The sequence below is a fragment of the Flavihumibacter stibioxidans genome (assembly GCF_014332695.1).
Lineage (GTDB): Bacteria > Bacteroidota > Bacteroidia > Chitinophagales > Chitinophagaceae > Flavihumibacter > Flavihumibacter stibioxidans.
The window spans coordinates 576,715-634,385 of the sequence record NZ_MBUA01000001.1; the positions used below are offsets into that span (position 1 = coordinate 576,715).

Sequence of the window (57,671 nt, forward strand, 5' to 3'; positions counted from 1 at the left end):
TCAGCCTAAATCGAAGCGTAGCCTGTAATTTGTAGGTTACAGGCAAAGAATTGTACATTTACGATGGCTAACCCGATCACTATGACCGCTGAATTTGAAGCACAAAAAAATATAAAAGCCGGAGGTTATACCGCCGGCGTGATGGCATTATTGCTCGCAATACTTTTTTTTATCAGGTGGACCGTACCTGTTGTTCCGCCACCGCCCATTGAAGACGGAATTGAAGTAAACCTTGGCAACAGCGATGAGGGTTTCGGTGATGACCAGCCCATGTCGCCGGAAAGTCCCGCACCGGCAGAACAACCCCAATATACTCCACCTCGCGCCACATCAACAGCTGCAGAGGAAACCCGCGATGTGGAAACTGATGACAGTGAGGAAGATGCTCCGGCCGTAAAAGCACCTGTAAAGGTTAAACCGAATGCTACGAAAATCCCGGAAAAGGAATCGGCTGTTAAGCCCGCTTCCAAACCTGCCGCGCCCGTTTCAAATCCGATACCGGCCCCACCCAAACCGAAAGCAGTGTTCAAAGGTGTTACAGGAACAGGGAAAGGTGGTAATGAAGCCGATACCTATAAAAAAGGCGGCAACCAGGGTATTGCAGGTGGTACCGGTGACCAGGGCAAACCCGGCGGCGATCCCAACTCTACCAACTATGAAGGTAACGGTGGCAGTGGTAAATCGGGGGTTTCCATTTCCCGTGGACTGTCCGGCAGAAAAATCACGAGCTTCCCATCATTTGAGGATGACTTTAATGAAAACGCAAAAGTTGCCGTGGACATCCGCGTAGATGCTGCAGGCAAAGTCATTGCTGCTGTTTACCAACCCAGGGGGTCTACTACAGGCAACAGCAACCTCAAAGCCATTGCGATCCGCAAAGCCATGCAACTCAAGTTCAATGGTGGCAGCGAAGAGCAGATCGGTACCATTGTCTTCAATTTCAGGTTAAAAAACTAGGTACTTTGATAGCTTGCAAGACAGCTGTTCCGTGGTTTATGATGTTAACACTGGCCTGCTAATACCTGCTATTCTATAGCTTTGTACTGATGACCTACGCCCAAACCATCGACTACCTCTTTACAAGGCTTCCCATGTTCAGCAAACAGGGCACCTCCGCATTCAAAAAAGACCTGCACAATATCAGGCTGCTTGAGGAATCCAACGGCAACCCACACACTAAGTTTAAAACCATCCATATTGCGGGCACCAACGGGAAGGGTTCCACCAGTCACATGCTGGCAGCCATCCTGCAGAAGGCCGGCTATAAAACCGGATTGTATACTTCGCCGCACCTGAAAGATTTCAGGGAAAGGATCCGCATCAACGGAGAGATGATCCCGGAACAGGAAGTGATCGATTTCACGCGTCGCATCATTCCCATGATCGACAAGTTGGACCCATCATTTTTCGAGATCACCGTAGCCATGGCATTTCAGTGGTTTGCGGATGCTGAAGTGGATGTTGCTGTAATCGAAGTGGGCCTCGGCGGCAGGCTCGATAGTACCAATATCATTACTCCGGAGATTTCAGTGATCACCAATATCGGCTGGGACCATATGAATCTGCTGGGTGATAGCCTTGATAAAATCGCCATTGAAAAAGCAGGAATCATTAAACCGGGTATTCCGGTTGTAATCGGTGAAACCTTACCCGAAACCAGGCCGGTCTTTGAAAAAACTGCGGAAGAAAAACAGGCAACTTTGTATTATGCGGAACAATTACAGCAGGTAGTCAACTGGACATACGAAGATCATCGGTTAAACATTACCGTGAAGGAGAATGGGCGTGAGGATGCCCAGCATTATGAGCTCGATCTCCCGGGAGCATACCAGGTCAAAAATGTACGGACAGTTATGCAAACCATCCGCCTCCTGCAACGGGCCGGGTGGCATATTGATGAGGCGGCTATCCACCAGGGTTTGGCATCCGCCCGCAAACTGACCTCTCTTCACGGGCGGTGGGAACTAATCAGCAGAAATCCCGATACAATACTCGATGTGGGTCATAATGAAGACGGCATCAGGGCAATATTGCAACAACTGGAATTAACCAGCCATACTCACCTGCACCTCGTGCTGGGCATGGTGAGGGACAAGGATATCAGTAAAGTGCTGTCGCTCTTACCCCGCCAGGCAACCTATTATTTTACCCAGGCGCATATCCCGCGTGCTTTGCCTGCTGCAGACCTGCAGTCCGTCGCTGCGGAAAAAGGATTGCACGGCTCCGTTTATGCCGATGTTAATGCAGCCTTGCAGGCGGCAAAATCCGCGGCCGGAAAAAAGGACCTGGTGCTGGTTTGCGGCAGTGTTTTCCTTGTGGGAGAAGTCAACCATTAAGGCAACTGGCCGGTAAAGGATAATTTTCCCAGTTTCTGAAGGGCAAAGAAAACGCAGCTCAGGTGAAGCGCCTGCACCATTTCCTGCTTCATGATCATTTGCTGCAGCTCATCCATGGTTATTTCCACCACTTCTATTTCCTCATTGTGGTCCAGCTCCTGATCCTGAGTTTTGATGCCACCTGTAGCCAGGAACAATTCAGTGAAATTATTGAGAACACCGGGATTGGCAGCCACCCTGCCCACCCACTCTACTTTTTCAAAGGAATACCCGGTTTCTTCCAGCAATTCGCGTTTCATGGCGGTGGGGAAATCTTCGCCCGGATCTACAAAGCCTCCGGGCAGCTCCATGATCACATCATTGATGGGATGGCGGTACTGCCGAACCATCAGCACTTTATTGTCGGCTGTAACGGCAAGTGCTGTGGCAGAAGTGGGCATTTCCACCACAAAATAGGGATCCACAATGGTCCCGTCTTCCCGCTGGCAACGATCGCGCCGCGCAGTGAAGTAGATGTGGTTGCTTATATATTCAGTTGAGAGGGTGGTCCAATGCATGGTGAATGGGTCAATGGGTGAATGAGTGAATGATGTTTTTACTTCCATCCCATTTTCTCTCTTATTCCTGTTACATGTGCTGTATGGTGCTTGCCGTGCCAGGCATACATTCCAAGCAGGTCCCAGAGAATGATCTGCTTTTTGTGTTCAGGATGGAAAACAGAACGGGTTAAGAGTTCCTGCTCGGCCAGGTTTTTGATGCAACTATACCAGCGAGCGTGCATAGCATGCAGCAGGGTGATGGAAATATTTACCGGCAGTTCATGTACATCATTTAATTCAGCCCAGGCGGCTTCATCGTATGGTTTGATGGTCGGATTTTCCTCCGTTAGTGCCAGTTTAAAACGGATCAGGGCATTCATATGGCTGTCGGCTACATGATGAACAACCTGCTTGATGGTCCATCCCCCGTCGCGGTATGGTGTCAGTAGCTGGGCCTCATCAAGATTTAGTATAGCATTCTCCAGCAACTGCGGAAGATACCTGATATCGTTCAGCCAATCCTGCCGTAACTTATCTGAATAAGGCTGGGGTTCATATTTTCCGATAGGATAACGTGCATCTGTCATATTATTAATGGTTGGGTTTAATTTCAGTTACTTCAATACGGTTGTTCTCAGGGTCCAGGGTTTCAAATTCATAATAACCATCTCCGGTGGTACGGGGGCCGCGTAGGATCGGGTAACCCTCAGCCTTTAATTCCACGGCCTTTTTATCCACGGCTTCTCTATCCCCAATCCCGAAAGCCAGGTGAATCAATCCCTCGTGCTGCATCACTACCGTATCGTTGGCATTGGCCGGTATTCCCGGTTTGGTCATGATTTCAAGCCTTGAACCTGTTTCAAAAGAAAGGAAATAGCTCTCAAATGAAGTGACAGGATTGATGTATTTCTGGTTGGAAACCGCACCAAAAAAATTAACGTAATAATCCTTCATTTTTTCGAGGTCCCTGACCCAGATGGCAACATGCTCAATCATCATTGTATTGGTTTAATCTTCCTCCCGTAGTCCATGACCCGTGAGATGAATGAATACATCTTCCAGGTTTGCTTTTTTTACTTCTTTCCTGCGTTCAAACCCGCCGGCAACAAGTTTGTCTATCAACCCGTCCGGACTTGCCATTTCAATGATCTTTCCACTATCGATGATGGCTACCCGATCGCATAGGACTTCCGCTTCATCCATGTAATGTGTGGTAAGGATGATGGTTGTGCCCTTATCGCGGATCGATGTGATCAGTTGCCACAGATTGCGCCGGGCCTGGGGATCAAGCCCGGTAGTAGGTTCATCCAGGAAAATGATTTTTGGATCGTTGATCAGCGTGGTGGCTATTGAAAACCGCTGTTTCTGCCCGCCACTAAGTTCCTTGAATTTTGCCTTTCGCTTATCCACCAGGTTTACCCGGCCTAACAATTCTAAAGGATCCACTTTTTTGTTGTAGAGTCCCGCAAAAAGCTCAATGAGTTCGGAAAGGTTCAGGCCCGGATAATAGCCCGAGGCCTGCAATTGAACGCCAATAATTTTTTTGATGGAACCGGGGTCCTTATCAAGATCAAATCCGTCTACCACCACCTTCCCGCCGGTTTTGTCACGCAGGGTTTCGATAATTTCCAGGGTGGTGGATTTTCCGGCCCCGTTAGGGCCCAGCAGGCCAAAGACCTCTCCCCGGTAAACATCAAAACTGATGCCTTTTACCGCTTCGAACTGGCCATATCTTTTATGCAGGTCCTTTACACTAATAATGATATCAGGTTCCATTAAGGACACAATTTAATAAATCAGTGGAATGACTGCACAGATTCATTTAAGCATGAAAAGTTGGGTGAAAAAAATTACCCCTTTACTGTTCCGCGATACCCCGATACCGGTAAGGTTGAATCGACCTTCAATATTTTTTCTATGTGGTGGACTTTTCAGCCATCCCTGCACTACTTCCCGGGCATTCATGGAGCCATAAGCAACATTTTCGGCAGATGCGCTGATACCGCCCAGGCGTTTGCTGAGGCGAGATACCCTTGTTTCATAACCACCATGACCAAAGGCCACCTGCCGGCTTGCCATCCGCTGGCTGTGCAATGATGCTTCCGTTTCTATATAGCTGTTGGACTGTAATGCAGGTAATCCCTTAGATTTCCGGTGACGGTTTACTTCGGCCAGAATACTGGTTTCCATTGAAGCCAGCGAAGAGGATGCGGAACTGGTTGTTCCGGTTCTTTTAACCGTGGATGCCGGGCTGGTTTTACACGCGGTAAATAAGATCAGACCAAATAATCCGGTAACCAATACCTTCAATAGCTGCATAGGGATATTTTTGACCTCACACTGCAAGGATTGTACCAGTTAACTCTTCATGCAGGCCTCCAGTTCTTCCATCATGCCTCTGCTGCCCACGAAAAAAGGGGAGCGCTCGTGCAAATCGGTGGGTTCAATGTCCAGAACACGCTGCTGTCCGTCAGTGGCTTTCCCTCCTGCTACTTCCAGTATAAAAGCGAAAGGATTGCACTCATAAAGCAACCGGAGTTTTCCTTTTGGTTTTTCTTTCATACCCGGGTACATGAATATTCCGCCCTTGATCAGATTACGGTGAACATCGCTGACCATACTACCAATATAACGCTGGGTATAGGGACCTCCGTTTTCTTTATTCTTCTGCTGGCAGAGATTGATGTATTTCCGCACCCCTTCCTCATACTGGAAAAAGTTTCCATGATTCACGGAATATATTTTTCCGAACTCCGGTGTTTTGATATCCGGATGGCTGAGGCAGAACTCGCCGATGGACGGATCGAGCGTAAAACCGTTTACGCCCCGGCGGGTAGCGTAAACCAGCATGGTACTGCTTCCGTAGATAACATATCCCGCCGCGATTTGCCGGATACCGGGCTGCAGGAAATCTTCCTTCTTGCAGGGCTTGCCCAGTTCACTGACGCGACGGTACACAGAGAATATGGTTCCTATCGATACATTCACATCAATATTACCGCTGCCATCCAACGGATCAAAGAGTACAACATATTTCGACTGGTTACTTACTTCGTCATCAAAGACTACAATATCGTCCATTTCTTCACTGCCAATGCCCGCGCAGCTGATTCCGTGCCGCAACACGCCCATCATCTGGTTATTGGCAAAAACATCCAGTTTTTTCACCTCTTCACCCTGAACGTTCACACTTCCATGGTCACCCAGGATATCCACCAGTCCGGCTTTGTTCACTTCCACATTGATCCGCTTGGCAGCCAGTCCGATATCCCGGAGCAGGCTGCTCAGTTCTCCCGTTGCCTTGGGAAAATTTCTTAATTGCTGAATGGTAAATTCGTCCAGGGTTAATACCTGTCTGTTAATTGAACTCATATAGCAGTCGTTTATCGTTGGGACAAATGTAATAGCAAAACATCTCTAATTGCAAACGATGTGTGCTGAAAACACATATACCGGCCTATATTTGCCAGCAAATCTTTCCCGCACATGAAGGTGTTTAAATTCGGAGGTGCCAGTGTTAACAGCATTGACAGAATAAAGCAGGTTGCGAATATACTAGGCAGTTACCAGCAGGATGATCTTCTTATCGTGATATCGGCCATGGGCAAAACGACCAATGCATTGGAGAAAGTTGCCGAAAGCTTTTACGCAGGAAAAAAAGAAGAAGCCCTGTTGCTGTTCCACCAGGTAAAAGAACAGCACCTTACAACGGCCAAATATCTGCTCGTTACCCGTTACCTGGAATGTGAGCAGACCCTGACAAATTTTTTCACTGAAGTGGAATGGTTGCTGCACGACAAACCGGTAAGAGGATTTGATTACTATTACGACCAGATCGTTTGTGCAGGTGAACTTCTATCCACTGCCATTGTCAGTGCCTACCTGAACGAAACAGGGATCAGCAATACCTGGATTGATGTGAGAGACATACTCAGAACCGATGATAACTTCAGGGACGCCAATATTGACTGGTCATTTTCACAGCAGCAGGTTGACCGCTTTGTAAAGCCCTTATTTCAAAAAACCCGCCACCTGATCACCCAGGGCTTCATTGGCGCCACCGATGAAAACGAAAGTACAACCCTCGGCCGCGAAGGAAGTGACTATACAGCTGCTGTTTTTGCCAACCTCTTAAATGCAGAGAGCCAGACCATCTGGAAGGATGTGGCCGGCGTAATGAATGCCGACCCCAAAAAGTTTCCGGATGCGGTCCTCATTAATGACCTCAACTACTCGGAAGTGATTGAGATGGCCTATTACGGAGCGCAGGTAATCCACCCAAAGACCATCAAGCCACTACAGAACAAGGGAATTCCCCTTTATGTAAAATGTTTCCTGGACCCGGCTCTTCCAGGTACCGTGATACACAACCAACCGGTTAACCACCTGCCTCCCATTATAGTCATCAAAGAAAACCAGGCTCTGCTGCAGCTGAAATCCAAAGACTTTTCATTTGTCGGGGAAAAGCCGGTCGGCCAGTTATATCATCTCTTTGAACAATTGTCTGTAAGACCAAACCTCACTCAAAATGGTGCCATCAGTTTTACTTTTTGCCTGGACGACCATCCTGAAAAAATCCAGCAACTGGCATTGGAGGCTTCGGACATATTTGATGTTACGGTTGAAAAGGGGCTGAAACTGCTTACCATCAGGCATTACGAACCGGGTCTGCTGTCTACCCTGATCGGAGAAAACAAGGTAGTAATTCAGCAGCAGACCCCGGATACCGTGCAGGTATTGATGAAACAGGAAAATTAATTTTACTCAATGCCCTCATAGAACCTGATGCCGGCTAACGTCCATCTTTCCTTAAGTGAAGCCAGGGCTTTTACAAAGTCCTCATAGTTTTTTGCCGTTTTGGGTGTCCATCCCACTTCAGCATAGGCCGCTAATCTGGGAAAGACCTGCAGGTTCATTTTATCCACTGTCGGAATCCATTCACCCCACATCTGGCAGCCTGTACCCAATATCCTGGGGATGTATTCTTCTTTCAGGCCTTCGGGTACAGGATCAAATGAATAAGCTTTTGAAAGGGGAATTGATTTGTAGTTATAATCAAGATATGTCATGGAATGAACTGAGTTAACCACATCGTATCCATCCGAAACTGCTTTTTGCACCAGGTCGAGGCTACCCTTCCAGAAATGAATGATGGCCGACTTTGCAAGGGTTTGTTCAACTTTTACATCCTCCTGTTTTTGCCATTCGTGCACATTTCCTCCCAGGATTTCATTCCAGCCCATCATCCTGAAACCATTCTTATCAATAAAATTAGATATCCTTGTAGTAAAGAAAATCTGCAGATCGGCAGGAGTATTAAGGCCTTCCCTTTTCATCATCTCCTGCATCATCTGGGAGTTCTTCCAGGCCTCGAATTTCACTTCATCCCCACCTATATGAACGATCCCGGAAGGAAATAAAGTAAACACTTCACTCAAAACATCATTCAAAAACTGGTAAACCCGAGGATCAGCCACATTATAGGAATCCTCCATAATTCCGAATGTAACCGCAACCTCGTTGGTTGTGCCCAGGGTTCCCAGCCAGGGATATGCGGCTATGGCGGCCATTGCGTGGCCGGGCATTTCAATTTCCGGAACAACTTTGATATGTCTTTGAGCTGCATAGCTGACAATTTCCTTTATCTGATCCTGCGTATAAAAACCGCCATGAGGAACACCAGTGCGCTCTTCACTCCTGCGGCTGGTTTGGGTATTTTTTCTGAACCCACCCACCTTCGTTAGTTCCGGGTATTTTTTTATTTCAATTCTCCAGCCCTGGTCATCAGTGAGATGCCAATGGAATACATTCATTTTTACCATGGCCATCTGGTCAAGCAGGTTTTTGACTACTTCCATACCCTTAAAATGTCTTGACTCATCCAGCATAAAAGCTCTCCATTGAAAGCGGGGTCTGTCTGATATTTCCAGAACTGGAATATTAATTTCCTGACCCGGTTGGGCCCTGAACTCAAAACCAGCAGGAAGCAATTGCCTTAGGGTTTGTATAGCATAGAAAATACCGGAATTGCCGGCAGCTTCAATTACTATACCATGCTTCCGGGATGAAAACCGATATCCTTCATTACCCAATTCATTGTTCAGCTTTTGGTTCAGTTTCAGGACAATTCCGAGGCCTTTATTCTTTACGGAGATTTTTTTACCGAATCCTTTTCCTAATATCCCGGCGAGGTAGGCCGCTTCTGGTCTGGTTGCATTGCCGGAAATAATTGAAACTTCGCCGGTAAGGATAAAACTCCCCTGCCCCTCTACCACATGGGCGGGCCTTGGAATAATGCCAATTCCTGCTGATGCCTGCCGGGTAAGAACCACCAGGAGAATGAATGTAAATAATAAATTAACTGATTTCACAACTGAATGTTTTGATAGATAATTGAATTATTGAATGCTGAAACCTGAAATAATCATCTCGGTTTCCTTAAGGTCTGAAGGTGGATTGCCCCTGAACAGCCACAGATTTATTTTTGCCTTTTCATCCACATCCGGGGGGATATCTGTTCCCGTATAGGACCATTTCTGAATAATATCAGCAGCAGACGGCAGTTCGGCCGAATGGCCCTGGTAGCTGGCAAAATCAATCCGATCAGGTTGCCAGTTAAACCAATGTGTTGATTTTTCACTGGCCAGGTTAAGGAAGTACCTGCGCTTATTCTGGGTTTTATCACTGGGCTGAATGGCAAACTGGGAATCCATATTACCATCTACGCTCCATTTGGAGAATTCGATATCAATTTCTTCTGAATCGTTTTTATAAGTAAACAAACCAGCCACTACATTTTTATCCAGGCTGTCTACCCGGCTGTCCACGCGGAATATATAACGACCATAACTGTACGAATTTACCAGCGTAACTTTGGCACAATACCATTTCCCGCCCCTGTTGGTAATTCGCAAATGCAATCTTCCCTCTTTATCAAGCCAAACATTATCTGTTGAATTTGAAAAAAAGTTTGGCCCGGGTCCCTGTTTAATGCTGCCGCCTGATTCCACGACCCAGTCATAACCCGCAAATTTAATGATCCGCTTGCCATTGACCATTGTGTCAACAGGCTCCGGCAATTTGTCTTTTGAACTGCAATTCATTGCAGAAAACATTGCCAAAAGGATTACCGATAGCCTTAAAGTTTTCATGGTACGTAAATTATTTTTTAGAAAAAACTATTTTCCCTGACTTGATTGTATGAAGTATTTCAATGCCCTGTGCGCCCATTTTAAACAAAACAAAATCGGGTCCGGATCCGATTGAGAAGGGGATTCTCCTGCCTGCCTGTAAATATTCCATTGGTTTCAGGGATGCCATGTTCCAGGCTTCGCTGGCCGGAAGAATATTTTTCAGAATCAGTTGGTTCACTCCCTGCAATAAGGATTGTGCTGATCCGGCAAGGGTTTCGGGCTTATCCCGGATAAATAATTTTCCTTCGGGGCTAAGCTCTACCTCTCCGCCGATATGGCTTGAATACACACCTGGAGCCAATCCTGTAAAGCCGGTTGCGTCACTGACCAATAATGTCTTTTCGGGTTTTACCTTAATAAAAACTTTCAATACTGAATCCGGCAAATGAAACCCATCGGCAATTATACTAGACCAAAGCCCGTCTGAGGCAAGTTGTTCCCAGATATAATTATTGTGCCGGTGCATCGAATGATGGCAGCCATTTCCAAGATGAGTTGATAAACTTGCGCCGGCAGAAACAGCCTCTTTAATCTGGTCGGCAGTTGCAGTTGTATGGCCAATGGCCACTTTTACATCATGCCGCACGCATTGTTCTATAAATCGGGCAGAACCCGGCCATTCCGGCGATAAGGTGATGATTTTAATTTTCCCTTCTGCTGCCTCCTGCCATTGTTCAAAAAGGTTCCAGTCCGGTGACCGGACATATTCCTTACTGTGAGCGCCGCGCGGACCATCTTCAGCGGAAATGAAAGGGCCTTCGAGGTGAATTCCACCGATAGACAGGTTCACCTGGTCGGATTCCCTGCAGGCGGATACAATACATTTTAAGGCTTGCCTGATCTTTTGGTCCGAGTTGGTGATAACCGTGGGAAAATAGGTAGTCACCCCCTGCTCCCAAAGAGATTCAGTAATCTGTTTTATTTCAACGCCCGAAATCGGCAAGGTATTAAAGTCAAACCCTTTGAATCCATTCACCTGAAGATCCACCAGTCCGGGAGCAATATATGGAAGGGATTCCACCGATACCCCTAAAGCATGACTTTCACCAATCAGTTCCCGCTCGCTGAATTCCAGTTTAACGGGATCTCCTGTCAGAAAATTTATGCCGGTGATGTTCATCTTTATTTATTAACAACAGGTTTGGCAATCAAGGTAAGAAACCCGGTGGTGGTAGATGAAAGCTTTTCAATCTTTAATAAACCCAGCCCGATATAAAGTACCAGGGAAGCAAAAATCGGACTGCCGACCTCAACAGCCAGGCTGATACCGGGAAAAAATTTAAGTGCAATAAAAGTGAGGATACCTCCAATGATTGAACTAATGGCAGCCACACTTCCGCTATTTTTAAAAACAGGCAAAAGCCCGAGTATCATTGGGATGGAGATGGTCCCTATCAACGCAGCAAACCATGAAATAATCAGGCCGAATACACCTCCGAAATGGCTGGCATTTACTGCAACTACAACAGTCAGGAAGGTAAAAAGAAATGTAATAATCCTGGCCAGTGTCAGCATCTTTGCCGCTGAATAAGTCCTTACATTTTTGAACATTACGGGAATTATATCCCTTGTGATCACTGCGGAAATAGTATTGGAATCAGCAGAAATCATTGATAGGGTATTGGCGAACATCGCGGCCAGTACCAGTCCCACCAGGCCAGCAGGTAAAAATTTAATGGCCATCATTCCATAGGACATGGTGGGGTCTGCTAAATCCGGAAATATTAAGGGCGCAGCAAACATCGGGAACATCAGTACAAGCGGCCATAACAGGTATAAAATGGAAGATAGAATTCCTGCTTTTCTTGCTTCCTTGCCAGAAGAGGCAGAAATAAACCTTGTTGCAAGATGCCAGGTTCCGCCACTGTAGCTGAAAAAATCAATGACCAGCATAGCGAGGGCAAACTTAATTGTATACGGGTGATTAAATAATTGTGAATGTGATTCAGGCAAACGGTCCCAAATGGTGAAAACTCCCGCAGCACCATCACCGACCTGCCTGATGATCAGAACAAACATGGTAATGCCGGCAAAAAACTGCACGATAAACTGGGCGAAATCATTCCATACATCGGCCCACAAACCTCCTACAATGGTGTAGATCAAGGCGACTCCCCCGGCCAGCAGGATACCGGCTATCAGGGGCGCACCGGTAAAAATATTGAGCAGAATTGCAATAGCAGCCAGCTTGCCACCTATGTCAAATATCTTGATGATGGAACCGCTCCAGGCAATGATCTGCTGTGTACTGACATTATATCTTACGCGGAGGTATTCTGTTGGGGATTGTATTCCCATGTTAATCCTCAGTTTTGCCCATCGGGGAGCAATTAAAAGTGCAGCTATAAATGTAGTAAAGGCTACTGCGCATGCCCACCAAATGTAAATAGTCAGTCCGTGGGTGTAAGCGATTCCCGCATATGCAACAAATACAGCGCCACTATACCCTGAAACATGGTGGGATACTCCGGCAAGCCACCAGGGCAGTTTACCGCCTGCCGTAAAAAAATCAGCAGCATTACCGACCCGCTTAAAGGCAACAAACCCAATAACAATCAGGATCAAAAAATAGATTCCCAGTACAACCCAATCAATAAATTGCATATATCAGAATTGATATTATTAGTAATTTTTTGGCAGAAAGGATTTTATATACGTCTCAGCATACCTTTGTCCAAGTATTCTCTGTGATGGGGAGTCAAAATGGATATTGTCTTCCCTTGGTTTTAAATCGCCCGTTTCAACCAATGCATTGAATTTATTTAATACTGAAACTTTCCGGATGATTTCATTGATCGAACTCCAGTTTTGCCGCATCTCCTCCTTAACAGTATAGGACCCCAATTCTCCCATGATTACAGGAAGTGATTGATCACCTGCATACCCGCGAAAAAAACTGAACAGTTCCTGCAGGTTTTGCTCATACAAAGGGATCTTTCCCGCTGTGGCATCACTTTCACCCTGGTGCCAGAGTATTCCTTTTAAAATACCATACTTTTTTGCCAGGTCAGCCTTCTCCATGAAATTAGATTTCAGGCGTACACCATTGAACGCTGAATCATTCAGCCAGTATTTGATTGAACTCCCTCCCACCGCCGTGGGTAGTAACAAGATGACTGTATTGGAGTCAATCTTATCGATTAAATTCCGCGCAAAAGACATCCCGCAATCAAGCCCGGTAAGCTTCGGCTGGTAAAAATGCAGGGGCTCTTTTGCTTCGATCAATTTGTTTTCCTTATTGATCGTCAAAATGCGCGGGTGGGAAACAGTATCCCCGGGTTCAACCAGGCCACGACCTGCCATATTGGACTGCCCTGCCATGATAAATACCCAAACTCTTTCCTTTGGTGGAAATTCCCGGACCTGTACCACCTGCCTGGGGAAATTGGCAGTTCGTGCAGCAGAGTCCTGGCCCAATGAAAGCAAAGGGGAAAATACTACCAGAAATACTATCCTTCTCATTTTTCAGATTTGATTTATTCTACCTGATCCGGGATATCCGTTGAAAAAGAACTTCCAGTTTCTGGTTCCTGATCAGGTTCTGTTCCCTGATCTCTTCCTCATGCAGAAATCCTTTGTTCAGGTCATAAAAACGACGATCGAGGGTTTTCGATGCGCTTCTCAATTTTTCAAGCCGCGGAACCAGTGTTTTTGCCTTGCTGCGATTGAAATCCGCCGAATTATATACTGCTTCAATTTCCTTAAAATCTAGGTAAAAACCCCTCAGGTCGAACATCAGCCGGTAATGTTCAAATTCTTTTTGGTTCCTGAGAGGCATTAGTTCTTTCAATATTTTTCTTGCTGTATCATTCTTAATTCGCAATCCTGATATTTCTGAAACTGCGTCTGGCCTTGTTATAACAACCTGTTTGGGATCCGTCGTAATTGCCTGCCAGAATCTTTGACGATCATTTTCCTTAAGTCCGAACCTTTCCTCCGCATAGCGTTTAACGAAAGCTTCAGGATTTATGGGATCCAGTGTTTTTAATGCCTCTGCAAACGAAGCCACCAATATCCTGAAAGCAGATAAAGGGTAATTATTCCTGACCTGGAGCATGTCCACCAGTTCATAACCACTATCCCATGTAAATCCATACAATCCAGAGGTTGACCATGAGGTCATAACCATTCCCTGATAGCCTGCCTTTCTTGAATAGGGAATAAAATCCCGTTGATTATTGAAATGTTTTTCCCATTCAGTAACATACCAGTTGTCGGGATGGCTTCGGATGGAAGGCGATCCCCAAAAAGTAAATCCCTTGGCCTGAACATTCGATATATCGCCGAAATGATTTGTTTTCCAGCCGTAATTCCAATCGATGAAAATAGTTTCCTTTGGAAGTTCTGATGCTGCTTCCGGATATTTCAACAGTATATCTGCCCACATGATCGGTGTTTTCCCCATTTTCACAATGGTTTGGGTGATCATTTTCATGTAGTCGACGAAGAGTTTTGATTTACCCACGGCAGCTGCCTTCTTTGAGCAGTCCTTACAATGCCCCAGCAGGTAGGTTTCATCGCCTCCGATATGGATAAACTTTGAAGGATGAGTGGATGCCAGGTCCTTAAATAGATCTGAAAAAAGCAGACTGTCACCTTCTGTTTTAAGCGGGCAAATCTGTGAAATATCTTTTCGCTCCTCCTTTAAATGGCTGTATCTGTCGTTCCTCAGGATATATTCCACATGGCCGAAGCACTGCTGAAGCGGGATTACATCCATTCCAAGCTGGCTGCAATAATCAATAAAGGATTTGACTTCTTCCCTTGTATAAGCATACTTGTTTGAAATCGTCGCATGTTTATCGTATGGATAAGATGCTTCCCACTCCATGACCAGGGTATTAATCCCAAAAGAAGCCAGCTCTCTGGCAAAATTTCTGAGTGCTTGCGGTGTCATGACCTGGATCCGCAGATCAATATGAAAACCTTTTACCTTGAAATCATCCGAACTTTTAAGTTGCGCAAATGAGGCAGGAGCAATCAATACTATCAGCAATATTGAATAGAACAATTTCATCATTCTATCAGACAATTGTTTTAATCGCATCTATGGATTTTTTAAAATACTTCAAATAATTGTCGGGACTGACGATTCAAAACACTAAGTTTTGGAGAGTCGGGATTCTTTATCAGCAGTATGGTTTTCGCTGAATCGCCACTGTTTATTTCAAGCCCGATCCCATCTTCAGTTATTTCCCGGGAAATCTTAACCTGGGAAAGGTCATCGACGCCCGGCATAAAAACCACCACTGAATGAACCAGTCCCTCACCTGCAAATTTTAGTGAAGCCATGGGTGCTGAACTGTCCTTCCCATTTAAACTTAATATGCCTTCCTCAATAGAAAGAGAACCAATCATTGATGGATCTGCAGGAAGAATGGCCAGTGAACTTTTACCAGGCAACAGAAGAGCTTTCCTTTTCTCATGCACAGATACTTCAGTAGGACTAAAATGAAAAAGCACTTCATAGTTATGTTCACCGGAAGCGTCAAATCGATCGTAAAGTACCAGAAATTTATTTTTTACAAGAACCAGGCTCCTGCTCCAGGATACGGTATTATTCACTGATTCCGTGGCAGGTGAAATCATACGGCAATAATTTAGGGAATCCGTCTCTCCCCAGTTAACTATCCTGTTTCCTGTATTTCTTTTACCAACCCACAATAGTTTACCGGAGGTAGCCTCATCTGATTTCCCATCGATCAACACGGTGTTATGGGCACGGGAGGTACGGTACCAGCTAACCAGTTTCGGGTTATCATAATTGGGACATCCACTGTCTGTTAAAACAGGAGAGCCGTTAAGCCAGAAATTGAACGCCAGCCGGCCAGCATGTGCATGTGCCCCGATCACGGAAGCCGGATAAGCAAGAAGGTACCACGAATTTCCAGAACCCTCTCGCCTGATAATACCTAATTGTGTATCGGGGAAATATGTTGATTTACCCTTAAGTGACCTCCTGTTTTTCGCCAATAATTCATTAACGGTGGCAAGTATCGTTCCTGTAGGCATTTCGAAGGAATCGTTAACCTGTGGCATGGTTGCATTTGGCTGTGACACGCTGGCTATATAAGCAGCCATTTTTTCCAGCCCGGGCAATAAAGCGGAAGGATACCTGATATTATTCTGTTTACACAACAGGTAAGTGTCTCTGAATATATGTGTTTCAAAAGGATAGTATCCGAACATATACTCAACATTCCCACCGTCTTCAAAGAAAGCCTTATCAAGATGATGGGAAAGAATCCTCATACCATTTTCCCGAAGTGCTTCTGCCTGTTCAAAAGACGGAAATAAAACCCCCAGGTATAACATAGCCAAGCCACCGTGTGACTGGTGGTTGAACTCATTCAAAGGAGCCTTTCCAAAACCATTGAGAAGAATATCCGCATGCTCTTTCAAAGATTCGGTAATTATTTTTTTCTGGTCTTCAGTAAGTCCTTTTTCAGTAAGGTAATAACACCAGGACCAGTGGATGGACCGCCAGGCAACCTGCATATCCCGCCAGTTAAAGGTTTTTCGGTGTGAGTCTGGCAAACGCGGATTGTCTGTTACCCACCTGGATATTAACTGCATCATGTCATCCAGGTAGGATTGGTCGCTGGTAAGGAAATACAAACGGGCCAGTGAAGGCAAAAAATAGAACCGGTTTAACCATACACTTTTTTCCAGTTCTGTTTTCTCATACAATGACCAGTTTATTGGGGTTCCATATACATCCTGGAGCCGGCCTTGCCTGATTTTTTCAACGATCTGTGAATCATCCTCCGTGCCAAATATTTCAGTGTGTACAAATTTACCCCCCTGGTCCTTGGGTATAAAGTCACCGAAATTATAAATGGGAATATGCCTGAAAAAAGGAAAGACAGGCCTGCCTGTATCAATGGGGGAATCCAGGAAATTTTCCCCCAAAATGCCAGGCAATGCAAGGCCAGGCAGGGAACCACTGAACAATAATCCGGCACTTCCCCCTGCAATTCTTTTCAAGAATAATCTCCTTTTTGACAGCATGGCTTAAACTTGTTTTGAAGGTTGAAACAGGAATGAATCCATATCAAAATAAAATTTACAATTTGAATGTTGCTGTAGTATTGTAGCCGGACACTCCTTAGTTACTGGTAAATTCAGGGTATTATAAACAGCATTCCGTTTGCTTTTGCCCGGTACCATACAAAAAAGATAGCTGGCATTCATTAATACGGGAATAGTGAGGGTAAGTGCCATTTCAGGCACATCTTCCAGCCGGGAAAAACATTTTTCATTTACCTGTTGCAGGCGGCTTTCCAGGTCAAGCTTTACTTCTTTAATAATTTCAGGGTCCCTGAAGTCAGCAATGGAAGGATCATTAAATGCGATATGCCCGTTCTCCCCAATCCCAAGGCAGACAATATCAACAGGTGCGGCAGAAATCAATCCGGAGAACCTTTCAATTTCCCCGGCAACATCAGCGCCACTATTGATGAAATGAACGTTTTTACATTTTACTTTCGAAAACAGCCTGCTATTCAGGTAGGATGAAAACAGTTGGTGGGCATTGTCATTCAGCCCTATATATTCATCCATATTAAAAGCCGTGATCCTGTTCCATTCAATCTTCGCTGAACCCGAAAGATAGTCCAGGGTTTCATTCTGCGAAGGGGCCGCGGCAAAGATCATACGGATTTCCGGCCTGGTTTCAAGAAGTTCGATAATCATCTTTTCGATATCCATGCCGGCTGTTCTCCCCAATTCTTCACGTGAGGGCAGGACGTTAACATCCAGCCAATAGTTTTTGAAATTTTTCATTGTCGGTTAAAGTGGAAAGGGAAAAAATATTCCCTTTCCATCATAAAAGAATATAAAGAAATTAATAGACTTACTTGGCAAGATAAACGATATCGGCAGTAACATGGATCACACCGTTGGTAGGCTGGAGATTGGAAGTAATAATCGTCCAAACCTTTTTGGTACCCTGGTTGATGAGTCCCTGGTAACTTGAATTGTGGGATAAATACATGGTTTGCCCATTTTCTGTCTCATATGCAATAGGGTTATCCTTTGGAAGAAGTGCCGGATCCGAAAACAATACTTTGGCCTTAACAATATGGTAAGCCAGCATTGTCCTTAGGGAATCAACGGGTATTGATGAGATACCCTCATATTTCTTTGCCTTGAATAATGACCTGAAAGCACTGTTCCGGGGCACAATAAAAGTATATTCAGTTGTACCTGAATAATATTGCTGAAGTCCGGCAGCTGTAACAGCTTCTTCCATCAATGACAAAGAATCCTTTTGCTGGATATACTCCCAGGCATTTATTCCGAGCTTATCGTTGGGGGCACTGTACTGATACTTAAAATTTTCCTTTACACATCCTGTTACAACTATAGACAGGATGGCTGCAATGGCCACCACCTTAAGTGACCTGCCATTGTATAATTTATTTATATTTTTCACTGTGCATTCATTTGGGTTATTAAAAAATCACATCTGCTTACCTGTAATATTCGTTCTGCACCATATTGGGATTTTTGTTCAGCACATCAATAAAGATGGGCCAAACCAGGTTGCGTTCATCACTGAGTCCGTTGATCGGCCCCATGGTGGATATAGCCTTGCCTGTCCTTACCAGGTCGAACCAGCGATGGCCTTCGAAAGCAAGCTCCACCGATCTTTCATGAAGGATTGCAGACTCCAGGTCTCCATATTTTTCTATTGCTTCTGTATCACTTGCAAATTCTGGCACCCCTGCCCTCTTCCGGATCTTATTTAACAATTCCAGCGCTTTGGAAATATTATCTGCCCCACCGATTGCATTTAGGGCTTCGGCCCTGAGCAGCATGATATCAGCCAGGCGCAGCAGCACTATATTTTGCTTGGAAGGGGTTGACACTTCATCGCTGACGCCTTTACCGAGGAATTTCCAGATGGCTTTTGGTTCAACCAGGGTTGTGTCATACAGATAGGAAATGCGTTTATCACCAGCTTCGTATGAAGATTTAAACTTTTCAGAGGGGGTATAAATGGCGTATGAACCAATGGCATAAAGAACGCGAAGGGAATTTGTTTCCGTATCATTATAGCCCACTTCAAAAATGCTTTCTTTTGAATAACTGGTGGTAAAGATTTTCGACCAGTCGTCCATTGATGAAACCAGCCCGTACAAGCTATTATTAAGCACCAGTTCTGAAGTTGCCAGGGCTTCACTGTATTTTTTCCGCCACATATACACATGTGTCAGCAGTGCATTTGCGCCCCCACTGGTGAACATGATCCTGTCGTTGGAATTATTAAACTTAGCCACGCAATTTGCTGCAGCAAATTTCAGGTCTTCTTCAATTTGGTCCAGAACCAGTTCCTTTTTAGTTTTTGTCACAAAAATATCCTGCTCTGTAGAGGTATATGGTTCTGTAATTAAAGGCACATCACCCCAGATCCGTACGAGATAGAAATAAGCCAATGCCCTCAGGGCCCTGGCCTGCCCGATCAACTGGGCGCCCCCGCCTTCGTTACCATATACACCCGGGATGTATTTCACTGCAAAATTCGCCCTGCTGATCATGGAGTAAAGTGCGGCCCAGTTGGCTGAACTGGCCGTTTCATTCAGGTTGTTCTGCATTAACACCAGTCCTTCTCCCGATTGAGCTGTCTTAACATTGTCAGCCCTGCCTTCTCCCCAATAGGCAAAATTCATTCTGAATACAGATTGCGCCGCATCATAAATGCCATATACACCAGCCTGCGCATCGCTGGGGGTTTTATAGAAATCCTGCGCCGAAAAACTACTGACCGGACTTTTTTCAAGAACTTTTTTTGTGCACGAGAACATCATGAAGGACATTCCGATTAACCCTATGGCTTTGATATATTGTAATTTCATTTTTCTCGTTTTTAGAATTCAACATTTAATCCCAGAATAAAAGTGCGGCTTTGCGGGTAGGATCCGTCATCCACGCCAATCCTGAGTCCGCTATAGGAACTTACATCAGGATCATAACCTGTGTAATTTGTCCAGGTAAGCAGGTTCTCCCCGGAAGCATACAATCTCAGGGCATTAATATTTAAACGGTTAATAATGGCGCGGGGGAAGTTATATGCGATGTTTACATTTTTCAAGCGGAGGTAAGAACCATCTTCTACCCAGCGATCAGATACCCGGTTATATTCGTTACCCATTGGATCATTTCGGATAGGTCTCGGATAATTTGTTACATCGCCCTGCTTTCTCCAGCGGTTCAATGCATCTCTTGAAACATTATTATAGGCAAAAACCCAGTTCCTCATCATGTTCAGATTGCTGTAGATATCATTTCCATAGGAAAACTGGAAGAACACACCAAGGCTGAAGCTCTTGTATGTAAAATTGTTGGTAAGTCCGCCGGTGAATTTTGGTTGCGCATTTCCTATGATCTGTTTGTCCCGGGGATCTATGATGTTGTCACCATTCAGGTCATGCCAGATCGGGTCTCCGCCCCTGAACAATTTTCCGTTGGAGGATCCATTTTTCACCTGGTTCTTATTGTCTTCATCACGGGAATAAACCCCAAGGAACTTATATCCATAGAATGCGCCGATTGGCTGGCCCACCTGCAGGATATGATAGGTACCGTTCTGAATAAATCCATTGGTCAGAACCTCTTCCGGCAGGCTTACAATTTTGTTCCTGTTCAACCCAATGTTGAAATTGGTGTTCCATTTGAACTCACGAATAAAGTTCTTGGTGTTCAGGGAAAATTCAAATCCTTTGTTCCGGATATCACCAATATTCCGGGTGATATAATTGAAACCGGAGGTTTCAGGAATCGGCACTGCAAACAACAGGTCGGATGTATTCTTCACATATGCATCAGCGGTAAAGTTGATCCTGTTATTGAACAGAACCAGGTCAATACCCAGATCGTATTGGGTGGAGGTTTCCCAGGTCAGTTTTTTATTTGGCATGACTACAGGTGACGCGCCTGAATTGGTGAGGTAATTTGTACCGATGGCAAATTCACCCTGTGCCGTATAGTTACCAATTGCTTCATTACCGGTTTGTCCATAACTAAACCTGAGCTTACCGTCATTAAGAAAGTCGAATCCTTTCATGAAGGATTCATCAGAAAATCTCCAGGCAGCGGAGGCGGAGGGAAAATAACCGAACCGGTTTTCATCCCCGAACCTGGAAGATCCATCAGCCCTGAAGTTGGCCTGGAACAGGTACTTGCCGTCAAAACCATAAGTCATCCTGCCAAAGTAGGAAACCAGGCCATGTTCTACGGTTGTGTTTACAGCCTGGTTGGAAATTGTACCGGCACCATTTAAGGTCTGGATATTATCGCTTGCGAAATAAATTCCATCGAGGCCGGTGGTTTCCCTTTTCCATTCCTGCTGACTAAAGCCCGCAAGTGCCGACAATTCATGCACCTTATTAATTGTCTTGTTATAAGTGAGGTAATTCTCATTTGCCCAGGTAAGGTTTCCTATCGCCCTTACACTGCCGGTGTTATAACCCGGACGGTAATCCACCGTGCTGGGATAGAATTCATCTTCTTTCATGGACAAATAATCCAGGCTGATATTGGTACGGAACTTCAGACCTTCCATGATTTTATATTCCAGGAACTGGTTGCCAATAATCCGGTTGGTTATATTCAGGTGGGTTACGTCTTCTGCCAGGCCAATTGGATTTCTTTTACCATTAAAGTAATTGATTGGCGACCCGTCGGGGTAAGTCAGGGAATAAATAGGCGGTCTTACAAGGATGGATTGAACCAGGCTATGGTTACCTGTTCCTGCCGCATTGATACGGTTATTGGCGCCATGGGTGAAACTTAAGTTTATTCCGGCCTTCATCCTTTGGGTCACATCAAAATCAGTATTGATACGGGTGGTAATTCTTTTATAATTGGATGCCAGGAAAATTCCATCCTGGTCAAGGAGCGAAGTACTAAGGGCATACCTCGCCGCATTGTTCCCCCCGCTTACAGACACATCGAGCTGGTTTTGCTTTGCAGTCCGGTACATAAGACTTTGCCAGTCTACATCCCCGTTATTCATCGGGTTAAGGGAATCAATGGCTGTCCAGTGTGGCTCAGACGGGCTGGTTGCTCCGTTATAATCATCCAGGTTTTTATAGCTATCAATGATGATATCCCGCCATTCTGAAGCATTCAATACATCCAGCTGGCGACCTATTTTACTGATACCCGTATAAAACTTGACATTTACTTTGCCTTTTCCAACCTTGCCATGCCTGGTGGTGATTAGAATCACCCCGTTTGCCGCCCTGGATCCATAAATGGAAGTGGAAGCTGCATCTTTTAATACTTCAATGGATTCGATATCACCCGGATTTATATCCGCCAATGGGTTCAGTCCATGTGATTCAAATCCATTCAACTGGGAAACCGAGCCCGATTCAACAGGCACCCCATCTATTACATACAAAGGATCGTTCCCGGAATTCAGGGATGACTGTCCCCTTACGGTAATCGAAATTCCGTCACCCGGCGCACCGGAATTGGAAACAACCTGCACCCCTGCAACCCTTCCCTGCATCGCAGACATAAGGTCTTTTACGGGAGTGTTCTCAATGGTTTTGGCATTTATGGAGGAAATAGCTCCTGTTATATCCCGCTTTTTTTGCTGGCCATAACCTACTGCCACTACTTCATCCAATTCCGAAACGGCCCTGGTCATCCGGATGTTTAGTTCCCGGCGGGGCCCTACTTTAATTTCCTGTTGCTGGTATCCTATATAGGAAAACACCAATACAACATCGGGAGAAGAAACAGTAAGGGAAAATATTCCCTCTGCGTTCGATTTCACACCGGCTGTGGTTCCTTTAACAAGGATATTAACGTCTGGTAAAGGTCGTCCGGTTTCGCCGTCAATAATTTTCCCGGATACCGGCGCTTGTTGGGTAATGGCATCGGGCCTTCCAGCAAAAGCCTTCCCTGCAAATAACCCTGGAAGCAAACAAAACAGAATAATGGTGAGAATTTGTTTTCCCGGCGGGAAAAGATGGATGGAGTGATTTTGTCTCATAACTGCAATTGTTAGTTTGGCCAATCTGAAAAATGGGCAATAATGGTTTTCACTCGTTCCGGCTAATAGAAATGATATGGTAGAGATACCAACCCAATGTTGTTAGTGCAGTTGCATCAGATGATCTTAAAAAAGAGCCTTAACCAAAAAATTTCCTTAACCGAACCGAAGCATAATCAAATCTATTAAAAAATATTTAACACACAAACGTTTTCACAATTTATTTTAATTTCACAGGAAATTTTATAGACATCGACCCTCACTGATGAAAATATTATTTTTAATCATTTGATTTACATATTTTTACAAAATCAAATAATCATCAATTCAGCAAAATCAAGTTCAATATTTCACACAAACGTTTGCGTAAATATTTCCAAAAATGACAAATTCCAGAATAACCATAAAAGACCTGGCGGAGCGATTGAACCTTTCCATCTCCACCATTTCCCGGGCACTGAATGACCATCCAAGCATTGGGAAAAAAACAACCAAAGAGGTAAAAAAACTTGCCCGTGAGCTTGGCTTTACACCAAACACGATGGCTTCCAACCTTCGCCGTAATAAGACCCAGAGCATCGGTGTAATTGTACCCAGAATAGATATTCATTTTCATTCCCACGTTATCAGTGGCATTGAGGAAACTGCTTACCGGCTGGGTTATAATGTCACCATTTTCCAATCAAGGGATTCCCTGGAGAGGGAAATAGCAGTTACTGAAATCCTGCAGGCAAAAAGAGTAGAGGGTGTGATTGCATGCCTGGGTTTGGAAACCACCGACAGCCGGCATTTTGCGCGGTTTAATGAGATTAAAATTCCGCTGGTATTTTATGATCGGGTAAGCAAGGACGTTGAATCAAGCAAAGTGATCATTGATGATTTTGATGCAGCCTTCAGGGCAACAGAGCATCTGATCAACACAGGCTGCAGAAATATTGCCCATATTGCCGGAAACCGGAACACTGACATTTTTAAAGCCAGGGTTAAAGGCTATAAAGCCGCCCTGCTAAAACACGATCTGGAGGCTAACGAAAACCTCATTCAGTACACTTCAGAACTTAGTTATGAAGAAGGTGCAACCTGTGCGAAAAAACTGTTAACAGTTACCCCCCTTCCGGATGGAGTATTCTGTGCGAATGATAATACGGCCATAAGTGCCATCCAGGTTTTCAAAAAAGCGAACCTCCGCATTCCCGAAGATATTGCAGTAGTTGGCTTCAGTAATTATCCGATTTCCAGTATCATGGAACCAACCCTGACAACTATAGATGACCGGGCCTTTGAGATGGGCCAGACCGCAGCTAAGCTCCTGATCCGCCAAATAGAAGACAAGGACCAGAATATTGCCTCTGAAACCATCGTCATTAAAACAGATCTGATTGTCCGCGATTCAACAAACCGGAACCCGAAAGGATAGAACTTTTAAGTCAGGAATTACGTTGTCCTTTGCAGCCTAAGTCTCAGGGCTGTTCTCAATCAGAATGGTCTGCTTGAGTTTCATCGGCACCCTTTTTTCCTCCCTTATGGCGGGTGCCCAGTTGGGCATGACTTCCAGCTTATCCAACAGGTGTTCGTTCAGCAGGTCATTCCCGCCCCGTAAAACCCGTGGATTTACAATTTTCCCTGATTGGGTAACAATGAATTCTACCAGTACATAAGCTGTATGCTGGTCTTCTGACAGATAACCTGCGAGGTCCCGGTTTAATTTTTTAAGGTATTCCTTGAAAGCATCTGAACCGCCGGGGTATTCAGGCAGTTTATGGACTGTGTTGGGTATTTCACTTTCATCTATATCAACCCGCTGGCGGTGTTTTTTTACCACGGGCGGGGCCATGGTTTTACGTTCATTGCCGGGCAAAGAGTTTTTGACTTCCTGATCCAGCACGTATCCGCCCCGGTTGTTTACCATGATCAACGGCAGCTTCCGGTGTTTTTCAAAATAATAGTACACCTCTTTCAGGCTGCCGGCAAGCTGACTGTACTCTGCAAAATCACGGACATAGCGGTTCAGGTAATCAGCACTTTTTTTATTATCAAATTTAACCGGGAAGATATGTACCGGTATAAAATCCTGTCCGGCTGATTTGGCGTAGGTCGCCAGTACATACAATTCCTCGATCTGGATATCTGTAATAGGTATACAACCTGTGGTAACACAGCTTCCATGAATATAGATGTCACCGCCCGGCTGGATGGCATCACTCAGGTAACGGTCCGAAGCATTGGGATAGTTAAGTCCCAGTGATAAATGATAAACACTACGGGGATTGAACTCATTGATATAGTAAAAGCCTTCGGGCACCTGGTAATCGCCTTCCATTCTTTTGGGCCCCAGGGTTCCGGCCATAGCGCAAACCTTATATGTTTTAAAATGCTGAAAAGGAGCATTCTTTGTGTCCTTGACCCAAACTTCCAACTGGCTGTCATATTTGAAGGAACGCAGGTAGATATACCTGGCGGGCCATTTCAACCCTTTTTCCCGGAATTGTTTCTGAAGGGTATCTTCCTTTTTGCGAAGGATGTCATTCAGCCTGGGGAAATTGCGCTGGTATTCGGTAAAACTGGGCTGGTAGGCATTCTGGGCCATACCGGCAAATACCAAAACGATCAGGAAAAAAGTGAAAGAAATTTTTTTCATAGCACACTCAGGATACCACTAAAATAATACAAACAATTGGTAAGAAAGGTATAAAATAATCCCCCCGGCAATGCCGGGGGGAAGGTATCAGAGATTTCCGCGTATTTCCTGTTCTCTTTCAATGGCTTCGAAGAGTGCCTTGAAATTTCCTTTTCCAAAACTTTTTGCCCCTTTTCGCTGGATGATCTCAAAAAACAGGGTTGGTCTGTCCTCTACGGGTTTGGTAAATATCTGGAGGAGGTAGCCTTCCTCATCTCGGTCTACCAATATTCCCAATTCCCGCAACGGTACAAGGTCCTCATCGATGGAACCAACACGGTCCAGCAGATCATCGTAATAACTGCAGGGAACTTTCAGGAATTCCACTCCCCTGTTGCGGAGCGCCGTAACAGTATCAATAATATTATTAGTAGCAAGCGCCACGTGCTGGCATCCCTCCCCGTCATAATAATCAAGGTATTCCTCTACCTGGCTTTTCTTTTTCCCTTCAGCAGGTTCATTGATGGGAAACTTAACATACCCATTACCGTTAGACATCACTTTGCTCATCAGGGCGGAGTATTCGGTTGAAATGTCCTTGTCATCAAAACTCAGGATATTCCTGAAGCCCATTATGTTTTCATAAAATGACACCCATTTGTTCATCTGGTTCCAGCCCACATTGCCCACGCAATGGTCCACATAAAGCAGCCCGGTTTCAGGCGGATTGTATTCACTTTTCCACAGCTTGTAACCGGGCAGGAAGGCACCATGGTAGTTTTTTCGTTCAATGAAAAGGTGTACGGTTTCACCATAGGTATGGATACCACTGGTAACCACCTGTCCATCTGCATCACTTACAATGGATGGCTCCCTGAAAGAAACCGCCCCCCTGGTGGTGGTTTCCTTCCAAGCCCTGGTGGCATCATCCACCATCAGGGCCAGCACTTTCACCCCATCACCATGTTTATAAATATGGTCTGCGATGGCATTACCCGAACGCAGCGGCGTGGTGAATACAAAAGTGAGCTTGTGCTGGCGCACAGCATAGCTGGCCCGGTCTTTCATCCCTGTTTCAGGACCGGCATAGGCCAGACTCTGGAAACCAAAGGCTGTTTTGTAAAAATGGGCCGCCTGTTTGGCGTTCCCGACATAAAATTCAACATAATCGGTGCCCATCAGGGGCAGGAAATCGGTTACAGCATGACGCTGCAACTCGGCAAGTACGTTAGACATTACAATAAATTGTTTGTTGTTTGAATTCACTTATTCACCCATTGATGTATTTGCTTTCAGGCATACATCAGCAATCCCCCTGACTAAGCATAGCCAGACTTTCCATCAGCAGGCAGTATTGATGGCGGCAATCCGAGAAGATTTTATGAGGATAGTCGGGAACCATTGATACAAATATAAAAAAGTTTGTGGTTTATGGCCGGCCTCCGCCAGTTTACCTTACTGTCAGCAAACTACAAACCATTCCCTATTTTTGCCGCATGAAAAAAGCAGGCATCCTTGGAGGAGGACAATTAGGACGAATGTTATTACAGGAAGCAGCCAATTATCCGGTGGAAACCTGGGTAATGGAAAATGATCCCGAATGTCCGGCTGCCCATCTCTGCCACCATTTCGTGAAAGGGAATATTCAGAATTTTGATGATGTTTACAACTTTGGGAAACAGGTTGATGTACTCACCATTGAAATAGAATCAGTTAATGTGGACGCCCTTGAAAAACTGGAATCTGAAGGTGTCAGGATTTTTCCCAAACCTGCCGCACTGCGGATTATTAAAAACAAGATCCGGCAAAAGGAATTCTACCAGCAATATGAAATCCCAACAGCTGCTTTCGTAACCGTACAAAACAGGCAGGAACTGGATAACCATATTTCCTTCCTGCCGGCAGCACAGAAGCTGGGCGAGGGTGGCTATGACGGTAAAGGCGTACAGCTGCTGCACGGTCCGGATGAACTGCCACTCGCTTTCGATGCTCCCAGTGTGCTGGAGAAAAAAGTGGAAATAGCCAAGGAAATAGCCATTATCATCGCTATCAGCAGCAAGGGGGATATTGCTTTATACCCCCCTGTGGAAATGGTCTTTGACCCTTATCTCAACTTGCTCGATTTCCAGATTTCACCGGCAGATATCCCGGAAAAATCTACCTGGCGGATTGAAGCCATCGCCCTGAAACTGGCCAAGGCACTGAATTCACCCGGCCTGTTCGCAGTGGAGTTATTCATTGACCAGGCAGGTGATGTACTGGTGAACGAAACCGCCCCACGTGTTCACAACAGTGGCCACCATACCATTGAAGCACACTCATCCTCCCAGTATGACATGTTGTGGAGGATATTGCTCGACTACCCCCTGGGATCAACAGAAGCCATCATGCCATCCTCCCTTGTAAACCTGATCGGCGAAAAGGACTATACCGGTGAAGTCGTATATGAAGGCATTGAAGAGGTCCTGGCCATGGAGGATGTTTATATTCATCTTTACGGTAAAAAACAAACGAAGCCGGGTAGAAAAATGGGACATGTGACCATTCTTGGCTCCGACCGCTATGATTTGGTGAGGAAGGCACACCAGGTAAAAAGAACCCTCAAAGTTATCAGCTGATCATTTTTTATCATTCCTGGCATCCATTCATAAACCCCCATTGCCACTTATATAGTCTTTTGGGGAATTAGGTATTTATTACATGAATTGGTTAAAAGCTGTAAACTTTCGCTTTTCTAAATCTGTTAATTTTACCATTGTTCCAACCTTAAATTAGCTGCAACCCAATGCGATTATTAGCCAACGGTAACTACCATTCTCTTTTATTCTGCTGCCTGCTCAGCCTGGCAGCCTGTAAATCAAACGATGATAAAAAAATAGCCCCTCCTTCAGCGGGTGGCGGCCCTAAAGGGCCCGCACAGCCGACCCGGGTGGAAGCTTTTCTCGTTAAGACCAGTTCAATCAGTGAAAAACTGGAAGTGCCCGGAACCCTGATGCCTTATGAAGCCACCGAACTTCGCCCGGAAGTTTCCGGCCGCATTACGCAGCTCAATATTCGCGAAGGCCAGGCAGTTGGAAAGGGTGCCTTGCTGGTTAAACTATATGATGCCGATCTGCAGGCACAGTTGAAAAAACTGGAAGTACAGCTCGCGATTTACGAAAAGACAGCCCAGCGCCAGGCCGAGCTTCTGAAGATCGATGGTATCAGCAAGCAGGAATACGACCTAAGTGTATTGCAGGTCAGCAATATCAAGGCTGATATGGAACTCATCCGCACTTCTATTAATAAGACAGAGATCCGCGCCCCGTTTTCAGGTCGTCTGGGATTGCGCAATATAAGTATGGGCGCCTATGTTACCCCTGCCACACTGATTACCAATATCAGGCAGGAAAATGAATTGAAACTGGAGTTTACCGTTCCTGAAAAATACAGCAGCAAGATTGGCGCCGGGAAGATTGTCCGGTTCACCGTAGAAGGCATGGAAAAGGACATCCCTGCCAAAGTCATCGCTACTGAGGAAGCTGTGATGGAAGAAAGCAGAAGCCTGCGTATCAGGGCCGTTGTACAGGGGAAAGCCCCCCAATTGATTCCCGGAGCTTTTGCCAAAGTCAAACTCGATTTTGGCCAGGATAACAATGCGCTCATGATACCAACCCAGGCCGTGATTCCCCAGGCACGTTTTAAGAAAGTGATCATTTACCGTGGAGGCACCGCCATATTTGAAACCGTTACCACCGGAGTGCGCGACTCATCCAATGTTCAGATCACATCCGGACTCGCAGCCGGGGATACCATTGTCATTACTGGTTTATTATCCATCAAACCAGAAGGCAAATTGCAAATCACCAAACTGAACTAAGTCAAGATGAATATATCCGAACTGAGTTTAAGAAGACCGGTCCTGGCAATCGTGATGAACGTAGTGATCATCGTGTTCGGCCTGATCGGTTATAAGTTTCTGGGCGTGCGCGATTACCCGGCCATTGATCCGCCCATTGTGAACGTCCGCACTTCTTATCCCGGCGCCAATGCCGATATCATTGAATCACAGATCACCGAACCGCTGGAAAAAGCGGTGAACGGAATCGCAGGTGTGAAGAATATTACCTCCAGCAGCAGCCAGGGAACCAGCAATATCACTGTGGAGTTTGATCTCTCCATTGACCTGGAAGCAGCGGCCAATGATGTACGCGACAAAGTATCACAGGCCGTGCGTTCCCTGCCCGATGACCTGGATGCTCCGCCGGTAGTTTCAAAGGCCGATGCCAGCTCCGATTTCATCCTGTCAATGACAGTGCAAAGTAATACCCGCAACCAGTTACAGGTAACGGAATATGCCACCAATAACCTGCTGGAAAGATTGCAGACGATTCCGGGAGTGAGCGGAATACAGATCTGGGGAGAAAAGAGGTATGCCATGAGGATTTGGTTTGACCCTGCAAAACTCTCCGCCTATGGACTCACACCAGGAGATGTTCAGGCAGCCCTTCGCAGCCAGAATGTGGAATTGCCATCCGGCAAAATTTCAGGAAATGCTACAGAACTCTCTGTACGAACCTTCGGCCTGCTGAATACGGAAGAAGAGTTTAATAACATCATCATCAGGAACGTTGGCGGATCCGATATTAAATTAAAGGATATCGGTGAAGCGGTCCTGGGTCCGGAAAATGAGGAAACCATACTCAAGGAAAGCAGCATTCCGATGATCGCGCTTGCCATCATCCCGCAGCCTGGTTCCAACTATGTTGCCATCAGCGATGAATTCTATAAACGTTACGAGCAGATCAAAAAGGAAATTCCCGAAGACCTTACCACTGATATCGCACTCGACCAGACCCAATTCATCAAACGTTCCATCCTGGAAGTGGAGGAAACCCTTTTACTGGCATTCATTCTGGTGGTGTTGATCATTTATGCCTTCTTCCGCGACTGGATTATCGCCATCAGGCCATTGATCGATATACCCGTATCTCTTATCGGCGCCTTCTTCATCATGTATCTTTTCGGTTTTACCATCAATGTACTGACCCTTCTGGCCATCGTACTGGCTACCGGCCTGGTGGTGGATGACGGAATAGTTGTGACGGAAAACATCTTCAAAAAGATGGAGAAGGGCATGGATAAATGGCAGGCCGCCAAAGAAGGATCCAAGGAAATTTACTTTGCGGTAATTGCCACATCCATTACCCTGGCTGTAGTGTTCCTGCCGATTGTATTCCTTGAAGGATTTGTAGGAAGATTATTCCGGGAATTCGGCATTGTGGTAGCCGGTGCAGTACTTATCTCGGCATTTGTGTCCCTGACACTTACACCTGTACTGAACGTAAAACTGACCCGGAAAAAACATACACATTCCTGGTTCTATAATAAAACCGAACCATTCTTCCGCTGGATGGAAGATTCATACCGCAGGACTTTAACTGCGTTTATGCGTTTACGTTGGTTTGCATTTGTGATCATTGGTGTATGTTTCGCCATTATCTATTTTATCGGAAGGAACATGCAATCTGAACTGGCTCCTATGGAAGACCGTAGTCAGTTTCGCTTGTCCATCACCGCTCCTGAAGGAACCTCCTATGACTATATGGACCAGTACATTGACCGAATTGGCAGGTTTGTAATGGACTCCGTTCCGGAAAAAAAGGTGATGATTACCGTTACTGCCCCCGGATTCCTGGGTGGAGGATCGGTGAATTCAGGCTTTTTGAGGATGGTTCTTGTAGATCCTGAGGAAAGGATGCGCAGCCAGCAGGAGATTGTGGATATGGTAAACCGGAACCTTCCCCGTTTCAATGAAGGCCGTGCCTTTGCCATCCAGGAACAAACCATCCAGGTAAACCGCAGGGGCGGCCTGCCGGTGCAGTTTGTGGTGCAGAATGTAAACTTTGATAAGATCCGGGAAGTGTTGCCCAGGTTCCTCGATGAAGCAGGTAAGAATCCTGTATTTCAGGGGGTCGATGCTGACCTGAAATTCAACAAGCCGGAATTGCGCATCAATATAGACCGGCTGAAAGCGAGCCAGTTGGGGGTCTCCATTGAAGACGTTTCCTCTACCCTGCAGCTGGCCCTGAGTAATCGCAGGCTTGGATATTTCACCAAGGATGGCAAACAATACCAGGTCATTGGACAGCTTGCAAGAAGCGACCGTGATGAGCCAACCGACCTGAAAACAGTTTACGTGCGAAGCTCAACCGGGCAAACAGTTTCACTGGACAATATTGTTTCTTTTGTAGAAGAAACCACCCCGCCTACGATCTATCACTTTAACCGGTATAAATCGGCCACTATTTCTGCCGGCTTAGCCCCGGGAAAAACCATCGGTGACGGTGTGGCTGAAATGGAAAAAATTGCAGACAAATTGCTGGACGACAGTTTCACCACCTCGCTGACCGGTTCATCAAGGGATTTCAAGGAAAGCGCCAGCAATACCAGCTTTGCTTTCCTGCTGGCCCTTGGCCTGATCTTCCTCATCCTGGCAGCCCAGTTTGAAAGTTTTGTCGATCCTTTGATCATCATGTTCACGGTACCGTTGGCCATTGCAGGTGCCCTGTTATCACTCTGGATCTTTGACCAGACGCTGAATATATTCTCACAAATCGGTATGATCATGCTCATAGGCCTGGTAACCAAGAACGGAATCCTGATTGTGGAATTTGCCAACCATAAGCGTATTGAAGGGCTTCACAAGGGGCCGGCAGTAATTGAGGCCGCCGTCAGCAGGTTACGTCCGATCCTGATGACCAGCCTGGCCATGTCACTCGGTGCACTGCCACTGGCTTTATCGCTGGGTGCCGCGTCCACCAGCCGTATTCCGCTGGGGGTTGTAATAGTTGGTGGAATCATGTTCTCACTGATCCTTACCCTGTATGTGATCCCGGCCATGTATTCCTATCTTTCCACCAAAAAGAGTGCACACAGCCACCTGGATGAAGCTGTTACCGTACCGGTATCGGCATAAACAAAAATTGTATGAAATTCAGAATAGGACCTATTGTAACAATACTCTTGTTTGCCGGATTGCAGGTCTCGGCGCAGGACATATTAACGCTGGAGCAGGCAATTGCCCTGGCATTGAAAAACAACTATGACATCAGGCTGGCCAAAAATGATTCCAGTGCTTTTGCCCTTGATAACAGTTATGCCTATGCGGCATTCCTGCCCAGGCTCAATGCCAGTGCCAGCAAGGTCTGGAATGTAAACGCCCAGAAACAGGAACTTGCCAATGGCACCAAAAGGGATACTTCAGGATTGAAATCAAACAACCTGCAGGCTGCAATCAACCTGAACTGGACCCTGTTTGACGGAATGAAAATGTTTGCCACCCGCGACAGGCTGGCGGAACTGGAGAATCTCGGTGCCCTGGGCGTAAAGAGTCAGATGGTCAACACCGTTGCCAATGTGGTTTCCAATTACTACAGCATAGTAAGGCAGAAACAGCAGTTAAAAGCTATCATCGAACAGAAAAGCATCAGTGAAGAAAGGGTAAAACTGGCGGATAAAAAACTGAGTGTGGGGCTCGGTGCAAAACCCGAACTGCTGCAGGCCAAGGTTGACCTGAATGCCTATACAGCTTCACAACTTCAGCAAAACACCCTCATTGAACAGCTGAAAGAACAGATGAACCAGTTGATCGGCATTGATAAGGCGGCTTATTATGATGTGCTTGATACCATTCCCATCAACTATGAGCTGACACTTGATGCGGTGCGCAATGACCTCGACAACGGTAACCCACAGATGCTGATTGCCCGAAAAAACATCGACATTGCCAACCTTGTATTAAAGGAAAGAAGAGCCGAAAAATATCCGATCCTGAATTTTAATTCTGCCTATAATTTCAACCGGCTTCAAAACAAAGCGGTCATCAATACTTTTACCCCCCTCTTTAACCAGAACCTTGGATTCAACTATGGCTTCAGCCTGAGCATTCCCATCCTGAACGGGTTTAACACCAGGAGGCTGGAGCAGCAGGCCCGTATAGATATCCTGCAGCAGGAACTATTGTTCGACAACCAGCGCACCCTGCTCGATGTACAGGTGAACAATGCTTTCAAGGATTATGAACTTCAGAAAAAGAACCTGAAACTCGAGGAGGAAAACATACTCCTGGCCAGGGAAAACGTATTCATTGCCCTTGAGAGATTCAAACAGGGAGTAAGCACTTATCTGGAACTGCGGGAAGCCCAGATCAGCCTCGAAGACGCCTACAACAGGCTTATCTCGGCACGCTTCAACGCTAAGCTTGCAGAAACGGAGTTGATGAGACTGAAGGGCGATATTATTCAATAGAAAATCTGTTCTTTTGCCCAATACTTAAACCAGACCACCCAAACAGGCCAAAAATACAAAGACCGAAAATGAACACATCCACCCAGCCTCACACTTCAAACCTCAATCTGCAGCCTGTAGTTGGTATCATTATGGGCTCCGACTCCGACCTTCCCATCATGCAGGCGGCTGCGGATATGCTGCAACAGTTTGGGATTGCGTACGAACTGACTGTGGTATCGGCACACAGGACACCAAAAAGAATGGTTGACTATGCAACGGGAGCAAGGGAAAGAGGATTGAAACTGATCATTGCCGGAGCGGGTGGTGCGGCTCATTTACCCGGAATGGTGGCTTCACTGACGCCTTTACCTGTTATCGGTGTTCCCATTAAATCATCCAACTCCATTGACGGCTGGGATTCTGTGCTGTCCATCCTGCAAATGCCGAACGGTATTCCGGTGGCAACTGTTGCCTTGAATGCTGCAAAAAACGCGGGTATCCTGGCCGCATCAGTGATCGGTTCTTTTGATACCACCATCGGCGACCGGGTAGCCGCTTACAAAGCAGAACTGGAACAGGAAGTTCTCAAAAAAGTTGGAAAACTGAAAACGGATGGGCAGCCGAATCAGTTTGATGTCTGATGTCTGGATTATCCGCCGGCCTTCACATCAAACTGAAATGATGACAAACTTCTGTTCTGTCGTGAGCGAGTTGTCATAAATCTTTCTGATAATATCCCTGCCATATCTGGCATACCAGGGCATAAAGTTTTCAACGCGTTCCTGAAGCCCGCCGTTGGGAAAGATGGCCGCCCTTATGGTACGGATCTGGCCCGACTGGTCACTGAACTTACGCTTCTCCGCACGCAGAAGCTTTTTCTCGAGTCCCTTCAGTTGCTTCAGCATCTTCGCCTCCAGGGCATTCACATGGGTTTCCAGGGTTTTATCAATATTTCCGCTGATCTTTCGCAGGTGCTCATAAAACGCACTGGTATCGCGGATTTCGCTGGTCAGGTGAACCTGCGCAGCACTGTCGCGCTTAACCAGTTCATCCAGCAATGCCTGTTCAGTTTGAAAGAAATCAGTTATACTGAATCCAAGCCTGTGTATCTTTTCTTCCCATTTCTTTTCAACCAGTAACAAGGAATTGCGTAATACCTGCACCGGATACGGCACTTTGTAGTGATGGAACAATTCCTTCAACTCCAGCCAGTAAGCCAGTTCTCCCCCACCACCGATAAAGGCAATATTGGGAAGTATCGTTTCCTGGTAAAGTCCGCGGAGTATAACATTGGGACTGAAGCGTTCCGGATGTTCAATGATCTCGCGTTTCATTTCATCTGCCGTGAAACTGATGGCAGTATCCACCACAAAAAAACCATCACCCTGTTTCTCTATCCGGTTCCGGATATCGTCTTTCAGGTAAAACACATTGATCTCCCTGGGATTGGCCTGAACTTTATATTTCTCACCAAGTTTGGCATTGGTTGAGGCTACCACACGGGAAGCTGTATGGTGAAAAAGATCGTCTTCAAAAACCCTGGTCATTTCCCTCTTCAGCAATGGATGATCAGGAATCAGCACCACCAGCCCGTATTCGGCGAATAGATTGTGCAACAACCTGAAAGTCGCAGTCTGCACATCCGGACTTTCCAGGTAACAGGTACGTATAAGCGCCATTAATTCCTTTCCATGCGGCTGAACAGACAGTTCGCCATCAATTCTGTTTACAAGTTGGTCCAGGCCTTTTGTTTTCATCCTTCCAACGGCACCTTTCTGGCTGGTATTCCAGACCAGTTTTTCCCCGCCCAGAAAAATCTTCCCCAACTCTTCCAGGTCAGCATCTTCCGTACCGATATAAAAGACCGGAACAAACTGAAGGTAGGGATGCTGCTCCTGTAACCGTTCCGCCAGTTTGATGGCATGAATGGTTTTATAGATAAAATAGAGGTAGCCGCTGAAAATATTAGGCTGGTGTGCCGTACAAACCGTGAAAGTATTGGCGGATGCGAGTTTTTCAATATTGGCATTCACGCGGTCCAAAGCCACCGGGCTTACGTGATCCCGACCACTGCAAGCCTCCAGCGATGCATACTGGGTCCGCAGGACTTCTACCAGGGCTTCCCGGTTCACCGGTGCAGACTCCCTAGCCCTGATGGCATCTACAAGCCCCTGGTCATTCACGTTATGCTCAAAAAACGGGCGCAGGTCATTGTTCCCTGAAACATAATCTGTTACTATCTCGTTGAAATATCCTGTCTGCCGGAAATCCATTAAAATACTGCTGCTGTCCATGCTGAAATTGTTGAACTGATAAAAGTTATAACAATCAATCTGTAATAAAGTTAAACAAGTTGCCTCCTGTTCAGGCAAACCTTTCCGGTTGATAAGGCGCCAGGTCAACAGAAGTTTTTTCTTCGTTCAGCAATTCGCTGACCAGTTTGCCGGTACCCGCCCCCAGGCTCATTCCGATCATGGCGTGTCCGGTTGCCACCACCAGGTTCCCGATCGCGCGGCTCCTGCCGATATAAGGAAGCCCATCCGCGGAACAGGGACGGAAACCATACCAAACATCGGCTTCAGCGGCTGCCGGTAATACATAATCCGGGAAATATCCTTTCACGGCATTCAAAATCCCTTCCACCCTGCTGAGCCTCGGCGGGTTTCTGGTAGATGTGATCTCCATGGTTCCCCCCATGCGTAGTTTATTGCCGTCCATCGGTGTCAGCGCCACACGGCCTTCCATCAATACTGCAGGATGATTGAGTTTATTGGGAGAGTCTTCAAGGGTTACAGAATAACCCCTGCCACCAACCAGGGGTAATTTGATTCCCAGTTGCGATGCCAGTTCGCGGCTCCAGGACCCGGAGGCCAGCACAACCGCATCAGCCTCATAAGCGTCTTTGGCGGTTTTCACCTTTTTGATTTTACCGGAATTGCTTTCAAAACCGGTAACTGCTTCATTCGGCCGGAAGGTCACCCCAGCCTGTTTCAGGTAAGTCAACAGGCTTTGCATCACTTTATTCGGGTATACATGGGCGTCACACTTAAAATAAAGCGCGCCTTTGATGTTCAGCCGGGTCTGGGGCTCCATCGCCTGCACTTCCTGCTGTGTCAGCACTACCGCATCTAGGCCCAGTTTTACCGCATCCCCGCAAAAGTGATGGGCATATTCTTCCTTCTCAGGCGTTTGAAAATATTCCAGCAGCCCCTTGTGTTCATAAGCCAGGTCAAAACCGGGGATCGATTGCCAGCTTTCATAACACTGCTGGCTGAAAATTGCGATATCGCGAAGCGGAACCGCCGCAGCCTTCACTTTTTCGGGAGTGGCGCTTTTCATGAATTTTAATCCCCAATCAATCAAACCCCAATCCAGCCTGGGTTGTACGTAAAACGGGCTGCGGGAATTGAACATCCATTTAAGTCCCTGCTTTACAATGCCCGGTGTAGCCAGGGGAACAAAATGTGAAGGGCAAACATAACCGGCATTTCCGTAACTGCAGTTATTCAGGAGATCGTCTTTATCGATTATGGTAACATCCCAGCCGTTTTGAACAAGGTAGAACGCAGAGCTGAGACCAACGATTCCACCCCCAATGATGATTGCCTTCATGTCAGGAAATAAAGATTCAAATGTTGAAAGCATAAAAATAAGAACAGATGGCGGGATTAAATTAAATTCGTAGTAAAGGATTGCTGCCAGATGGAAACCTACGGAAAAATATTACTGATTGCCATGCCGGCATTTCTCCTGCTGGTATTATTTGAAAAATGGTATGGCTGGCGCAGGGGTTTTGATACCGTGCGGAATATGGATATGATTTCCAGCCTCAGTTCCGGAATAACCAATGTTACCAAAGATGTGCTGGGACTGAGTATCGCCATTATCAGCTATGGCTGGCTGGTGGATCATCTGGCCGTATTAAAAGTGCCGGATGGTTGGATGACCTACTTAGTGGCGTTTGTTGTGCTTGATTTTGCGGGCTACTGGACACACCGGATTGCACATGAGTACAATTTTTTCTGGAACAACCACATCATTCACCACAGTAGTGAGGAGTTCAACCTTGCCTGCGCGCTCAGGCAAAGCATCTCCTCCATCGTCAAGATCTTTGCTATTTTCCTGTTGCCGGCAGCCCTGCTGGGAGTGCCGGAAAACGTAATTGCAGTTATTGCCCCGCTCCACCTGTTCGCCCAGTTCTGGTACCATACCAGGCATATCAAAAAAATGGGCTGGCTGGAATATATCATAGTAACGCCATCGCATCATCGCGTGCATCATGCGTTGAACCCTGAATACCTCGATAAAAATTACTCGCAAATTTTCATTTTCTGGGACAAACTTTTCGGCACATACCAGGAGGAACTGGAATCTGTGCCGCCTGTTTATGGCATTACCCGGCCCGTTCAGACCTGGAATCCTATCAGGATAAATTTCCAGCACTTATGGCTGTTGATCCTGGATGCCTGGAGGGCGGCTGACTGGAGAGATAAATTTCGCATCTGGCTGATGCCCACGGGATGGCGCCCTTCAGATGTGGCGGCAAAATATCCCGTTTTTAAAATTGGCGATCCCTATCATTTTGAAAAATATGATCCCCGGGTTTCAACGGGCATGCATATCTGGAGTTGGGTGCAGATAACATTCTGCCTGTTGTTCATCAGTTATCTTTTTGGAAATATTGCCACTATAGGCTCACCGGCCATGTTTTTATACGGTTTGTATGTATTCCTGATGGTGTACGCTTATACAGAACTGATGGATAAAAACCCCAATGCGCTGGCCTGGGAAATTATCAAGAATATAATGGGGCTGTCCATCCTTTACGCTCAAGGCGATTGGTTCGGTGCCAGTTACCTTGGACCATTCATCAAACCCTTGCTGACAGCCTATTTCGCAGGCTCGACCTTTGTCGTAGCCTGGTTCGCCAACCAGTTCCGTAAGGAAAGGTCAGGTTTACAGGATGCCCCCCCCTCCCACCACCTCGCCTAAAAACCCATTCACCATTCACCATTCACCATTCACCGTTTCATTCCCCGGGCGGCCTATACTGATATTCTGGATTGTCCAGAACAACTACCCAATCCTGCCCTGGTCCCTGGGTCGGGGGTTTGATCTCCAGGATATCATGCCTGTAGGTTGAAATGCCCCTGACCAAATGACCAATCCGCGGATCATAATACCATATCTTGATATCTGAACTTTTCATGAAACGGGTATCCACTCTGATAGTTTTTCCCACCGGCATATAGATCATCGCATAATCGTTGTCTTTACCGCGGAATGCAGCAATAAATTCCCCTTTTTTACCCTGTCCGTCCACAATCATAGCCGGATCATAAATCCGGCCGGTAAAAGGCCGGCATTCCATCAGTTTGCGTAGAAAACCAACACTGTAGGCGCCCGGACGATCCAGTCCCGCTGTCCAGCTCCAGTCTGCATGTGTGATCGGCTCTTCCCTTTCACTGTAAAATTGCCATACACCATGGTGCCCGTATGTAACCCCGCAGCCACCCGCGAATACGGATCGGTAAGCCTGCTTCCTGACATCATAATCGGTGAAATAACCGTTTTTGGGATCCCATTTCGGCCAGGGATTCACCGGATGGTCTTCGTAATTGGGCTCCGCATCCAGCGTAGGTTTGGGGGAAGGAAGTTTGTAATCGTGCTGGATCATCTCCCAAACAGGCACATCATGACCATTGCCGTGACCGCTCTGCATGGTATTCATATTCAGCCAGGGCTCTGAATGCAGGTACCTGGAGCTGCTTTCCCCACCCGAAGTATGATAGGTGATAAAAGCCTGGTAATTCGTTCCCTCTCTCAGTCCACGGGCCATTGCTTGCCAGATCGGCAGCCAGTTGCTGGTATCCTTCCTGGCTGGCCTGTCGCCCCCCAGCATCCAGATGACATTTTCTTCATTTTTGTACCTGTCGCCCAGCCATTTTCCATAAGAATAGGCATTGCGCTCATTAAAAATGGCCGGACCATCACCCCAGTTCCTGGTCACTTTATCGCCCCATGTTGGGAGCAATGCAATAAACATGTCTTTTTCCGCTGCCATCCGGATGGTCGTATCAATCAGATTGAAATACCTTTCATTCGGGGTCTCAGGGTTGAAATTTTTTAAAGGCAGGGAATTATACTGATTGGGTTTTTTAAGGCCGTCGTGCTCTGCAAGAATGGCTGCCTGGATAACATTAAAACCTTTCGCATAACGGTCATTGAGATAAGTCTGTACCTCTTCAAAGGTCAGCCGGTGAAACAACTCCCAGGCAGTATCACCCAGCCAGAAAAATGGACTTCCATTGGATGTTTCCAGGGAATGGGCGTCGGCGCTTACCCGCATGCGTCCATGTTTCCAGCGATGCTGGGCCTTTAGGGAACAGCTCAAAATCATCATCAATATAAATACCAGCGGGTATCTGTTTTTTTTCATCAACCAGTGTGTTTTACAACAACAAATAAACAAATTTATCAAGTGAGGAAGCCTGTATCTAATGGTTTCCCTTTATCAATAACGCAAAAAAGGGGTATAACGATATATGAATTCCCTTTCAATACATTTAATGGCTGATTGCATATCTTCTGTCCGCCAGTTCAGGCATTCTTTCAATGCAGGCACCCTAAAAATGTTATATGTCTTCGGATTTTCGCCTGAACCGGTCCGCGAATTTGTCAATGATTCCGGTACAACGGGAATGTCCGGATGAGAAATCCTGAAACTTGATCATACCGGCAAAAGAATGACATCTGGAGCAACGGTAAACCCGTTTGCTGGATAACCCGAATCCGCGTCCGTTGCCTGGTAATACACACCATGCGTGAACAAAAGTTGAACAGCATCGGCTCCCGGTATGACAAACGGTCGGAATGTTTCAGCAATTATGATTAACTTTTTACTGATTTTTACAGTCAACCCAATTGCTGCATATGAATACCGATTCCAAAAAAATTTCCCGCCGAAACTTTTTACGACTGTCAGGCATGACCGGTGCATCACTAACCATCGGTTTTTACCTGCCTGCCCTGGCAAAAGACCTTCCCGCACTGCTGACACCCGAAGAAGCGGTTGCACAGGGTATAGAACTGACGGCATGGGTAACCATTGATAAGTCGGGTAAAGTAACCATCTACAGCCATCGGGCAGAAATGGGTCAGGGCGCATACCAGACCATTCCGCAGATTGTGGCGGAGGAACTGGAAGTGGACCTGAATAAGATTGCAGTTGAGTTTGCGCAAGGCAGCCAGACAAAATATGGCAGCCAGATCACAGGCGGAAGTTCTACTGTTAGAGGTGGATTCAAAAGCATGCTGAGAGCCGGCGCCACTGCAAGGGAAATGCTGATTGCCGCTGCAGCTGCAGGCTGGAATGTACAGACAGCAGAATGCTATGCAGAAAATGGCACCGTTATCCATCGTTCCACAGGCCGTAAAGCGGGATATGGCGACCTGGTGGAAGCTGCCTCCAGACTGCCCCTCCCCAAAGAAGTAAAACTGAAAGAACGGAAAGATTATAAATTGATCGGGAAACCCCTTCCAAGACTTGACAATCCAGCCAAAATCAACGGCAGTGCAGTTTTTGGGATTGATAAAACCCTGCCGGGATTGCTTTATGCTGTGGTAGAAAGAAGTCCGCGTTTCCATGGAAAAATCAAAACCTTAGACGATAAAAAAGCAAGGGCAGTAAAGGGTGTGAAAGACATCATACGGGTGGAAATGCCGGTATTTGCTGCTACCAGGCACGGTGTTGCAGTGATTGCAGACAATTTCTGGACGGCACAGAAGGCGCGAAAATTATTAAGCATTGAATGGGATGATAGTGGCATTGAGTTGATGGGAACAGAACAATTGTTTGCTAGAATGCACAGTGACCTTGCCAAACCTGGACTTACGCAGAAAGCCCAGGGTGATGCCGGAAGAATTTTAGGAAACGCAGAGAAAAAGCTGGAAGCCGTTTATGAAACTCCTTACGAATCTCACAGCGCGATGGAACCGTTGAACTGTACCGCGCATTATACCGATGACAGGATCGAAGTTTGGGGGCCGATACAGGGCCCTGACTGGATACAGCAGGACCTGGCCACCAAGTACAAATTACCGATGGAAAAAGTAATTGTGAATATGACTTTCCTGGGAGGTGGCTTCGGACGTAAGGCATTCACAGATTATACATATGAGGCCGTTGCGATCTCAAAAGCCATTAAAGCGCCGGTACAGGTGATCTGGACCCGTGAAGACGATATGACCCAGGGGCCATTCCGCCCTGGTGCTGTTTATGGTTGCCAGGCCAGCCTGATCGGCGACAGGGTAAATGCATTGCAGATTAAGCTGGCTGCCCAGAATATGGATCATCAATGGGCTCCTGTTCCGGATAAATTAGATTATAACAGGAGTACCACAGAAGGATTGCTGGAACCTTACTTTGCAGGAATTCCGCATTACCGGTTTGCCGATATCCCTACCGAATCGCCCATTCCGGTGATGTGGTGGCGCTCGGTGTATTCATCCACCAACTCCTTCGCCTTTGAAAGTTTCTGGGACGAGATGGCTTTGGCAGCAGGCAAAGACCCGGTTGAATTCCGCAAAAGCCATATCTCACCCGACCATGAAAGGTATTATGCCCTGCTGGATCGGATTGTTACCATGAGTGGCTGGAGCAAGCGGGGTAAAAATGAAGGCTGGGGAATTGCCTTCGCGGAATGCTTCGGTAGTATTGTGGGAGAAGTAGTGAAAGTGTCAAAAAAAGGGGAGAATGGCATCAGCATCGACAAAGTTTATGCGGCAGTGGATTGTGGCTGGTATGTAAATCCCGATATCATAAGAGCCCAGGTGGAAGGCAGTATTGTAATGGCACTGGGCGCCGCCACCATTCATGCTACCAATTTTATGGAGGGCAAGGCTGTGGAAACCAATTTCCATCAGTACAGGATGCCGAGGATACAGGATATTCCGCCGGTGGAGGTAGAAATCATGGACAATGAGGAGAAGCCCGGCGGTGTAGGTGAACCTTCCCTGCCTCCTTTTGCGCCTGCGTTGTGCAATGCAATTTTCGACCTTACGGGCAAGCGCATACGAAAACTGCCTTTCAATATAAATAATGTCTGAAGTCAGGTATAATGCCTGCTCAAATAAAAAATGGAGGTTCAGTCGAACCTCCATTTCTATTTCTATGACCAGTGTCGCATTTTGTCCTTTATCCAGCCACCCGGATAGGGAATTATTCTTTCGGCCTGGTAGCCTTTACCATCGCAGGTGTGATCAGTGTTTTATAACTGTTTCCCCAACTGTTGCTGATATAGTTTACCACATCCGCAACTTGTTCGTCCGTGAGATAGCTCTGTTCCGCCATCATCATGTTGTACACTTTCCCATTCACCCTGATCTCTTCGTTTTGTCCTTTCAGTATGATATTAATGGCGCGTTTGGGATCTTTCATCAGATAATCAGCTTTTGCCAGTGGCGGGAAACTTCCATCCACCCCCTCACCCTTTTCCATGTGGCAGCTCTGGCAATAATTGACATAAACTTCCTGACCACGGGTAATGCTGGCCTTTTTAGGATCCTGCATAAAGGAACTTGCGCCAAGAAGCAGAACCAGCCCCAACACTGTAATGACTATTTTATTCATCCTGGTATAATTTATTTTTTTTCTTACTATTCTCAATTCACCAACTCCCCCTCCAGATCGTAATCATAGGCTTTGGTAATCTTAACTTCAACAAACTCCCCGATGGTAAGTTTTTTCTTAGTGTTGATCACCACTTCATTGTCCACTTCCACACTGTCGAATTCAGTTCTCCCAAGATAGCGACCAGCTTCTTTCTTATCAACTAAAACTTTAAAAATTTGTCCTAATTTTTCCTGGTTCCTCTCCAGGCTGATTTCCTGCTGCACTTCCATGATCTCCTGTGCACGGGCTTCTTTCTCCTCAGCAGGAATATTGTCCTCCAGTTCGTGCGCCGAGGTATTTTCTTCGTGTGAATAGGTGAAAATACCCACCCGGTCAAAACGCATCCGCCGAAGGAAATCCTTTAGTTCTTCCACGTCTTCGCGGGTTTCACCGGGAAACCCTGTGATCAGTGTTGTACGCAGACAGATTCCCGGAACTTTTTCGCGAATATCCGCCACCAGTTCCTCCATTTCTTCTCGGGTGATCTGGCGTTTCATGGCTTTCAGCATGTTATTGGAGGCATGCTGAAGGGGCATATCGAGATAATTGCAGATATTTTTACGACGTTTCATCACCTCAAGTATTTCGATGGGAAATTTAGAGGGATATGCATAGTGAAGGCGAATCCACTCAAGACCTTCCACATCGGCCAGTCGGTCCAGCAATTCACCCAACTGGCGTTTTTTGTAAAGGTCAAGTCCATAGTATGTCAGTTCCTGAGCGATCAGCATGACCTCTTTTACACCCTTCTTCACAAGTCCTTCTGCCTCTTTCACCAGGTCTTCAATAGGTCGACTGACATGTCCGCCACGCATCAGGGGAATGGCGCAAAAGGAGCAGGTGCGATTGCAGCCTTCAGATATCTTCAGGTAAGCATAATGTTTGGGGGTGGACAGCAGGCGTTCGCCCAGTAATTCCGATTTGTAATCGGCTTCCAGTTCTTTCAGTATCAGGGGAAGCTCCATGGTGCCGAACCAGGCATCCACTTCCGGGATCTCCTTCTCCAGGTCTTCGCGGTATCGGTGACTCAGGCAACCGGTAACATATACCTTATCCAACTTGCCCTTCTGTTTTAGAGCCACCTGTTCAATGATGGTATTGATCGATTCTTCCTTTGCCTTGTCAATAAACCCACAGGTATTCACTACAACGATATTATGGTCCAGTTTGGCGTTTTCATGAACAACCGAGATGTCATTTGCGGCCAACTGTCCGCTGAGCACTTCACTATCCACCATATTCTTACTGCATCCCAGGGTAATAATATTCACTTTGTCCTTCTTCAGCGTTCTTGCTTTCATGCACTCTTTTAATAAGGCGCAAAGGTATGCAATTCTCCCCACCCGTCGGGTGCCACCCGACGGGTGGATTTAGGGCAAGACCTGATTTTCACCCGTTGACTTGTTTGAATCAACTGTTAACTATCTGTTAGGAAAAGCTGCCTCAATGCATATCACCCTTCAAATGAATACTGATCCGGAACATTTTACACCCTGTGAAATTGCTGCGAAGGCGGCTGCAAAGAATAGCAAAAACCTTCACCCGTCGGGTGGCACCCGACGGGTGAAGATGGAAAATTGGCACAATTTTTTATCATCCGGGGAAAATAGCAGTTATGAAAAAATGGATAACAGGAGCAATGCTGGTGGCCGCTGTGGCCATTGTGCAAGATTCAAAGGCGCAATCTCTGGGAAGCAGTTATAAAACGGCGCTGGGTGTTAAATTCTGGCCAGGAGCAGTAACCATCAAACATTTTGTGGCAAAGAACCGCGCCCTGGAAGGATTAGGCTATTTCTGGGATCATGGGTTCCGGTTCACGGGGCTTTATGAATTCCATGGAGATATTAATGGCGCTCCGGGTTTGAAATGGTACGCGGGGCCCGGCTTCCATGCAGGTGTATACAACCACCGCTGGGGCTACAAAAGAAGGGGTGATGATGAATATTACTATTACGAAGAAGGAGATTTCTCTGCCGGGGTAGACGGAGTGTTGGGACTGGATTACAAGTTTAAAGGAGCCCCAATCAATATCAGCGTAGATATACAGCCTTTTATAGAGTTGGCGGATTATCCCTATATGAATATCTGGGGGGGTGCAGCGGTGAGGTATACTTTTTAATCCTTAGTTCTGTTTCTCCAGATTAAACAGGCTGTCCACAAACTCATGCTTGTCAAAAACCAGCAGATCTTCCATCCTTTCACCCACTCCGATAAATTTCACGGGGATCCTGAACTGGTTGGCGATGGCCAGTACCACTCCGCCTTTTGCGGTACCGTCCAGTTTGGTAATGGCCAGGGCGGAAACCTCGGTTGTGGCAGTAAAATGTTTTGCCTGCTCCAGCGCGTTTTGGCCGGTTGAACCATCCAGTACCAGCAGTACTTCGTGCGGGGCATCAGGAATCACTTTCTGGATCACCCGCCGGATCTTACCCAGTTCGTCCATCAGGTGCGCTTTATTATGAAGACGTCCGGCAGTATCAATGATGATCACATCCGCCCCCCTTGCAACACCACTCTGCACGGTGTCAAATGCAACAGCAGCAGGATCTGAACCCATATCCTGCTTAACAATGGGAACACCGGCCCTTTCACTCCAGATCGTCAGCTGGTCAACTGCTGCTGCCCTGAAAGTATCGGCGGCCCCCAGTAAAACTGACTTACCCGCCTTTTTGAAATTATATGCAAGCTTGCCGATCGTGGTCGTCTTTCCTACTCCGTTCACTCCCACTACCAGGATTACATAGGGTTTACAGGGCAGCTCGGACTGGAATGAATAGGTATTGCTTTCCGGCGCATCCACCAGCACTCCCCGAATCTCTTCCTGTAATATCCTGTTGAGTTCGGAGGTATTGAGGTATTTATCCTTTGAAACCCTTTTTTCTATACGATCGATGATCTGTACTGTGGTATCAACGCCTACATCCGCGCTCACAAGTGCTTCCTCCAGGCTGTCCAGCACCTCATCATCCACTGTGCTCTTACCCGCAACGGCTTTGGTGATCTTGCTCAGAAAACTTTCCTTGGTTTTCTGCAGTCCCTGGTCCAGTGTTTCTTTCTCTTTCTTTCCGAAAAGCTTATCAAAAAATCCCATGAATCTGGTCTTGTATAATGATCAAATAAATTGAAACGCAGGCTGTCCGGCAAACCTGATCCTGCCAATAGGCTAAAGTCCCCTCATTCGCCGGCACGCAAAGGTAAGAATACCGCAGGACACCTCAGTAGGGCATAAACAGAAAAAGCTGTCCCGTCATCCGGAACAGCTCACAAGAGTATACTTATTACCCTCAAATTATTTTTCGGTCAGGTATTCCTTGATCTTGTCTTTGTGCACGATAGCCTCCTTGAAGGTGTATGCACCAGACTTGGGGCTGCGCACAGCCTTGATCACTTTAGTCCAGTTCTTAGCTTCTGCCGCTGCCTTCTGGTCTTTGGTCTTGATCGCCGTTTTTGCTGCTTTTGCCATTGTATAATGAATTAGAAAATTAGTAAATCAGGTTAATGCGCCTTACTTGATCTCTTTGTGTACAGTTACCTTCTTCAGGATGGGATTGTACTTTTTCAACTCCAGACGCTCCGGAGTATTTTTCTTGTTCTTTGTAGTGATATAACGGCTGGTACCCGGCTGACCGCTGGTCTTGTGCTCGGTACACTCCATAATCACCTGAACTCTGTTACCTTTCTTTGCCATTGTTGATCAATTTTATAGTTATCCACCCAAAAGCGGACCACAGTAATTTAGATTTTTACTCCTTTCGCTCTCAGTTCCTTTACTACTGGATACAAACCATTCTTGTTAATGGTGCGCAGACCTTCCGCTGAAAGTTTCAAAGTGATCCACTTATCTTCTTCCGGCAAATAAAAGCGCTTCGTCAGCAGGTTCGGCAGGAACCTGCGTTTTGTTTTAATATTCGAGTGAGATACGCGGTGACCAGTGATCGGCGTCTTACCCGTAACCTGACATACTCTAGCCATGACTGTCAAAATTTAGGACGGCAAAGGTAGGGAGAAATTGTGTAATTCTGAAAGGAAAAAATAAAAATCTTTCTTTCATCACAAAGATAGTATAAAGTCAGGGGGTGAAAAGCACCCGGCGATAAATCACTTCTCCCCTCTCTCTTCCCTTCAACTAATAACAATTCATTAATTTCATTCGTCCGCCGGGCGCCCGCAACTTTGGGTTTAAATGGCTGATTATGACCGATATGGATGGAAAAAGAAAAACAATAGCACGCGATATCAGTTGGTTGTCCTTTAATGCCCGCGTTTTACAGGAAGCCGCCGACCCGTCCGTGCCCCTGAAGGAAAGGATCAAATTCCTGGGTATCTTCTCCAATAACATGGATGAATTCTTCCGTGTGAGAGTGGCTACCCTTAAACGAATGATAGAATTTGGCGGGAAAAAAGTCCGCCTGAATATGCATCTCGAGGAATCGCCGGACAAGATACTGGAAGATATCATGATCATGGTCCTCCGCCAACAGAATGAATTCAATCGTATCTGGGACACAATCAGCAAGGAAATGGCCAGGGAAAAAATTTTCCTGGTTACGGAAAAACAGCTCAACAAGGAGCAAAAAATCTTCGTCAAGCAGTTTTTTGAAGAAGAAGTGCGTGTCAATACACTTCCGCTCATGATCGAACAGATACCCCAGCTCCCCTATCTGCGTGACAAATCAATCTTCCTGGGAGTGGTCATGAGCCGCCGGTCCACCGCCTATGAGCAGAAATATGCCCTGATCGAAATCCCAACCAAGGCCTTGTCAAGGTTTGTGCAACTGCCTTGTCCAGGTAATGAAAAACATATCATCCTGCTGGAGGACATTATCCGTTTCAATCTGCCAGCCATTTTTTCCTATTTCGGCTACGAAAAATTCGAATCCTGGATCTTTAAGGTAACCAAGGACGCAGAGATCGATATTGATAACGATGTATCGACCACCCTGATCCAGAAAATCGAAAAGGGAGTAAAAAACCGACGTAAAGGAAAGCCTGTTCGCTTTGTGTACGATAAGGAGATGGACGCCGGGCTGCTGGAATTCCTGATGCGCCGCATGAACCTCACGCGCAAAGACAACCTGATACCCGGAGGCCGGATCCACAATTTCAGGCATTTCATGGATTTCCCCGATGTGTTCCAAAAAAAATCACTCAGGAAAAAACCCTTTATGCACCCCCTGCTGGCAGGATCTTCAAGGGTTACTGATGTGGTGCTGGAGAACGATGTGATGCTGAATTTCCCTTACCACTCTTTCAGTCCCGTAATCGACATGCTGCGGGAGGCAGCCATCGATCCCGATGTGGTCTCCATCAAAATTACAGCTTACCGCCTGGCCAATAACTCCAAGATCATCAATGCCCTTATCAATGCAGTCCGCAACGGAAAACAGGTTACAGTGATGATGGAGTTGCGCGCCCGTTTTGAGGAAGAAGCCAACCTCGCATGGAAGGAAAGGCTGGAAGAGGAAGGGGTTAAGGTACTGATCGGCATACCAAACATGAAGGTACATGCAAAGATGTGTATTATCCGTAAAAGGCTGCAAAACCGCACCATCCAGTATGGGTTCGTGAGCACCGGCAATATGAACGAAAGCACGGCAAAAATATATGGGGATCACTGCCTGCTGACCGCCCACCGAGGAATTATGGCAGATATTAACCGGATGTTTCTCTACCTGGAAAAATATAAGACCCAGCCGGATATCCTGAAAAGCTGCAATAATCTCCTGCCCTGCCCGGGCATCCTGCGCCGGGAACTGCTGAAACTTATTAACCAGGAAATCAGGGCTGCGAAAAGAAAAAAACCCTCCGGCATCCTGCTCAAGATGAATTCCCTGTCGGATGAAATCCTGATTGAAAAGCTTTACGAAGCAGCTCGCGCGGGGGTGCCGGTGCAACTGATCGTAAGAGGCATCTTCTGCATGTACTCTGAAAACAAAAAGTATAATCAGCCGATAAAGGCCATCAGCATCGTGGATGAGTACCTTGAGCATGCAAGGGTGTTCATCTTCCACAACGGGGGCAAAGAAAAAGTTTATATATCTTCGGCAGACTGGATGGTTCGAAACCTCGACCACCGCGTGGAAATAACCTGCCCTGTTTATGACGAGGACATCAAGAAAGTATTGAAAAACATGCTGAATATCCAGCTGAGCGATAACATGAAAGCAAGGATTCTCAACAACCAGCTCAGCAATGATTATGTCAGGACCCCGGGTAAAAAGGTTCGATCACAGGTGGAACAATACAACTACCTGCAATCAAAACGGAGCAGGGCGATCTTAGCGGCTGAGGCCGGGTTGCAGGAAGTTCCTTGTCCACCCAAAGAAACTAAAACAGAACGATCAAATTGAAACTCGCAGCAATAGATATCGGAAGTAATGCGGCCAGGCTGCTCATCACGGAAGTGGTTACGGATGAAACCGGCAGGGATCGATTCAACAAACTTAACCTGATCCGGGTTCCGCTTCGGTTAGGCTTCGACGTTTTTGAAAGTCAGTCCATTTCAAAGGAAAAGGAAAGCCAGATCATTAACACCATTAAAGCCTACCGGTCACTGATAGACGCATACGGAGTGAAGCATTACAAGGCATGCGCCACATCTGCCATGCGCGATGCCAGCAACGGTCCTGCCATCATCCGCCACATTAAGGAAGATACCGGAATCGGCATCGAAATCATCAGCGGTGACCAGGAAGCGGCATTCATTTATGAAAACCATGTGGCAGAGAACCTGGACAAGGACCATTCTTATCTCTACATAGATGTCGGCGGAGGTAGTACAGAACTCACTTTCTTCAGCGATAACCGCCTTGTGGCAAAACAGTCATTCAATATCGGAACCATACGCCTCCTGAAAAACCAGGTGGCAGACAAAAAATGGGATGAAATGAAAGAATTCATCCGCGCCAAAACCAAGGGCTTCAAGGAAATCACCTGCATCGGATCCGGTGGTAATATCAACAAGGTTTTTTCCATGTCAAAGAAAAAGGATGGCAAGCCCTTACCCCTGGAATTGCTGAAAGACTATTACAAGGAGCTAAGCAGTTTTCCACTGGCTGAAAGGATGCGCCTTTACAGCCTTCGGGAAGACCGTGCCGATGTGATCGTACCAGCACTTAGTATATACATCAACGTTATGCGCTGGGCCGACGCGAAGGAAATCCAGGTGCCCAAGATCGGATTGGCGGACGGACTGATTCATATCCTATGGGATCAGGTGAAGCAGGGGCAATAATTGAAAACAACAAACTATTTTATGTCAGTACATAGTGATGTCAGGAAAGTTACCACCAATACCCTGCTGAAAATGAAGGCCGCAGGCGAAAAAATCTCCATGCTTACGGCATATGATTATTCCTTCGCAAGGATTTTCGACTCTGCGGGACTGGATGTTATTCTTGTGGGTGATTCCGCCAGTAACGTAATGGCAGGACATGAAACAACGGTACCCATTACTCTTGAGCAGATGATCTATCATGCGCAGTGCGTGGTGCGGGGTATTGACCGCTGCCTGGTGGTGGTAGACCTCCCTTTTGGCTCCTACCAGTCGAATTCAGATGTCGCCCTGGCATCCGCCATCCGTATCATGAAGGAATCGGGGGCACACAGTCTCAAACTGGAAGGCGGTGAAGAAATCGCAGAAAGCGTGCGCCGCATTGTGAATGCCGGCATTCCTGTCATGGGTCACCTGGGGCTTACCCCGCAATCCATATACAAATTCGGCACCTATACTGTGCGCGCCAGGGAAGATGCCGAAGCGGAGAAATTGAAAAAAGACGCACTCCTGCTGCAGGATGCCGGCTGCTTCGCCATTGTACTTGAAAAGATCCCGGCTCAACTGGCCAAAGAGGTGAGCGAAAGCCTGCACATCCCCACTATCGGGATCGGCGCGGGAAAACATTGTGACGGGCAGGTCCTGGTGATGCACGACATGCTGGGTATTAACAACGATTTTAACCCGCGTTTCCTCAGAAAATACCTGAACCTTCACGACCAGATTGTGGAAGCCGTAGGTAAGTATGTAAATGACGTGAGAGCCAGCGATTTCCCCAATGAGCAGGAACAATACTGAGATCTAAAGCGTACCTTTGCGGCCTAAAAAACAGCTTGCAATGGAGTTCCTAACAGCATTGGGCATAAACAGCACCAACACCGGCACATCAACCGGATCCACCTGGATCCAGACCAAAGGAGAAAACATTCATTCCATTTCACCCGTAGACGGGAAACTCATTGGTTCCGTGACAGCCACGGACAAGGAGGGCTACGAGGCAGTAATGGCAGCCGCATCAAAAGCGTTCGCGGAATGGCGCACATGGCCTGCACCCCGTCGTGGTGAAGTGGTTCGCCAGATCGGTGAAGCACTTCGTGCGAAGAAGTCAGATCTCGGCCAGCTCGTTTCCTATGAAATGGGCAAGAGCCTGCAGGAAGGCCTCGGAGAAGTTCAGGAGATGATCGATATCTGCGACTTTGCAGTGGGATTATCCCGCCAGTTGCATGGCCTTACGATGCACAGTGAGCGCCCAGGCCACCGCATGTACGAACAGTATCATCCCCTGGGTATTGTCGGCATCATTTCAGCCTTCAATTTCCCCGTGGCGGTATGGAGCTGGAATACTATGCTGGCTTGGGTTTGCGGTGATCTTTGTGTATGGAAACCTTCCGAAAAAGTTCCTCTCTGCTCCATTGCATGCCAGAATATCATCAACGAAGTATTCGAAAAGAACGGCGTTCCTGAAGGAGTTAGTTGTATCGTGAACGGAGGCCGTGAACTCGGCGAATGGCTGAGTCATGACAGCCGTATACCACTGATCTCCGCCACCGGGTCAACCCGCATGGGCAAGGCCGTGGGAGCTGCAGTAGGCGCACGACTTGGCCGCAGCATCCTCGAACTGGGAGGAAACAATGCCATCATTATTTCCAAAGATGCCGAGCTGGATATGTCCCTGATCGGGGCCGTATTCGGAGCGGTTGGCACTGCGGGACAAAGATGTACCTCCACCCGCCGCCTGATCATCCACGAATCTGTATATGATGCCTTCAAGGCCAAGCTGGTCAAGGCGTACGGACAACTCAAAATCGGTGATCCGCTGGACCAGAACAACCATGTGGGACCATTGATCGACAAAGATGCCGTGAACCAATACCTTTCCTCCATCGAGAAATGTAAGGCTGAGGGCGGTGTATTTGCCGTGGAAGGCGGTGTACTGGAAGGCGACGGTTATGAAAGCGGCTGTTATGTGAAGCCCTGCATCGCAGAGGTACAGAATCATTTCAGCATCGTACAGCATGAAACTTTTGCGCCAATATTATACCTGATCAAATACAGCAACATCGACGAAGCCATCGCTTACCAGAACGGTGTTCCGCAGGGACTTTCCTCGGCCATCATGACCCTCAGCCTGCGTGAAGCAGAGCAATTCCTTTCCTCGGCCGGAAGTGATTGCGGTATTGCCAACGTGAACATCGGGACCAGCGGGGCTGAAATAGGTGGCGCCTTTGGTGGCGAAAAAGAAACCGGAGGCGGCCGCGAGAGTGGCAGTGATGCCTGGAAAGCATATATGCGCCGGCAGACAAATACCATCAACTATTCGACCAAATTACCGCTCGCACAGGGTATTAAATTTGATCTTTAATCACTAATTATTACCTTTAAAAAGACGCAAAAATTATGGGATCGGTCAACCAAAACCCATTTTTTTGCGTCTTTTTGTAATTACTTATAAATCGTCGCTTGCATGAAGAAACATTTAATCCTGCCTGCTGGTATCCTGTTGGCTGTAATCAGCCTGCAAACAGCTTACGGCCAGGGAGCATCCGCCCCTGTGAATAAAGAACTCCCGAAAGGCTGGCACCTTGCCGACCGCGAAAAAGATGGCTTTTATGGCATCAGTCTTGACAAAGCTTATGATTTCGTAAAAGGGGTAAAAAGCAAAACAGTGGTGGTAGCGGTGATCGATTCTGGAATCGATACCCTGCACGAAGACCTGAAGCCCATCCTCTGGGTAAATCCGAAAGAAATTCCCGGCAATGGAATTGATGATGACAGGAACGGTTACGTGGATGATATCCATGGCTGGAACTTCCTGGGCGGCAAAGACGGCCGGAACGTAAAGCAGGACAGCTATGAAGGTGCCCGGGTTTATCATCGCTTCCTGAATAAATACGGGGCAGCAGGTTTTGACCCCGCATCACTCCCCGAAGATGAAAAATGGCAATATGAGCTGTGGAAAAAAGCCAAGGATAAAGTGGAAGGTGATGCAGGTGGTGGCGGTGCAGACATCGTGTTCCTGAAAAGGGCATTGGAAAGCAGCCAGAAAAATGACAGTCTCCTGAAGATTGCACTTGGTCGCGAATCCTATACAGGAAAGGAACTGGAAGCCATTGCGCCATCCACAACCGACGGCCAAAAAGCCAAGGCAGGCATGCTGTATATCTTTAAGGCCTTCAATATGATGGAAACCAGCAATACCGAGTTTATAGAAGGTTTTGCCGAATTCGTGAACGGTGAAGAACGGAAAAAAGAGGCTGCTGAAAAAGCACCGAAGGATTACCGTGGCGAGATAGTAAAAGATAACTATTCAGATATCAACGACCGTTATTACGGCAATAATGACGTAATGGCGAATACACCATTCCACGGCACCCATGTATCCGGCATCATCGCCGCCAAACGCGGCAATGGCATTGGGGTTGATGGCGTGGCAGACAATGTGAAGATCATGACCATCCGTGCTGTGCCCGATGGTGACGAGCACGATAAGGATATTGCCCTGGCTATCCGTTATGCGGTGGACAATGGCGCGAAAGTGGTTAACATGAGTTTTGGGAAAAGTTTCTCGCCAGAGAAAAATTGGGTGGATGAGGCCGTTAAATATGCAGAATCAAAGGGCGTGTTGCTGGTGCATGCTGCAGGCAATGATGCAGCCAATGTTGATTCAGTTGACAATTTCCCCAATCCTGTTTTATTTCAGGGTAAATCAAGGGCCGCTAACTGGATAACGGTTGGTGCCAGCAGTGACCCCCTGGCGGAACCCGGTTTCAACAGCCTGACCGCTTCTTTCTCTAACTATGGCAAGCAGGAAGTGGATGTATTTGCTCCTGGTACAAAGATTTACTCTACCATTCCCGGTGGCACTACTTACGGAAACGCACAGGGAACCAGCATGGCATCCCCGGTAGTGGCGGGTGTTGCAGCATTCCTGCTGAGTTATTATCCGCATCTTACCCCACAGGAGATCAAGGCGGTTATTGTGAAGTCATCTACACCGGCAGATATGAAAGTGAAGATTCCGGGATCTGAACAGGAAGTAAACCTTTCGGACATTTCTGTATCGGGGGGATTGGTGAACGTGTACGAAGCAGCCAAACTGGCCGCAACCATTCGTCCGGCCGGAAAGCCCAAACCACAATCGAGTTTGAAAAAAGGAACTAAAGGATAAGCACTAAACCCCACACTATGTGGGGTTTTTTATTTGTGTTTTGCGGGGCGGAATATTAACTTCAGAGAATAAAACAGTAAACCATTTTATGAAACACGACTACAACCTTGTCTATTCTGATTTTTATACCAACTATATACAGTTGGCGCAACAGGGTGAGCTCAAAAAAGTATTAAAGAAAAATTCCCGTAAGTTCCTGGACCTGCTGGATGATATTCCAAAATCGAAGATTGATTATTCCTACGGTAAAGACAAGTGGACGATCAAACAGTTGTTGCAGCATATCACAGATGCGGAAAGGGTTTTTGCCTACCGGGCCCTGCGGGTGGCGCGTTATGATCAGACTCCCTTACCGGGTTTTGATGAGAACACCTGGGCAGAACATGCAGATGTTTCGAAGCGCGACTGGAATGATATGGTCAAGGAATTCAGACTCCTGCGGCGCAGCAACCAGTTGATGATAGAAAGCTTTTCCAGCGAACAACTGGCCGCCACTGGTACAGCCAGCAACCATCCTATCAGTGTTGCAGCCCTTTGCTTTATTCTTGCCGGGCACGTCGAACACCACATGAATATCATCCGGGAACGCTACCTCATCAAGTAAACCATTCACCATTCACCATCTCACTGCTCTACCGGCTTCTCCAGACTGCCACCTTTAATTCCTGATTTCTTAAAAGCCAGGTTCTGCTGGTAGATCATGTCATTTACACTGTTAATGGCCTCATCAAGATAAATATCGTTGCTCAGGGACTTTTTCCATTGCTTGTAACGGCTAAGCTTATCGGGATCGCTGGCAAATTTTGCTTCATCACCCGGAAGGCTCTCCACACTTAGCTCCTTTGGCAATTTATAAAGGGCTTCAATTTGCTTTACCGTAGCACTGATCTTTTTCTTTTCGTCGCGGAACTTGTTCAGGTTAAGTGAATACACTTTATCGTTCTGCTCGGCAAGCCAATCTGTACTGGATTTGATCTGGTTGAAAGCTGAATTATTATTCACCCTTTTCTGGCTGTTACTGCTAACCGTAGCAATATCATAAGGAGCCTGCCAGGTAGTATAAGGAGACTGTTTGATCTCATCCCATGGCAATGCATCAGGATCATCCTTTTCACGTACTTTGGATTTCTCCAAAACATCCGGCAAAACAACATCGGAGCTCACTCCCTTTAACTGGGTGGATCCGCCATTGATCCGGTAAAACTTCTGGAGGGTCAGTTTAATCGTACCCAGTTCGCTGTTGGAAGAGAACATACCGGATTCCTTATCGAGACCAATATTTCGCTGAACAGTTCCTTTACCGTAGGTGGAGGTACTTCCAAGTACCACTCCCCGCCTGTAATCCTGGATGGCTGCGGCAAAGATTTCAGAGGCCGAAGCACTGAATTCATTTACCATGACAGCCAGTGGTCCGTCGTACAACACGCTCTTATCACGGTCCTTCAGCACACTTGGATTACCATCGCGGTCTTTCACCTGTACAATAGGGCCGTCTTCAATAAACAACCCGGCCATCTGTACCACATCATATAATGATCCACCACCATTATTACGCAGGTCAATCACAATGCCATCCACTTTCTGTTCTTTCAGTTTAATTACTTCTCTGGCAACATCCACTGCACTTCGGGCACCACGGGGATTGTCGAAATCTGCATAGAATTCTGGTAGCATGATATAACCAATCTTGCTGTTGCCTTCACCGGCCACTACCACACTGCGGGCAAAAGTTTCATCCTGTACGATTTCATCACGGATAATAGGAACCACCTTGATGCTTCCATCGGCCTTGCGAAGGGTCATACGAACTTCCGTACCCTTGCTGCCACGGATAATTTTTACCGCATCTTCGGTTTCATAACCCGCCAGGTCGGTGGGCTCAGCGGCACCCTGTCCCACTTTCAGCACAATATCCCCCACCGTAACCTGCCCTGTTTTCCAGGCGGGACTGCCGGTGATAACGGAGGCAATCTTGATATTGCCATCCTCCATACGAAGAGATGCGCCGATTCCAAAGAAACGGCCACTCATCTGCTCATCGAAATAACGCTTGTCGCGGGGAGGAAAAAATGTAGTATGCGGGTCCATGGTATTGGTCACCGTATTCACATATTGATTGAAACGCTCGTCATCGTTGTATTTCAGCTTCAGGCGTTCGAACATGCGGTTGATCACCTTCTGCACGTTTTCACGGGCATCCTTTTCTATTTCCTGGTTGGTCTTGGCTACAAAATCTTTCTTCCCCCTGTTCTTTTCCTGGTTCTCCAGCTGGTCGGAATAACGTTCCAGTGCCAGGTATTTCAGGCGCTTTCTCCAGCGTTCTTTTTTCTCTTCGGCATTTTTGGGGAACTCGAGTTTTTCTGCATCAAGAACCACCACCTCTTCCAAATTGAAATCAAAAGGTTTGGCCAGTATCTCTTTCGCCAGCACCTCTGTCTCCAGAACCCGATTTTTATAGATCAGCGACAACGCCGGCACAAACTCCACCGGACCGCCATTGATTTCATCGTCCAGCTTCAATTCATATTTACGTAGGGACTGGATATCGGTCTGGAGAAAAATATTTTTCTCTGCATCCACCACAGTCAGGTA

At 46.7% G+C, this 57,671-nt stretch carries 47 protein-coding genes (1 of these 47 running past the window's edge); 18 read left to right on the plus strand and 29 right to left on the minus strand.

Annotated features, from left to right (window positions below; translation table 11 throughout):
* The first annotated feature begins 81 nt into the window (after positions 1-81).
* Both BC349_RS02435 and BC349_RS02440 read left to right on the plus strand, forming a co-directional pair.
* Positions 82-957, plus strand: coding sequence for a hypothetical protein (locus BC349_RS02435; protein WP_187255156.1), 876 nt, complete (start codon positions 82-84; stop codon positions 955-957).
* 89 nt (positions 958-1,046) lie between these two features.
* On the plus strand, positions 1,047-2,336 hold the full coding sequence (locus tag BC349_RS02440; RefSeq protein WP_187255157.1) for a bifunctional folylpolyglutamate synthase/dihydrofolate synthase: 1,290 nt from the start codon (positions 1,047-1,049) through the stop codon (positions 2,334-2,336).
* On the opposite strand, the gene BC349_RS02445 is transcribed toward BC349_RS02440, so the two are convergent.
* From BC349_RS02445 to fbp, 6 genes are read right to left on the minus strand one after another with little or no spacing between them, the layout of a single operon-like run.
* Entirely contained in the window at positions 2,333-2,941 is a 609-nt protein-coding gene (locus BC349_RS02445) for an NUDIX hydrolase (protein WP_246456750.1), read from the minus strand. The two genes, BC349_RS02440 and BC349_RS02445, sit on opposite strands and share 4 nt — an antisense overlap.
* A complete protein-coding gene (locus tag BC349_RS02450) occupies positions 2,932-3,462 on the minus strand; it encodes a YfiT family bacillithiol transferase (RefSeq protein ID WP_187255158.1) in 531 nt (176 codons plus the stop codon). The genes BC349_RS02445 and BC349_RS02450 overlap by 10 nt, the downstream gene beginning before the upstream one ends.
* Before the next feature lie 4 nt (positions 3,463-3,466).
* Entirely contained in the window at positions 3,467-3,874 is a 408-nt protein-coding gene (locus tag BC349_RS02455; RefSeq protein WP_187255159.1) for a VOC family protein, read from the minus strand.
* 9 nt (positions 3,875-3,883) lie between these two features.
* Positions 3,884-4,651 carry an ABC transporter ATP-binding protein gene (locus tag BC349_RS02460; protein WP_187255160.1) on the minus strand — a complete coding sequence of 256 codons (768 nt, stop codon included), beginning with the start codon at positions 4,649-4,651 and terminating at the stop codon, positions 3,884-3,886.
* A 42-nt stretch (positions 4,652-4,693) separates the two neighbouring features.
* Positions 4,694-5,194, minus strand: coding sequence for a CAP domain-containing protein (locus tag BC349_RS02465; protein ID WP_187255161.1), 501 nt, complete (start codon positions 5,192-5,194; stop codon positions 4,694-4,696).
* 39 nt (positions 5,195-5,233) lie between these two features.
* Positions 5,234-6,247: a class 1 fructose-bisphosphatase gene (gene fbp, locus BC349_RS02470; protein WP_187255162.1), complete on the minus strand. Its 1,014-nt coding sequence runs from the start codon at positions 6,245-6,247 to the stop codon at positions 5,234-5,236.
* Between the two features lie 114 nt (positions 6,248-6,361).
* On the opposite strand from fbp, the gene BC349_RS02475 reads away from it, so the two are divergent.
* Complete coding sequence (locus BC349_RS02475) at positions 6,362-7,633, plus strand: aspartate kinase (RefSeq protein ID WP_187255163.1); 1,272 nt, start codon at positions 6,362-6,364, stop codon at positions 7,631-7,633.
* Between the two features lie 2 nt (positions 7,634-7,635).
* Here the strand turns inward: BC349_RS02475 and BC349_RS02480 are convergent, their stop codons facing one another.
* The 11 genes from BC349_RS02480 to BC349_RS02530 form a co-directional block, all read right to left on the minus strand.
* A complete protein-coding gene (locus BC349_RS02480; RefSeq protein WP_187255164.1) occupies positions 7,636-9,246 on the minus strand; it encodes a family 20 glycosylhydrolase in 1,611 nt (536 codons plus the stop codon).
* Between the two features lie 27 nt (positions 9,247-9,273).
* Positions 9,274-10,026, minus strand: a complete 753-nt coding sequence (locus BC349_RS02485; protein ID WP_187255165.1) for a glycoside hydrolase family 16 protein — start codon at positions 10,024-10,026, stop codon at positions 9,274-9,276.
* Positions 10,027-10,036: 10 nt separating this feature from the next.
* On the minus strand, positions 10,037-11,188 hold the full coding sequence (locus BC349_RS02490; RefSeq protein WP_222840051.1) for an N-acetylglucosamine-6-phosphate deacetylase: 1,152 nt from the start codon (positions 11,186-11,188) through the stop codon (positions 10,037-10,039).
* Between the two features lie 2 nt (positions 11,189-11,190).
* Positions 11,191-12,672 carry a sodium:solute symporter family protein gene (locus tag BC349_RS02495; protein WP_187255166.1) on the minus strand — a complete coding sequence of 494 codons (1,482 nt, stop codon included), beginning with the start codon at positions 12,670-12,672 and terminating at the stop codon, positions 11,191-11,193.
* Between the two features lie 18 nt (positions 12,673-12,690).
* Positions 12,691-13,530: a sialate O-acetylesterase gene (locus tag BC349_RS02500; RefSeq protein ID WP_187255167.1), complete on the minus strand. Its 840-nt coding sequence runs from the start codon at positions 13,528-13,530 to the stop codon at positions 12,691-12,693.
* A gap of 19 nt (positions 13,531-13,549) precedes the next feature.
* Positions 13,550-15,115, minus strand: coding sequence for a family 20 glycosylhydrolase (locus BC349_RS02505; protein ID WP_222840052.1), 1,566 nt, complete (start codon positions 15,113-15,115; stop codon positions 13,550-13,552).
* An 11-nt stretch (positions 15,116-15,126) separates the two neighbouring features.
* Positions 15,127-17,055 carry an alginate lyase family protein gene (locus BC349_RS02510; RefSeq protein ID WP_187255168.1) on the minus strand — a complete coding sequence of 643 codons (1,929 nt, stop codon included), beginning with the start codon at positions 17,053-17,055 and terminating at the stop codon, positions 15,127-15,129.
* A 27-nt stretch (positions 17,056-17,082) separates the two neighbouring features.
* Positions 17,083-17,853, minus strand: coding sequence for a 6-phosphogluconolactonase (locus BC349_RS02515; protein WP_187255169.1), 771 nt, complete (start codon positions 17,851-17,853; stop codon positions 17,083-17,085).
* Positions 17,854-17,923: 70 nt separating this feature from the next.
* Positions 17,924-18,505 carry a fasciclin domain-containing protein gene (locus tag BC349_RS02520; RefSeq protein WP_187255170.1) on the minus strand — a complete coding sequence of 194 codons (582 nt, stop codon included), beginning with the start codon at positions 18,503-18,505 and terminating at the stop codon, positions 17,924-17,926.
* 37 nt (positions 18,506-18,542) lie between these two features.
* Positions 18,543-19,928 (minus strand): RagB/SusD family nutrient uptake outer membrane protein, encoded by a 1,386-nt coding sequence (locus tag BC349_RS02525; protein ID WP_187255171.1) that lies wholly within the window; start codon positions 19,926-19,928, stop codon positions 18,543-18,545.
* An 11-nt stretch (positions 19,929-19,939) separates the two neighbouring features.
* The gene (locus BC349_RS02530) at positions 19,940-23,077 is read right to left on the minus strand and encodes a SusC/RagA family TonB-linked outer membrane protein (protein WP_187255172.1); all 3,138 of its coding nucleotides are present in this window, start codon (positions 23,075-23,077) and stop codon (positions 19,940-19,942) included.
* A gap of 382 nt (positions 23,078-23,459) precedes the next feature.
* Between BC349_RS02530 and BC349_RS02535 the strand changes: the two genes are divergently transcribed.
* A complete protein-coding gene (locus BC349_RS02535) occupies positions 23,460-24,494 on the plus strand; it encodes a LacI family DNA-binding transcriptional regulator (RefSeq protein WP_187255173.1) in 1,035 nt (344 codons plus the stop codon).
* A 36-nt stretch (positions 24,495-24,530) separates the two neighbouring features.
* Here the strand turns inward: BC349_RS02535 and BC349_RS02540 are convergent, their stop codons facing one another.
* Both BC349_RS02540 and hppD read right to left on the minus strand, forming a co-directional pair.
* Entirely contained in the window at positions 24,531-25,715 is a 1,185-nt protein-coding gene (locus BC349_RS02540) for a L,D-transpeptidase family protein (protein ID WP_246456751.1), read from the minus strand.
* Between the two features lie 87 nt (positions 25,716-25,802).
* Entirely contained in the window at positions 25,803-26,930 is a 1,128-nt protein-coding gene (gene hppD, locus BC349_RS02545) for a 4-hydroxyphenylpyruvate dioxygenase (RefSeq protein WP_187255174.1), read from the minus strand.
* A gap of 260 nt (positions 26,931-27,190) precedes the next feature.
* On the opposite strand from hppD, the gene BC349_RS02550 reads away from it, so the two are divergent.
* The 5 genes from BC349_RS02550 to purE all read left to right on the plus strand — a co-directional run bounded on the left by BC349_RS02550 (position 27,191) and on the right by purE (position 34,606).
* Entirely contained in the window at positions 27,191-28,312 is a 1,122-nt protein-coding gene (locus BC349_RS02550) for a 5-(carboxyamino)imidazole ribonucleotide synthase (RefSeq protein WP_187255175.1), read from the plus strand.
* A 167-nt stretch (positions 28,313-28,479) separates the two neighbouring features.
* Entirely contained in the window at positions 28,480-29,553 is a 1,074-nt protein-coding gene (locus BC349_RS02555) for an efflux RND transporter periplasmic adaptor subunit (RefSeq protein WP_187255176.1), read from the plus strand.
* A 6-nt stretch (positions 29,554-29,559) separates the two neighbouring features.
* Complete coding sequence (locus tag BC349_RS02560) at positions 29,560-32,652, plus strand: efflux RND transporter permease subunit (RefSeq protein WP_187255177.1); 3,093 nt, start codon at positions 29,560-29,562, stop codon at positions 32,650-32,652.
* Positions 32,653-32,663: 11 nt separating this feature from the next.
* Positions 32,664-33,983 (plus strand): TolC family protein, encoded by a 1,320-nt coding sequence (locus tag BC349_RS02565; protein ID WP_187255178.1) that lies wholly within the window; start codon positions 32,664-32,666, stop codon positions 33,981-33,983.
* A gap of 68 nt (positions 33,984-34,051) precedes the next feature.
* Entirely contained in the window at positions 34,052-34,606 is a 555-nt protein-coding gene (gene purE, locus BC349_RS02570) for a 5-(carboxyamino)imidazole ribonucleotide mutase (RefSeq protein ID WP_187255179.1), read from the plus strand.
* 27 nt (positions 34,607-34,633) lie between these two features.
* Here the strand turns inward: purE and bshC are convergent, their stop codons facing one another.
* On the minus strand, positions 34,634-36,259 hold the full coding sequence (gene bshC, locus BC349_RS02575) for a bacillithiol biosynthesis cysteine-adding enzyme BshC (RefSeq protein ID WP_187255180.1): 1,626 nt from the start codon (positions 36,257-36,259) through the stop codon (positions 34,634-34,636).
* 70 nt (positions 36,260-36,329) lie between these two features.
* A complete protein-coding gene (locus tag BC349_RS02580; protein WP_187255181.1) occupies positions 36,330-37,577 on the minus strand; it encodes an NAD(P)/FAD-dependent oxidoreductase in 1,248 nt (415 codons plus the stop codon).
* A gap of 90 nt (positions 37,578-37,667) precedes the next feature.
* On the opposite strand from BC349_RS02580, the gene BC349_RS02585 reads away from it, so the two are divergent.
* Positions 37,668-38,957, plus strand: a complete 1,290-nt coding sequence (locus BC349_RS02585; protein ID WP_187255182.1) for a sterol desaturase family protein — start codon at positions 37,668-37,670, stop codon at positions 38,955-38,957.
* A gap of 37 nt (positions 38,958-38,994) precedes the next feature.
* Here BC349_RS02585 and BC349_RS02590 read toward each other — a convergent pair whose 3' ends face one another.
* Positions 38,995-40,404 (minus strand): glycoside hydrolase family 140 protein, encoded by a 1,410-nt coding sequence (locus BC349_RS02590; protein ID WP_246456753.1) that lies wholly within the window; start codon positions 40,402-40,404, stop codon positions 38,995-38,997.
* 494 nt (positions 40,405-40,898) lie between these two features.
* Between BC349_RS02590 and BC349_RS02595 the strand changes: the two genes are divergently transcribed.
* Positions 40,899-43,073, plus strand: coding sequence for a xanthine dehydrogenase family protein molybdopterin-binding subunit (locus BC349_RS02595; RefSeq protein ID WP_222840053.1), 2,175 nt, complete (start codon positions 40,899-40,901; stop codon positions 43,071-43,073).
* Positions 43,074-43,185: 112 nt separating this feature from the next.
* Here BC349_RS02595 and BC349_RS02600 read toward each other — a convergent pair whose 3' ends face one another.
* Together BC349_RS02600 and rimO are read right to left on the minus strand one after the other, a co-directional pair.
* On the minus strand, positions 43,186-43,596 hold the full coding sequence (locus tag BC349_RS02600; RefSeq protein ID WP_222840054.1) for a c-type cytochrome: 411 nt from the start codon (positions 43,594-43,596) through the stop codon (positions 43,186-43,188).
* Positions 43,597-43,628: 32 nt separating this feature from the next.
* Entirely contained in the window at positions 43,629-44,939 is a 1,311-nt protein-coding gene (gene rimO, locus BC349_RS02605; RefSeq protein WP_187255183.1) for a 30S ribosomal protein S12 methylthiotransferase RimO, read from the minus strand.
* Between the two features lie 314 nt (positions 44,940-45,253).
* Between rimO and BC349_RS02610 the strand changes: the two genes are divergently transcribed.
* On the plus strand, positions 45,254-45,757 hold the full coding sequence (locus tag BC349_RS02610) for a hypothetical protein (RefSeq protein ID WP_187255184.1): 504 nt from the start codon (positions 45,254-45,256) through the stop codon (positions 45,755-45,757).
* Between the two features lie 3 nt (positions 45,758-45,760).
* Here the strand turns inward: BC349_RS02610 and ftsY are convergent, their stop codons facing one another.
* The 4 genes from ftsY to rpmB form a co-directional block, all read right to left on the minus strand.
* A complete protein-coding gene (gene ftsY / locus BC349_RS02615; RefSeq protein ID WP_187255185.1) occupies positions 45,761-46,729 on the minus strand; it encodes a signal recognition particle-docking protein FtsY in 969 nt (322 codons plus the stop codon).
* A gap of 198 nt (positions 46,730-46,927) precedes the next feature.
* Positions 46,928-47,101, minus strand: a complete 174-nt coding sequence (locus BC349_RS02620; protein WP_187255186.1) for a DUF4295 family protein — start codon at positions 47,099-47,101, stop codon at positions 46,928-46,930.
* Positions 47,102-47,143: 42 nt separating this feature from the next.
* Positions 47,144-47,326, minus strand: coding sequence for a 50S ribosomal protein L33 (rpmG, locus tag BC349_RS02625; RefSeq protein ID WP_039132552.1), 183 nt, complete (start codon positions 47,324-47,326; stop codon positions 47,144-47,146).
* A 47-nt stretch (positions 47,327-47,373) separates the two neighbouring features.
* On the minus strand, positions 47,374-47,610 hold the full coding sequence (gene rpmB / locus BC349_RS02630) for a 50S ribosomal protein L28 (RefSeq protein ID WP_187255187.1): 237 nt from the start codon (positions 47,608-47,610) through the stop codon (positions 47,374-47,376).
* A gap of 221 nt (positions 47,611-47,831) precedes the next feature.
* Between rpmB and ppk1 the strand changes: the two genes are divergently transcribed.
* The 6 genes from ppk1 (at position 47,832) to BC349_RS02660 (ending at position 55,683) form a co-directional block, all read left to right on the plus strand.
* Positions 47,832-49,988 (plus strand): polyphosphate kinase 1, encoded by a 2,157-nt coding sequence (gene ppk1, locus BC349_RS02635; protein WP_246456755.1) that lies wholly within the window; start codon positions 47,832-47,834, stop codon positions 49,986-49,988.
* Positions 49,985-50,872 (plus strand): Ppx/GppA phosphatase family protein, encoded by an 888-nt coding sequence (locus BC349_RS02640; RefSeq protein ID WP_187255188.1) that lies wholly within the window; start codon positions 49,985-49,987, stop codon positions 50,870-50,872. Before ppk1 ends, BC349_RS02640 begins: the two co-directional genes overlap by 4 nt.
* Positions 50,873-50,893: 21 nt before the next feature.
* Positions 50,894-51,709: a 3-methyl-2-oxobutanoate hydroxymethyltransferase gene (panB, locus tag BC349_RS02645; protein WP_187255189.1), complete on the plus strand. Its 816-nt coding sequence runs from the start codon at positions 50,894-50,896 to the stop codon at positions 51,707-51,709.
* A gap of 40 nt (positions 51,710-51,749) precedes the next feature.
* A complete protein-coding gene (gene amaB, locus BC349_RS02650; protein WP_187255190.1) occupies positions 51,750-53,273 on the plus strand; it encodes an L-piperidine-6-carboxylate dehydrogenase in 1,524 nt (507 codons plus the stop codon).
* Between the two features lie 102 nt (positions 53,274-53,375).
* Complete coding sequence (locus tag BC349_RS02655) at positions 53,376-55,079, plus strand: S8 family peptidase (protein WP_187255191.1); 1,704 nt, start codon at positions 53,376-53,378, stop codon at positions 55,077-55,079.
* A gap of 88 nt (positions 55,080-55,167) precedes the next feature.
* Complete coding sequence (locus tag BC349_RS02660; RefSeq protein ID WP_187255192.1) at positions 55,168-55,683, plus strand: DinB family protein; 516 nt, start codon at positions 55,168-55,170, stop codon at positions 55,681-55,683.
* A gap of 20 nt (positions 55,684-55,703) precedes the next feature.
* Here BC349_RS02660 and BC349_RS02665 read toward each other — a convergent pair whose 3' ends face one another.
* A protein-coding gene (locus BC349_RS02665) for a carboxy terminal-processing peptidase (protein WP_246456757.1) crosses the window boundary here: on the minus strand, positions 55,704-57,671 show its 3' portion. 225 nt of this gene lie beyond the right edge of the window; 1,968 of the gene's 2,193 nt are visible here — the last part of the coding sequence; its start codon lies beyond the right edge, outside the window; the stop codon is at positions 55,704-55,706.

Excerpts from the sequence above, each read along its gene's own strand:
- rpmG (WP_039132552.1), bottom strand. The coding sequence starts at position 47,326 with ATGGCAAAGAAAGGTAACAGAGTTCAGGTGATTATGGAGTGTACCGAG.
- BC349_RS02540 (WP_246456751.1), bottom strand. The coding sequence starts at position 25,715 with ATGAAAAAAATTTCTTTCACTTTTTTCCTGATCGTTTTGGTATTTGCC.
- BC349_RS02445 (WP_246456750.1), bottom strand. The coding sequence starts at position 2,941 with ATGGAAGTAAAAACATCATTCACTCATTCACCCATTGACCCATTCACC.
- BC349_RS02550 (WP_187255175.1), top strand. The coding sequence starts at position 27,191 with ATGAAAAAAGCAGGCATCCTTGGAGGAGGACAATTAGGACGAATGTTA.
- ftsY (WP_187255185.1), bottom strand. The coding sequence starts at position 46,729 with ATGGGATTTTTTGATAAGCTTTTCGGAAAGAAAGAGAAAGAAACACTG.
- purE (WP_187255179.1), top strand. The coding sequence starts at position 34,052 with ATGAACACATCCACCCAGCCTCACACTTCAAACCTCAATCTGCAGCCT.
- fbp (WP_187255162.1), bottom strand. The coding sequence starts at position 6,247 with ATGAGTTCAATTAACAGACAGGTATTAACCCTGGACGAATTTACCATT.
- bshC (WP_187255180.1), bottom strand. The coding sequence starts at position 36,259 with ATGGACAGCAGCAGTATTTTAATGGATTTCCGGCAGACAGGATATTTC.
- rpmB (WP_187255187.1), bottom strand. The coding sequence starts at position 47,610 with ATGGCTAGAGTATGTCAGGTTACGGGTAAGACGCCGATCACTGGTCAC.
- BC349_RS02435 (WP_187255156.1), top strand. The coding sequence starts at position 82 with ATGACCGCTGAATTTGAAGCACAAAAAAATATAAAAGCCGGAGGTTAT.
- BC349_RS02440 (WP_187255157.1), top strand. The coding sequence starts at position 1,047 with ATGACCTACGCCCAAACCATCGACTACCTCTTTACAAGGCTTCCCATG.
- BC349_RS02460 (WP_187255160.1), bottom strand. The coding sequence starts at position 4,651 with ATGGAACCTGATATCATTATTAGTGTAAAGGACCTGCATAAAAGATAT.
- BC349_RS02475 (WP_187255163.1), top strand. The coding sequence starts at position 6,362 with ATGAAGGTGTTTAAATTCGGAGGTGCCAGTGTTAACAGCATTGACAGA.
- BC349_RS02505 (WP_222840052.1), bottom strand. The coding sequence starts at position 15,115 with ATGCGATTAAAACAATTGTCTGATAGAATGATGAAATTGTTCTATTCA.
- hppD (WP_187255174.1), bottom strand. The coding sequence starts at position 26,930 with ATGTCTAACGTACTTGCCGAGTTGCAGCGTCATGCTGTAACCGATTTC.
- BC349_RS02590 (WP_246456753.1), bottom strand. The coding sequence starts at position 40,404 with ATGAAAAAAAACAGATACCCGCTGGTATTTATATTGATGATGATTTTG.
- BC349_RS02525 (WP_187255171.1), bottom strand. The coding sequence starts at position 19,928 with ATGAAATTACAATATATCAAAGCCATAGGGTTAATCGGAATGTCCTTC.
- BC349_RS02600 (WP_222840054.1), bottom strand. The coding sequence starts at position 43,596 with ATGAATAAAATAGTCATTACAGTGTTGGGGCTGGTTCTGCTTCTTGGC.
- BC349_RS02515 (WP_187255169.1), bottom strand. The coding sequence starts at position 17,853 with ATGAAAAATTTCAAAAACTATTGGCTGGATGTTAACGTCCTGCCCTCA.
- rimO (WP_187255183.1), bottom strand. The coding sequence starts at position 44,939 with ATGAAAGCAAGAACGCTGAAGAAGGACAAAGTGAATATTATTACCCTG.
- BC349_RS02610 (WP_187255184.1), top strand. The coding sequence starts at position 45,254 with ATGAAAAAATGGATAACAGGAGCAATGCTGGTGGCCGCTGTGGCCATT.
- BC349_RS02580 (WP_187255181.1), bottom strand. The coding sequence starts at position 37,577 with ATGAAGGCAATCATCATTGGGGGTGGAATCGTTGGTCTCAGCTCTGCG.
- BC349_RS02595 (WP_222840053.1), top strand. The coding sequence starts at position 40,899 with ATGAATACCGATTCCAAAAAAATTTCCCGCCGAAACTTTTTACGACTG.
- BC349_RS02585 (WP_187255182.1), top strand. The coding sequence starts at position 37,668 with ATGGAAACCTACGGAAAAATATTACTGATTGCCATGCCGGCATTTCTC.
- BC349_RS02465 (WP_187255161.1), bottom strand. The coding sequence starts at position 5,194 with ATGCAGCTATTGAAGGTATTGGTTACCGGATTATTTGGTCTGATCTTA.
- BC349_RS02655 (WP_187255191.1), top strand. The coding sequence starts at position 53,376 with ATGAAGAAACATTTAATCCTGCCTGCTGGTATCCTGTTGGCTGTAATC.
- ppk1 (WP_246456755.1), top strand. The coding sequence starts at position 47,832 with ATGACCGATATGGATGGAAAAAGAAAAACAATAGCACGCGATATCAGT.
- BC349_RS02490 (WP_222840051.1), bottom strand. The coding sequence starts at position 11,188 with ATGAACATCACCGGCATAAATTTTCTGACAGGAGATCCCGTTAAACTG.
- amaB (WP_187255190.1), top strand. The coding sequence starts at position 51,750 with ATGGAGTTCCTAACAGCATTGGGCATAAACAGCACCAACACCGGCACA.
- BC349_RS02500 (WP_187255167.1), bottom strand. The coding sequence starts at position 13,530 with ATGAGAAGGATAGTATTTCTGGTAGTATTTTCCCCTTTGCTTTCATTG.
- BC349_RS02535 (WP_187255173.1), top strand. The coding sequence starts at position 23,460 with ATGACAAATTCCAGAATAACCATAAAAGACCTGGCGGAGCGATTGAAC.
- BC349_RS02620 (WP_187255186.1), bottom strand. The coding sequence starts at position 47,101 with ATGGCAAAAGCAGCAAAAACGGCGATCAAGACCAAAGACCAGAAGGCA.
- BC349_RS02485 (WP_187255165.1), bottom strand. The coding sequence starts at position 10,026 with ATGAAAACTTTAAGGCTATCGGTAATCCTTTTGGCAATGTTTTCTGCA.
- panB (WP_187255189.1), top strand. The coding sequence starts at position 50,894 with ATGTCAGTACATAGTGATGTCAGGAAAGTTACCACCAATACCCTGCTG.
- BC349_RS02450 (WP_187255158.1), bottom strand. The coding sequence starts at position 3,462 with ATGACAGATGCACGTTATCCTATCGGAAAATATGAACCCCAGCCTTAT.
- BC349_RS02530 (WP_187255172.1), bottom strand. The coding sequence starts at position 23,077 with ATGAGACAAAATCACTCCATCCATCTTTTCCCGCCGGGAAAACAAATT.
- BC349_RS02455 (WP_187255159.1), bottom strand. The coding sequence starts at position 3,874 with ATGATGATTGAGCATGTTGCCATCTGGGTCAGGGACCTCGAAAAAATG.
- BC349_RS02560 (WP_187255177.1), top strand. The coding sequence starts at position 29,560 with ATGAATATATCCGAACTGAGTTTAAGAAGACCGGTCCTGGCAATCGTG.
- BC349_RS02495 (WP_187255166.1), bottom strand. The coding sequence starts at position 12,672 with ATGCAATTTATTGATTGGGTTGTACTGGGAATCTATTTTTTGATCCTG.
- BC349_RS02660 (WP_187255192.1), top strand. The coding sequence starts at position 55,168 with ATGAAACACGACTACAACCTTGTCTATTCTGATTTTTATACCAACTAT.
- BC349_RS02555 (WP_187255176.1), top strand. The coding sequence starts at position 28,480 with ATGCGATTATTAGCCAACGGTAACTACCATTCTCTTTTATTCTGCTGC.
- BC349_RS02565 (WP_187255178.1), top strand. The coding sequence starts at position 32,664 with ATGAAATTCAGAATAGGACCTATTGTAACAATACTCTTGTTTGCCGGA.